Origin of the sequence: Mesorhizobium sp. B2-4-17, assembly GCF_006441275.1 — a bacterium.
Taxonomy (GTDB): Bacteria; Pseudomonadota; Alphaproteobacteria; order Rhizobiales; family Rhizobiaceae; genus Mesorhizobium.
The window spans coordinates 1-49,465 of record NZ_VFUX01000043.1 but is presented as its reverse complement, the minus strand read 5'-3'; the positions used below and the strand labels follow the sequence as shown (position 1 = coordinate 49,465).

The 49,465-nt window shown below is 62.4% G+C and carries 48 protein-coding genes and 2 pseudogenes; 20 read left to right on the top strand and 30 right to left on the bottom strand.

The window, feature by feature from the left end; translation table 11 throughout:
• Positions 1–305: 305 nt before the first annotated feature.
• Positions 306–2,627 (bottom strand): FdhF/YdeP family oxidoreductase, encoded by a 2,322-nt coding sequence (locus tag FJ548_RS26795; RefSeq protein ID WP_140607277.1) that lies wholly within the window; start codon positions 2,625–2,627, stop codon positions 306–308.
• A gap of 433 nt (positions 2,628–3,060) precedes the next feature.
• Between FJ548_RS26795 and coxB the strand changes: the two genes are divergently transcribed.
• From coxB to FJ548_RS30070, 4 genes are read left to right on the top strand one after another with little or no spacing between them, the layout of a single operon-like run.
• A complete protein-coding gene (coxB, locus tag FJ548_RS26790) occupies positions 3,061–4,074 on the top strand; it encodes a cytochrome c oxidase subunit II (protein ID WP_181168919.1) in 1,014 nt (337 codons plus the stop codon).
• The gene (gene ctaD, locus FJ548_RS26785) at positions 4,071–6,002 is read left to right on the top strand and encodes a cytochrome c oxidase subunit I (RefSeq protein WP_140779444.1); all 1,932 of its coding nucleotides are present in this window, start codon (positions 4,071–4,073) and stop codon (positions 6,000–6,002) included. The genes coxB and ctaD overlap by 4 nt, the downstream gene beginning before the upstream one ends.
• Positions 5,999–6,601 (top strand): cytochrome C oxidase subunit III, encoded by a 603-nt coding sequence (locus tag FJ548_RS26780; RefSeq protein WP_140607155.1) that lies wholly within the window; start codon positions 5,999–6,001, stop codon positions 6,599–6,601. The genes ctaD and FJ548_RS26780 overlap by 4 nt, the downstream gene beginning before the upstream one ends.
• A 1-nt stretch (position 6,602) precedes the next feature.
• Positions 6,603–7,166, top strand: coding sequence for a c-type cytochrome (locus FJ548_RS30070; protein WP_181168918.1), 564 nt, complete (start codon positions 6,603–6,605; stop codon positions 7,164–7,166).
• Here the strand turns inward: FJ548_RS30070 and FJ548_RS26770 are convergent.
• On the bottom strand, positions 7,151–8,515 hold the full coding sequence (locus FJ548_RS26770) for a cytochrome c (protein WP_181168917.1): 1,365 nt from the start codon (positions 8,513–8,515) through the stop codon (positions 7,151–7,153). The two genes, FJ548_RS30070 and FJ548_RS26770, sit on opposite strands and share 16 nt — an antisense overlap.
• Before the next feature lie 357 nt (positions 8,516–8,872).
• On the opposite strand from FJ548_RS26770, the gene FJ548_RS26765 reads away from it, so the two are divergent.
• Positions 8,873–9,088: a hypothetical protein gene (locus FJ548_RS26765; RefSeq protein WP_140779443.1), complete on the top strand. Its 216-nt coding sequence runs from the start codon at positions 8,873–8,875 to the stop codon at positions 9,086–9,088.
• 17 nt (positions 9,089–9,105) lie between these two features.
• On the opposite strand, the gene FJ548_RS26760 is transcribed toward FJ548_RS26765, so the two are convergent.
• Positions 9,106–9,459 carry a low affinity iron permease family protein gene (locus tag FJ548_RS26760; protein ID WP_319022920.1) on the bottom strand — a complete coding sequence of 118 codons (354 nt, stop codon included), beginning with the start codon at positions 9,457–9,459 and terminating at the stop codon, positions 9,106–9,108.
• 91 nt (positions 9,460–9,550) lie between these two features.
• On the opposite strand from FJ548_RS26760, the gene FJ548_RS26755 reads away from it, so the two are divergent.
• From FJ548_RS26755 to FJ548_RS26735, 5 genes are all read left to right on the top strand, one after another.
• Positions 9,551–9,883: a DUF768 domain-containing protein gene (locus FJ548_RS26755; RefSeq protein ID WP_140779442.1), complete on the top strand. Its 333-nt coding sequence runs from the start codon at positions 9,551–9,553 to the stop codon at positions 9,881–9,883.
• Between the two features lie 85 nt (positions 9,884–9,968).
• Positions 9,969–10,553, top strand: a complete 585-nt coding sequence (locus tag FJ548_RS26750) for a hypothetical protein (RefSeq protein WP_140779441.1) — start codon at positions 9,969–9,971, stop codon at positions 10,551–10,553.
• The gene (locus tag FJ548_RS26745; protein ID WP_140779440.1) at positions 10,550–11,770 is read left to right on the top strand and encodes an Nramp family divalent metal transporter; all 1,221 of its coding nucleotides are present in this window, start codon (positions 10,550–10,552) and stop codon (positions 11,768–11,770) included. Before FJ548_RS26750 ends, FJ548_RS26745 begins: the two co-directional genes overlap by 4 nt.
• Entirely contained in the window at positions 11,770–12,129 is a 360-nt protein-coding gene (locus FJ548_RS26740) for a hypothetical protein (RefSeq protein WP_140779439.1), read from the top strand. Before FJ548_RS26745 ends, FJ548_RS26740 begins: the two co-directional genes overlap by 1 nt.
• Positions 12,130–12,131: 2 nt before the next feature.
• The gene (locus tag FJ548_RS26735; protein ID WP_140779438.1) at positions 12,132–12,464 is read left to right on the top strand and encodes a hypothetical protein; all 333 of its coding nucleotides are present in this window, start codon (positions 12,132–12,134) and stop codon (positions 12,462–12,464) included.
• 19 nt (positions 12,465–12,483) lie between these two features.
• Here FJ548_RS26735 and FJ548_RS26730 read toward each other — a convergent pair whose 3' ends face one another.
• Together FJ548_RS26730 and FJ548_RS26725 are read right to left on the bottom strand one after the other, a co-directional pair.
• Complete coding sequence (locus tag FJ548_RS26730; protein ID WP_140779437.1) at positions 12,484–13,362, bottom strand: cytochrome c oxidase assembly protein; 879 nt, start codon at positions 13,360–13,362, stop codon at positions 12,484–12,486.
• The gene (locus FJ548_RS26725; protein ID WP_246671419.1) at positions 13,359–13,616 is read right to left on the bottom strand and encodes a hypothetical protein; all 258 of its coding nucleotides are present in this window, start codon (positions 13,614–13,616) and stop codon (positions 13,359–13,361) included. Before FJ548_RS26725 ends, FJ548_RS26730 begins: the two co-directional genes overlap by 4 nt.
• Positions 13,617–14,032: 416 nt before the next feature.
• Between FJ548_RS26725 and FJ548_RS26720 the strand changes: the two genes are divergently transcribed.
• Entirely contained in the window at positions 14,033–14,608 is a 576-nt protein-coding gene (locus FJ548_RS26720; protein WP_140607145.1) for a sigma-70 family RNA polymerase sigma factor, read from the top strand.
• Here the strand turns inward: FJ548_RS26720 and FJ548_RS26715 are convergent, their stop codons facing one another.
• From FJ548_RS26715 to FJ548_RS26670, 10 genes are all read right to left on the bottom strand, one after another.
• Positions 14,609–14,794 (bottom strand): hypothetical protein, encoded by a 186-nt coding sequence (locus FJ548_RS26715; RefSeq protein ID WP_140607144.1) that lies wholly within the window; start codon positions 14,792–14,794, stop codon positions 14,609–14,611.
• 293 nt (positions 14,795–15,087) lie between these two features.
• Positions 15,088–16,011 carry a class I SAM-dependent methyltransferase gene (locus FJ548_RS26710; RefSeq protein ID WP_140779436.1) on the bottom strand — a complete coding sequence of 308 codons (924 nt, stop codon included), beginning with the start codon at positions 16,009–16,011 and terminating at the stop codon, positions 15,088–15,090.
• Positions 16,008–17,003, bottom strand: coding sequence for a GNAT family N-acetyltransferase (locus FJ548_RS26705; RefSeq protein ID WP_140779435.1), 996 nt, complete (start codon positions 17,001–17,003; stop codon positions 16,008–16,010). Before FJ548_RS26705 ends, FJ548_RS26710 begins: the two co-directional genes overlap by 4 nt.
• The gene (locus FJ548_RS26700) at positions 17,000–18,064 is read right to left on the bottom strand and encodes a glycosyltransferase (protein ID WP_140779434.1); all 1,065 of its coding nucleotides are present in this window, start codon (positions 18,062–18,064) and stop codon (positions 17,000–17,002) included. The genes FJ548_RS26705 and FJ548_RS26700 overlap by 4 nt, the downstream gene beginning before the upstream one ends.
• A gap of 12 nt (positions 18,065–18,076) precedes the next feature.
• Positions 18,077–19,009 (bottom strand): beta-xylosidase, encoded by a 933-nt coding sequence (locus FJ548_RS26695; protein ID WP_140779433.1) that lies wholly within the window; start codon positions 19,007–19,009, stop codon positions 18,077–18,079.
• Positions 19,002–19,763, bottom strand: a complete 762-nt coding sequence (locus tag FJ548_RS26690) for a TIGR04290 family methyltransferase (protein ID WP_140779432.1) — start codon at positions 19,761–19,763, stop codon at positions 19,002–19,004. The genes FJ548_RS26695 and FJ548_RS26690 overlap by 8 nt, the downstream gene beginning before the upstream one ends.
• Position 19,764: 1 nt before the next feature.
• Complete coding sequence (locus FJ548_RS26685; protein ID WP_140779431.1) at positions 19,765–20,568, bottom strand: nucleotidyltransferase family protein; 804 nt, start codon at positions 20,566–20,568, stop codon at positions 19,765–19,767.
• On the bottom strand, positions 20,568–21,668 hold the full coding sequence (locus tag FJ548_RS26680; protein ID WP_140779430.1) for a glycosyltransferase: 1,101 nt from the start codon (positions 21,666–21,668) through the stop codon (positions 20,568–20,570). The genes FJ548_RS26685 and FJ548_RS26680 overlap by 1 nt, the downstream gene beginning before the upstream one ends.
• A 13-nt stretch (positions 21,669–21,681) precedes the next feature.
• A complete protein-coding gene (locus tag FJ548_RS26675) occupies positions 21,682–22,278 on the bottom strand; it encodes a histidine phosphatase family protein (protein WP_140759649.1) in 597 nt (198 codons plus the stop codon).
• Complete coding sequence (locus FJ548_RS26670) at positions 22,275–23,378, bottom strand: inositol-3-phosphate synthase (protein ID WP_140607135.1); 1,104 nt, start codon at positions 23,376–23,378, stop codon at positions 22,275–22,277. Before FJ548_RS26670 ends, FJ548_RS26675 begins: the two co-directional genes overlap by 4 nt.
• Before the next feature lie 152 nt (positions 23,379–23,530).
• Between FJ548_RS26670 and FJ548_RS26665 the strand changes: the two genes are divergently transcribed.
• Complete coding sequence (locus tag FJ548_RS26665) at positions 23,531–25,279, top strand: hypothetical protein (RefSeq protein ID WP_140779429.1); 1,749 nt, start codon at positions 23,531–23,533, stop codon at positions 25,277–25,279.
• A 10-nt stretch (positions 25,280–25,289) separates the two neighbouring features.
• On the opposite strand, the gene FJ548_RS26660 is transcribed toward FJ548_RS26665, so the two are convergent.
• From FJ548_RS26660 to FJ548_RS26620, 9 genes are all read right to left on the bottom strand, one after another.
• On the bottom strand, positions 25,290–25,475 hold the full coding sequence (locus FJ548_RS26660; protein WP_140746266.1) for a hypothetical protein: 186 nt from the start codon (positions 25,473–25,475) through the stop codon (positions 25,290–25,292).
• A 212-nt stretch (positions 25,476–25,687) separates the two neighbouring features.
• Positions 25,688–26,734 carry a UDP-glucuronic acid decarboxylase family protein gene (locus FJ548_RS26655; RefSeq protein WP_140779428.1) on the bottom strand — a complete coding sequence of 349 codons (1,047 nt, stop codon included), beginning with the start codon at positions 26,732–26,734 and terminating at the stop codon, positions 25,688–25,690.
• A 23-nt stretch (positions 26,735–26,757) separates the two neighbouring features.
• Positions 26,758–27,867 (bottom strand): glycosyltransferase, encoded by a 1,110-nt coding sequence (locus FJ548_RS26650; protein ID WP_140607132.1) that lies wholly within the window; start codon positions 27,865–27,867, stop codon positions 26,758–26,760.
• Positions 27,864–28,958, bottom strand: coding sequence for a glycosyltransferase (locus FJ548_RS26645; protein WP_140779427.1), 1,095 nt, complete (start codon positions 28,956–28,958; stop codon positions 27,864–27,866). Before FJ548_RS26645 ends, FJ548_RS26650 begins: the two co-directional genes overlap by 4 nt.
• Complete coding sequence (locus FJ548_RS26640; RefSeq protein WP_140779426.1) at positions 28,955–30,085, bottom strand: glycosyltransferase; 1,131 nt, start codon at positions 30,083–30,085, stop codon at positions 28,955–28,957. The genes FJ548_RS26645 and FJ548_RS26640 overlap by 4 nt, the downstream gene beginning before the upstream one ends.
• A 2-nt stretch (positions 30,086–30,087) precedes the next feature.
• A complete protein-coding gene (locus FJ548_RS26635; RefSeq protein ID WP_246678777.1) occupies positions 30,088–31,149 on the bottom strand; it encodes a glycosyltransferase family 4 protein in 1,062 nt (353 codons plus the stop codon).
• 23 nt (positions 31,150–31,172) lie between these two features.
• On the bottom strand, positions 31,173–32,465 hold the full coding sequence (locus tag FJ548_RS26630) for a TIGR04295 family B12-binding domain-containing radical SAM protein (protein WP_140779424.1): 1,293 nt from the start codon (positions 32,463–32,465) through the stop codon (positions 31,173–31,175).
• A complete protein-coding gene (locus tag FJ548_RS26625; RefSeq protein ID WP_140779423.1) occupies positions 32,462–33,526 on the bottom strand; it encodes an NAD-dependent epimerase/dehydratase family protein in 1,065 nt (354 codons plus the stop codon). Before FJ548_RS26625 ends, FJ548_RS26630 begins: the two co-directional genes overlap by 4 nt.
• The gene (locus tag FJ548_RS26620; protein ID WP_140779422.1) at positions 33,523–34,629 is read right to left on the bottom strand and encodes an SDR family NAD(P)-dependent oxidoreductase; all 1,107 of its coding nucleotides are present in this window, start codon (positions 34,627–34,629) and stop codon (positions 33,523–33,525) included. The genes FJ548_RS26625 and FJ548_RS26620 overlap by 4 nt, the downstream gene beginning before the upstream one ends.
• 186 nt (positions 34,630–34,815) lie before the next feature.
• Between FJ548_RS26620 and FJ548_RS26615 the strand changes: the two genes are divergently transcribed.
• The 4 genes from FJ548_RS26615 (at position 34,816) to FJ548_RS26600 (ending at position 37,118) form a co-directional block, all read left to right on the top strand.
• Entirely contained in the window at positions 34,816–35,088 is a 273-nt protein-coding gene (locus FJ548_RS26615; RefSeq protein WP_140779421.1) for a hypothetical protein, read from the top strand.
• Positions 35,089–35,143: 55 nt separating this feature from the next.
• Entirely contained in the window at positions 35,144–36,166 is a 1,023-nt protein-coding gene (locus tag FJ548_RS26610; RefSeq protein ID WP_140779420.1) for an SDR family oxidoreductase, read from the top strand.
• A 365-nt stretch (positions 36,167–36,531) separates the two neighbouring features.
• A complete protein-coding gene (locus FJ548_RS26605; RefSeq protein WP_140607123.1) occupies positions 36,532–36,903 on the top strand; it encodes a hypothetical protein in 372 nt (123 codons plus the stop codon).
• Between the two features lie 29 nt (positions 36,904–36,932).
• Positions 36,933–37,118 carry a hypothetical protein gene (locus FJ548_RS26600; protein ID WP_246671417.1) on the top strand — a complete coding sequence of 62 codons (186 nt, stop codon included), beginning with the start codon at positions 36,933–36,935 and terminating at the stop codon, positions 37,116–37,118.
• A 374-nt stretch (positions 37,119–37,492) separates the two neighbouring features.
• Here FJ548_RS26600 and FJ548_RS26595 read toward each other — a convergent pair.
• Both FJ548_RS26595 and FJ548_RS26590 read right to left on the bottom strand, forming a co-directional pair.
• Positions 37,493–37,744 (bottom strand): annotated as a pseudogene (locus tag FJ548_RS26595) (alcohol dehydrogenase catalytic domain-containing protein); the annotation flags it as partial.
• Between the two features lie 59 nt (positions 37,745–37,803).
• Positions 37,804–38,589, bottom strand: a complete 786-nt coding sequence (locus FJ548_RS26590; protein WP_140779419.1) for an SDR family NAD(P)-dependent oxidoreductase — start codon at positions 38,587–38,589, stop codon at positions 37,804–37,806.
• 428 nt (positions 38,590–39,017) lie between these two features.
• Between FJ548_RS26590 and FJ548_RS26585 the strand changes: the two genes are divergently transcribed.
• Positions 39,018–39,449, top strand: a complete 432-nt coding sequence (locus FJ548_RS26585) for a hypothetical protein (RefSeq protein WP_140607119.1) — start codon at positions 39,018–39,020, stop codon at positions 39,447–39,449.
• 51 nt (positions 39,450–39,500) lie between these two features.
• Here the strand turns inward: FJ548_RS26585 and FJ548_RS26580 are convergent, their stop codons facing one another.
• Complete coding sequence (locus FJ548_RS26580; protein WP_140607118.1) at positions 39,501–40,082, bottom strand: response regulator; 582 nt, start codon at positions 40,080–40,082, stop codon at positions 39,501–39,503.
• Positions 40,083–40,484: 402 nt separating this feature from the next.
• Here FJ548_RS26580 and FJ548_RS26575 point away from each other — a divergent pair, with 402 nt between their 5' ends.
• Positions 40,485–43,595 carry a CheR family methyltransferase gene (locus tag FJ548_RS26575; protein ID WP_140779418.1) on the top strand — a complete coding sequence of 1,037 codons (3,111 nt, stop codon included), beginning with the start codon at positions 40,485–40,487 and terminating at the stop codon, positions 43,593–43,595.
• 5 nt (positions 43,596–43,600) lie between these two features.
• Positions 43,601–43,981 carry a response regulator gene (locus tag FJ548_RS26570; protein WP_140607116.1) on the top strand — a complete coding sequence of 127 codons (381 nt, stop codon included), beginning with the start codon at positions 43,601–43,603 and terminating at the stop codon, positions 43,979–43,981.
• Positions 43,982–44,421: 440 nt separating this feature from the next.
• On the opposite strand, the gene FJ548_RS30065 is transcribed toward FJ548_RS26570, so the two are convergent.
• Complete coding sequence (locus tag FJ548_RS30065) at positions 44,422–44,727, bottom strand: hypothetical protein (protein WP_181168916.1); 306 nt, start codon at positions 44,725–44,727, stop codon at positions 44,422–44,424.
• Between the two features lie 122 nt (positions 44,728–44,849).
• Positions 44,850–45,014 carry a hypothetical protein gene (locus tag FJ548_RS30060; protein WP_181168915.1) on the bottom strand — a complete coding sequence of 55 codons (165 nt, stop codon included), beginning with the start codon at positions 45,012–45,014 and terminating at the stop codon, positions 44,850–44,852.
• A 500-nt stretch (positions 45,015–45,514) separates the two neighbouring features.
• On the opposite strand from FJ548_RS30060, the gene FJ548_RS26555 reads away from it, so the two are divergent.
• The gene (locus FJ548_RS26555; protein ID WP_246678776.1) at positions 45,515–46,699 is read left to right on the top strand and encodes an ATP-binding cassette domain-containing protein; all 1,185 of its coding nucleotides are present in this window, start codon (positions 45,515–45,517) and stop codon (positions 46,697–46,699) included.
• Between the two features lie 54 nt (positions 46,700–46,753).
• Here the strand turns inward: FJ548_RS26555 and FJ548_RS26550 are convergent.
• Positions 46,754–49,395, bottom strand: a pseudogene (locus tag FJ548_RS26550) (NAD(P)-dependent oxidoreductase); the annotation flags it as partial.
• Positions 49,396–49,465: the final 70 nt, after the last annotated feature.

Below are 49,465 nucleotides of genomic sequence, written 5' to 3'. Positions count from 1 at the left end.
TCGCTCTCCACCACATGTCCGTGGGCTCGGCTGGCAAGCGCCCGATTGGCGCGGGCATGATTATATCCAGCCAGCGCCGCGAATGCCGCGGCCACCAGCACTAGCGCGAGTTTCGGTCGATCTCTGCCCAAAAGCATCCCTGTGACTGAACCCGTTTCGCGAGCAACCCTCATGGTAACGTTCGACTGTGCGCCTGGTCTGAGCCTTGGCTCGCTCCGCCAGCCGACGGCAATGCTGCACAGCCGGCTCGAGCGTGGGTGCGTGCCCAGGACCGGTTTGACGAGCGGAAGAGCTCGCGAGGCTCGTTACTTCGATGCCTGACCGGAGACAGGAACCAACCTTACCGGCACCGATTTGGCCGCGGGCACATGCGCCTTCTCCGCCCGATGCCACAAGGGAATCAAAGGATTGAGCTCCGGGTAGTAGCCTGCGCAATTTCCGGGAGGGATCGCGTAAGGCGTGACCCTCAGGCCCCGGACACGTCGCTCGACCCCATCCTCGGCTGCCGATTGCAGATCGATCTCGTCCCCGTCGGAAACCCCAAGCCGTTGCATATCGCGTTTGTTCATCAGCAGAACCATGCGCGTTCCATTGATGCCGCGCAATCTGTCGCGATAACCATAAATCGTGGTGTTGAACTGATCGTTTGAACGGATCGTAATGAGCGTCAGCACATCAGACTGAGAGACGTCGATGTCCGGATCGGTCTCCAACATGGTCGGCGCCTTGAAGTTGGCTTTCTTGTTGGGCGTCTGCCATACCCGCTTCGACGCCTTGATGTCGCGGTGGAACCCTCCCGGCGCCAAAAAACGTTTGTTGAAGTCCTTGAAGTGGTCCGGGTAGCAACGCTCGATCTCGTTCCTGATAAGGCTGTAGTCGCCGACCCATTCGTCCCACGGGACAGCGCTTTTGCCGCCCACCGTAGCCTTGGCGAGTTCGGCGACGATCCTTGGCTCGGAAAGCAGATCGGGACCCGCCGGCGGCCGGTAGCCGAACGAACCGTGAATGCAGGCCGTCGAGTCCTCCATCGAGACATGTTGCTCGCCGCCCGCCTGGCTGTCCCGCTCGATCCGTGACAAGCACGGAAGCAGATAGGTGACCGTGCCGGGGATGAGATGGCTGCGGTTGAGCTTCGTTGCGATCTGTACGTGCAGTCGCAGACGCCGCCACGCCTCCTCGATGAGACCCGTCTCCGGAACCGCGCGCACGAAATTACCGCCGAGGCCGATGAAGGCCTTCACGGATCCGTCGATGACGCCTTCGCACGTCTCCACCGTATCGCGGCCCTTTTCTCGGGGTGGCTCGAATTGGTAGAACGCGGCGAACTTGTCGAGCGGCACCAACTCGGGTTTTTCGGAAATGCCCACCGTGCGCTGGCCCTGCACATTGGAATGACCACGTAGCGGCGAAACGCCGGCGCCCGGTTTGCCGACATTGCCGCGCATCAGCAACAGATTGCACAGCATGTGGACGTTTTCGGTGCCGTGCCGATGCTGTGTCAGGCCCATGCCGTAATTGCCGATCACCGCGGAAGCCTCGCTGTAGATCCTGGCGACACGTTCCAGATCCGCGCGCGCGATGCCCGAACGTGCAACGATCTTGTCCCATGGCGTGCGCCGCAGATAGGCTTCGAATTCTTCGAAGCCGGACGTGTGTTCCGCGATGAAGCCCGTATCGAGAACGCGCCGGCCGCCGTTTTGCACGGCGGCATCATCCAGCGCGAGAAGGGATTTCGCGATTCCGGTCATGGCCGCAATATCGCCACCGCCGCGCACCTGGAAGAACTCGCTCGACATCTTCGTGCCCGGTCCGGGCGACAGCATTTCGACGGGGCTTTGCGGGTTCTTGAATCGCTCGAGACCGCGCTCGGGGAGGGGATTGAAGGTGATCACCGGAATGCCGCGCTGACGCGCCTCTTCGATCGGATGCAGCAGTCGCGGCGCGGTGACCCCGGTGTTGTGCCCGAAGAAGAACATGAGGTCACAATGTGCGAAATCTTCCAGCTGCACGGTGCCGACGGGCGAGCCGATCGACTCCGGCAGTCCCACGGATGTCGACTCGTGACACATATTCGAGGAATCCGGCAGGTTGCTCGAACCGTAAATGCGGGCGAAGAGCTGATACATGAACGACGCTTCGAGCGACGCCCGCCCGGAGGTGTAGAAGACGACGGATCGCGGATCGAGCTTTCTCAATTCCTTGCCGATTTGACGGAAAGCCGCGTCCCATGACACTGGCTCGTATTTGTCGGTAGCCTCGTTGTAGCGCATTGGCTCGACCAGCCGGCCCTGCTTTTCGAGGTCATGATCGGGCCAGTCGAGCAGCTCATTCACCCGGTGAGCGGCGAAGAATTCCGGCCCGCAGCGACGTTTGGTCTGGTCCCAGAGCGTGGCCTTGGCGCCGTTCTCGCAGAACTCGAAAGGCCGTGGCTCCGCTGGCTTGGCCCAGGAGCAGGACACACACATGTAACCGTCGGACTTGTTCTGCCGCATCAGCGTGCTCCAGATGCCCGACACGAGAAGACCTTCGCCGTGTGCCTTGCGTATGAGCGACTTCAGCGATCCCCAACCGCCGGTTGGGTGATTATATCGTTTGATTTTGACGTGGTCGGTGACGGACGGTTTCATGTGGGTGCTCGGCTGTTTGATGACGAACATCAACCTACCTTGGTCAGCTAGGTTCCCGCGTCCGGACCTCCGTTGCCGCGCCAACAGTTCACGGATTGGTGAAGTGCTCAGGAAACCAGGCCGGCATTCCTCCACATTGCGCCCCGTTCGGGAGGATGCCTGCAGCCAATTCCTTGCCACCGCGGCGTGATAAGCACGCTTGTGAGAGACGAGGCGTCCTGCCCAAACCACGCGACCGGAACTTATTTTCGGGCCCGTCGTTGCAGCTGGCATCACCGAGCAGTGTTTCCTCAGGCTGACTGACGATGTCTTCTATCCGCTATCTCCAGATGGCCTCCGAAGTCCTGTCGAAGCGGATGCGTTTCGAGAGACCCCGTCACGCGGGTAGTGATCGAGAGTGACACATCACCATCGCGGAACGGCGGTGTCGGACATGGGCAAACTGCGCTGCGCAGGGGGGATGGGGGCGTTGGCAGTCCTGCTTTCAGGGTGCAGCCAGTGGCAGTCGGCATTGCATCCTCAAGGCGGCGGCGCGCGAGCCATCCTCGGGCTGATCTGGCTTTTTACGGCCGTCTCCGTGGTGGTGTGGGTCCTTGTCGTGATGGCTCTGGCAATGGCTGTCCTTCACCGTCGGCGGGGTCGGCAAACAGGAGAGCCGCTTGCGGTCGATCGCAGACGTGAGCAGAACTTTTTTCGTGTCGTTGCCACAGCCGTTGCAGTAACCATCGCTGTCCTCATCGGACTGACCTTCGCCAGCTTCCTGACCGGAAAATCCAACGCCGCTCTCAACGGAGAGGCGTTTACCATCCATCTCACCGGTCATCAATGGTGGTGGGAGGCGCGCTACCAGCTTGACGGTCAATCCGACATTGTGACCGCCAACGAAATCCATCTGCCCGTGGACCTGCCGATCCGGGTCGAACTCGAGTCCGCCGATGTCATCCACAGCTTCTGGGTCCCGAGCCTCGCGGGGAAACGCGATCTCATCCCGGGCCGGCCGAGCGCGATCACGCTGCTGGTGGAAAAGGCGGGGACTTACCGTGACCAATGCGCGGAATTCTGCGGCTATCAGCATGCGCATATGGCAATGACGGTCGTGGCCGAAAGCCGCTCTGCCTTCGACGCCTGGGTTGCGCGGCAGCGGCTCGATGCCGTGCCGCCGAAGGAAGACGAAGCCCGTCGCGGGCAAGCGGCTTTCCTCGGAACCGGATGTGCGCTCTGTCACAGGATCCGCGGCACACCGGCGGTCGGCGCCGTCGGGCCGGATTTGACGCATCTGGCAAGCCGTGGCTCCCTTGCCGCCGACACCTTGCCGCTGACACGAGGCGCCCTCGCGGCGTGGATCGCCGACCCGCAGTCGATCAAGCCCGGCGCCAAAATGCCGAGCATCGATCTCAGTGCCGATGACCTCAATGCGGTGGTCGCCTATCTGGAGGGGCTGCAATGAGCGCGGCCGAGGTCGAGCTCAACGCGGAGGAGCTCAAGGGCATACGCGACACGGGCCTCGACGACGCCACGCTTCATGCATATCTGTCCAAGACCTGGAAGACACCCGATGGCCTCTACGGTTGGCTGGCGACCGTAGACCACAAGCGCATCGCCCAACGCTACGTCGTCACGGCCTTCCTGTTCCTTATCCTGGCCGGGATTTCCGCGCTCGTGATGCGCTTGCAGCTTGCTTCGCCCGAAGCGGGCCGCGTCGGCCCGGATCTCTACAATCAGCTTTTCACCATGCACGGCACGACGATGATGTTTCTCTTCGCCGTGCCGATGATGGAAGGCTTCGCTATCTACCTAGTGCCGTTGATGATCGGCTCGCGCAACGTCGCGTTTCCGCGCCTCAATGCCTTCAGCTATTGGGTCTATGTGTCCGGCGGATTGATGATCTGGGTGGCGTTTGCCTTCAACACCGGTGCCGATGCTGGGTGGTTTTCCTACGTACCGTTGGCAGGTCCCGAATACGGCACCGGCAAGCGCCCGGATTTCTGGGCACAGATGGTCACCTACACGGAGGTTTCGGCCCTTGCCGTCGCCGTGGAGGTCATTGCCACCGTCTTCAAGCAAAGAGCGCCGGGCATGACGCTGGACCGCATGCCGATCTATGTCTGGTCGGCTTTGGTGATGGCATTCATCATTCTCTTTGCGATGCCGGCGGTGATGGTGTCGAGCACGATGCTCATTCTCGACCGGCTCGTCGGGACGCAGTTCTTCAATCCGGCAAGCGGAGGCGACGTGCTTTTGTGGCAGCACCTCTTCTGGTTCTTCGGCCATCCGGAAGTCTACATCATCTTTATCCCGGCGACGGGCTTCGTTTCGGCTATCCTGCCTGCCTTCGTCCGCAGGCCGGTATTCGGCTACCTGGGGATCGTGCTGTCGCTTATAGGCATCGGGCTGCTGTCTTTCGGCCTGTGGGTGCATCACATGTTCGCCACCGGCCTGCCGCAGCTTGGCGAAAGCTTCTTCACCGCTTCCTCCATGATGATTGCCATCCCGAGCGGGATCCAGATCTTCTGCTGGATCGCCACGATTTGGGGCGGACGGCCGATCCTGGCAACGCCGCTCCTGTTCGTGCTCGGCTTTATTGTGACCTTCGTCATCGGCGGCTTGACCGGCGTCATGGTCGCGTCGGTGCCGCTCGATCTGCAGGTGCATGACACCTATTTCGTCGTCGCCCATCTGCACTACGTGCTGGTGGGCGGGGCGGTGTTTCCGCTGCTCGGCGCGGTCTACTATTGGTTTCCCAAGATCACCGGGCGCATGCTTTGCGAGCGGCTCGGGAAATGGAACTTCTGGCTGGTCTTCATCGGCTTCAATGCCACCTTCTTTCCGATGCACATTCTGGGCCTGCAAGGAATGCCGCGACGGGTCTACACCTATCCGCTCGAAAGCGGCTGGGGAGGCACGAACCTCTTCGTCAGCCTGTGCAGCCTCGTCCTGGCTGCCGGGTTCGGAGTTCTCTTCCACAACGTCGTCCTTAGTCTCAGGCGCGGGCGCCTCGCCGGGGACAACCCCTGGGGCGCGAGCACGCTGGAATGGGCAACCGCCTCGCCGCCGCCGTCGTACAATTTCCCGCGCATTCCGGTGGTCGACCATCGCGAGCCGCTCTGGAAGGATGCCGAGGTACTTCCTGTCGCGGAGGGGCTGCGCATCGACGCACGCGAGGTGATAGCCGGTACCGTCGCCGATGCGGTGCCGCAAATCCGCCAACCCTCGGCCGACAATTCCATCTGGCCGTTTCTCGCCGCCATTGCGGTCGGCGTGGCTTTTCTGGCCTCGATCTATACGCCTTGGGCCGTGGTTTGGGGCTCCTTGCCGGTGGCGGTGACCTTCATCGGCTGGTTCTGGCCCAAGGCTATTCCGGAGGACGAGGAATGAAGCACCGCGCCGTTGCCGATATCAGCCGGCTGCCGACCTATGATTTCGGCGCGAGCACTCCCATGTGGTGGGGAACGCTGGCCTTCATCGCGCTCGAGGCGACCGGTTTTGCCCTCGCGATCGGCGCCTATCTCTATTTGGCGTCGGTCAGTCCGCAGTGGCCGATCGCCGCGCCGCCACCGGACCTGTTCCCGGGCACGGCCATACTGGTCGTTCTCCTCATCAGCGTCGTTCCCAATCACATGGTCGAGCAATGGGCAAAGAGGCAGGATCTGGCGAAGGTGCGCGTCGGCATGATCGTGATGTCAGCCGTTGGTTTCTTGCCTTTGCTGCTGCGCATCTGGGAGTTCGCGGCACTGGAGATCCGCTGGGACCAGAACGCCTACGGCTCGATAATCTGGTTCATCATCGGATTGCATACGACCCACCTGCTTACGGATGTCGGCGATACGGTCGTGCTTGCGGTCCTCATGTTTACGGACAAGGGCAATACGGGCCGACGTTTCAGCGATGTGGCCGACAATGCCTTCTACTGGGATTTCGTGGTCGCTTCTTGGGTCGTGCTCTATTTCATAATCTACTGGTTCCCGAGGATGTGAGATGCAGGCCATCAGGCACCGGCAGCGTTTCTCGCGCCACCACACTGCGTTGCGTGGTCTGGCCGGGCTTCTGCTGTTTGCCGGAGGCCTCGTTTTTCTGCTGCGCGTGCGTCCACGCGAAGCCATTCCATCGAGCGCCTTGGACGTTGCCTCGTTGCCGCGAGACAAAATCGTGACATGGAGCGCCGCCTTCCTCGTGAGTGCCGTTTTCGTGGCCGGTGCCTATCTCGCGCAGGCATGGCGCGCGGAGTTCCTGAGCGAGGCGCAGATCAATCAGCAGACCGGCGGCGAGGCTGCCCGGGCCATCCCGGCGATGATCCGCAACGGTTGCGGCGGATGCCATGAGATTCCCGGTGTACCCGGCGCCAGAGGGACGGTCGGCCCGTCGCTGGCCGGCGTCTCCCGGCGGCTCTATATCGGCGGCACGGCGCGAACTTCCTCCGATGTGATGATACGCTGGATCAGCCGTGCACGGGACGTGGACCCGAAAACGGCCATGCCCAACACCAACCTGTCGCCGCAGGAGGCACGCGACATCGCCGCCTATCTCTATGCACGAACGTGACCTGGAAGGAGCCGTCCCAGGTAGCGTCGGGCAAGCAGCCACACACAAAGCAAAAGGAGCGCGGCGCAGGCGGCGACGAGCGCCTCCACGCAGATCAGCATCAGTGTTTCCGGGGTTTGCGCGCCCGCCCGCATCTGGCGCACATCGGACGCCGCGACGTTGACCTCGGGATTGCCGAAATGGGCGAAAACATAGTTGGCAAGGCTTGCGACCTGGCCATCGTCGAGCCAATCGGCGAACGCGGCCATGGAAGCGCGGCCCGCGACGCCTCCGGCCTGGACGCCATAGAGGATCGTCATCACCACGTTTTGCGATGTCGGCGCCCCCGTCGTCGTGTTGTAGACGAGCGAGGGGAAGCCGCCGTCGGGTGACCCACGCCCATCGGGTCCATGGCAATCGGCGCAGAGCGAGGCATAGAGTCCGGCTCCGTCGGAGGTGATGTTGCCGTGCAGCACGTTTTGGCCGTCCGGCCCGGCACTGGCGGCGATGCCTGGCCGCGAGGACCGCGGCTGCTTCTCCTCGCCGGCTTGGGCCGGTACGCTGCGCAAATAGGCGACGATTGCACGGATGTCGCCGTCGGGCAGATGGCTCAGGCTGTTGGTCACCGTTTCGGCCATTGGCCCACCGGCGTAGGACTTGCCGGGCAGAGCGCCGGTCTTGAGAAAGCGCCCGAGTTCGGCGTCGCTCCAGCCGCCGACGCCGGCTGTCGGGTCGGACGTGATGTTGTAGGCCTGCCAGACGCCCGCCGAGCCGCCGGCGAGGTTCTTTTGCCTGTCCATCCCCAGCGTCATGTTGCGCGGCGTATGGCATGCGCCGCAATGGCCAAGCACTTCGACGAGGTAGGCGCCCCTGTTCCATTCGTTGTCGCGGGACGGGTCCGGAGCGAACCCGCCGCCGCGCCAGTTCGCGATCTTCCAGAACTTCACGATGGCACGCTGGCTGAAAGGAAAGGGCAGGATGTTATCGGGACGGGGTTGATGCATCGGTGGCTGGGCGAAGAGATAGGCCTTGATGGCAAGAACGTCGGCGCGGCTCATCTGCGCGAAGCTGTCGTAAGGCATGGCCGGATAGAGGTCGGCGCCGTCCCGCCGCTTGCCTTCCCGTACCGCGCGGACGAACTCGTCATCCGAATAGAGTCCGATGCCGGTGTCGCGGTCGGGCGTGATATTCGTCGAATAGACCTCCCCGAACGGCGTCGGCACCCGGTAGCCGCCAGCCAGCGGCCGGCTTGGTTCCGAGGTGTGGCAGCCGATGCAATCGGCGGCGCGCGCAAGATATTCGCCCCGATCGATCTCGGAGGCCCAAAGCGGCGGGACGCCTGCCAGCAGCAGCACCAAGAGGAAAGCCATGGACTTCGCAAGGAACAATGCCGTCCGGATGCACCAATCCTGCGGCGCAAAATGGGGTCGACCCAACTTGATATGCAGCATGGTCGAAAACCTGAAGCAGATGGCTCCGGCCTAACCACGGGCGGCGAGCTATGTTCCTGAGCCTCGGCCAGCATGCAATGGCCACGAACGAGACAGCGGTGCCGCGGCATCGGCAGCAACGGCCTTACGATCGCAAGTGAACCGAAATCCGGTCGACCTCGTCACGGTGGCGCCCGCTGCCGTGCAGGCGGTTCGTTCTCGGCTGAGGAACAGAAGCTTCATGCCAATGGAACGGGTTGCGACGCCTCACGTTGCTGTTGCGAAGAGGAGATCACGATGAGACAAGCGGTCATGGCTGTTGTCGCGATGGTTTTGCTCACAGCGTGCAGCAACAGCGATCCGGTGCAATCCAAGAGCGATCCCAACACCCAGCCAGTCGATCAAAACCCCAAAGTCGACAAGGACCCGACGCCTCAGACCTCCACGGGAGGGGATCAGCAGGGAACCCAGCCGGCTCAGGGGACCCTGCCGGCGAAGCCTGCTTCTCCCTGATTCACGAAGAGGTCCGATCAGCTAGCGGACCGCTGATGCTCGTCGTTGCGCCCGTCGACCGAGCGTTTTCGCTCGATTTCCTCCGGCTCTTTCTTGTCGATTTGGGTGAGATCGTTGCGCGCATTACCGGTCGCGCGGATCAACTCGTCCAGCTTGGCCTGCAAGGCTTGGGTATCGCGGTGCTCCGCCCGCTGGATGAGAAGCGTCATGGCCCAGGTCACGAGGGTGGCGACGCCATGCCAGTCGAGTGTTTCATGCTCGAAGACAATCCACGCGACGGTGTAACCAACAAGAATCAGAAAGGCCCAGGGCTTCGCCGTCAGCGTGCCGGTTGTGGTCAGAATTTCTCGGACGGGATGAACGGCCATCATCACGAACGTGGTCGGCGATTTTGAGTTCCAGATTGCGTGCGGAATGGAACACCGGTCCTTTGTGCAAGTTGTCCGGTCGAGGAGACCAGATATGAGCGCAACCGTAGAGTTCTTTCGAAGTTGGTTACAGGAGAATGTCGGTAACCTACCTGCCGACACGCAGGTCAGTATAGCGGTGCTGGCGCAACAGTTCGAACAAGATGCCGATGCCGCCGGATACGGACGCGAAATCCGCGAGGAGGAAATCGGTCATATCGAAGATGCCATCCAGCGCGCGCTCGATCAGGCGAGCGAGAATGATCCTGAAGGGGCAAGGATTCCACCTGAAGAGAGCCCCCTGGCGCCGGTCATCGAAGCCTTGGAGACCTCCGAAGAGATAGGCGGTTCGGGCACGGCCCCAGACGAAGAAGAGCGGGCAACATAGTGTGGACCTGCAGGGAACCGGCGACCTGAGGCCCGCAGATCCGGTCTGCCATCTGCGCGTCGCAGGCGAGTTAGCGAGGCAATCTTTGGCCCGTACGGAACTTTCCGCCTTAGCCCGTTTTTTAGCTTCATCAACTTGTCGAGGGGCGAAAGATGACGCCGAAACCCGACCGGCATTGTGCGCGGCCGAGGGAGGATGGCGTTCGGCAGTGAGGCAGTGGAGTTTGAAGCTTTTCAAGAATTGCGTTGAGCGGCTTTTTTGCCGCGCCTGCCTGGTGATGACCGCAGTGGCCCTGGCTGCTTGTACGTCCTCCGACCCCGTCCAACAGCAATCCAGGACGGTCGCATCAGCCGCGCAGACGGCAGCCCTGGCAACCGACGCCTGGATGGCAGGAGCCGCCCCTGCACGCTATACGGCGGCCACATTGCAATCGCTTGCCGAAACCGTCACCGAGGCCGATCGGCAGTTGCGGTCGGACGCCTCGCCCGAACCCGGAAGGAGCAGTGAAGTTTCGGCGGCGATGACACGGCTGTCAACGGCGGTGAAAGATGCCGAAGCCGCCGTGAAGGCCGGCAGCCGGCCGCAGGCGGACAAGGCGCGGCAGGATCTTAACGGCGCGATGGCGGATCTGACTGTCGCCGCTGCCAGATACGACCAGCCGAAGTCATGAAAAAGCTGCTCGAGATTTCGCTTGGGGTCGTTACCAGTGTTGGGGGCTTTCTGGAGATCGGCTCGATGGCGACGGCCGCTCAGGCCGGCGCATTGTTCGGATTCCAGCTGATCTGGTCGGTCGTTCTTGGCACCGTCTGCATCATCTTCCTGGTCGAGATGGCCGGCCGCTTCGCTGCCGTGAGCCGCCACACGATAGCGGACGGCATCCGCGAGCGGTTCGGCTTCAATGCCTTCCTGTGGCCGCTCCTGACCACGGTGCTGGTCAATTTCATGGTGCTGTCGGCGGAGATCGGTGGCGTTGCCATTGCCGGCGAACTTGCCACGGGCATCAGCTTCCAATGGTGGGCGCTGCCTGTCGCTTTCGTAGCGTGGCTGTTGTTGTGGAAAGGCACGTTCGGCCTGATCGAGAAGGGCGTCTCGACGCTCGGCCTTGTCACGCTCTGTTTCGTCGTCGCGGCGGTGATGCTCAAGCCGGACTGGAAACAGGTTGCTGACGGCGCCGCGCCGAGCCTGCCCAGTCACGATACGGCAAACTACTGGTTCATGGCCGTCAGCATTCTTGGCGCCTCGATATCACCTTATCTCTTCATGTTTTACTCTTCGGGGGCGATCGAGGACCGGTGGGACAAGAACTATCTCGGCACCAATCGCGCCATTGCCGGCCTGGGTATGAGCTTTGGCGGGACAATTTCCGTCGGCGTTCTGATCGTGGCCGCGCTCGTGCTCGGCGCGCATGGTATAAGTCAGGTGGACGACTACAATCAGCTGCCGCTGATGCTCATCCCTATCTTCGGGTTCTGGGGTTTCGTGCTGTTTGTCGCTTCACTCGGCATTGCCTGCTTCGGCGCCGTGCTCGAAATTGCGCTGCAACAGGCTTACCTGATCGCGCAGGGCTTTGGCTGGACATGGGGCGAGGACAGCAAGCCGCGTGACAATCCGGGCTTCGCCAGCGTCTATTCGGTGTCGATTTTCCTTGCCGCGATCCCGATCGCGCTTGGCCTCGATCCGCTCAGGCTGACGGTCTTTTCCATGGCGATTACCGCTGCCAGCCTGCCGCTGACCGTGGTACCTTTTCTCTTCCTGCTGAACGACAAGCATTACGTCGGCGAGCATCGCAACGGGATCATCTCGAATATCGCGGTGATCTTCATCATCACGCTGGGCTTTGTGCTTGCTGTGGTGACCATCCCCCTGCAGATATTCGGAGGCACCTGATGAAGCTGCTGCGCGATATGCTGGACAAACAGGTTGTCGATCGTGAGCAGGTCAAGATCGGCAAGCTGGACGGTTTGGTCGCCGAACTGAGGCCAGGCAAGCCGCCCAGGATCATTGCCATAGAAGTTGGATCGGTTACGCTGGCGCGCCGCCTTGGAAGGCTGCCAGGGCGCTGGATGGCGCGCCTTGCGGCAAAACTCGGTGGCGAACGGCACGCCCGGCCGCATCGGATCCCCTGGAGCAAGGTGCGCGACATCGGCGTCGACATCGAATTCGACATCGACGTGCGCGAGACGGAAATCTTCGACTGGCAGGATTGGTTGCGCGATCATGTCATCGGCCGAATTCCGGGAGCCTGAAGATGGCGATCGTGAACGTCGACCATCTGGCTGGCCGGAGGGTCCTGTCCCAAAATGGCGAAAGCATAGGCTACATAGAGGAGATCGTCGCGGAATCGCAAGGCGACGACTTCGTCGTCACCGAATTCCACATCGGCATTTTCGCCGCTTTTGAACGCCTGTCCGCTTCCTCCGTAGGTACCGCTGTTCTCGACCTTTTTGGACTTCGCCGCCGCGAGGGGCTCTATCGAATTCCGTGGGACAAGTTGGATATTTCGGATCCGATGAAGCCCAAGCTCCTTTGCACGAAGGAAGAACTTGGTGGCATGAAGGCGGAGCCCGAGAGCGGGACATGAAGCTATCACGCGGGCCGACCTAACTTGGCCGAAGCGCATCGGCGCCTGCTCTGGTTTCGCTTGATCGAATCCAAAGGCCGGCCATGAGAAGCGCTGCTCCGCCATAGACAAGGCCAGCCGGAATCCACATCACCAATCCCGCGAGCTGCTGGTCTTCGATAGGGCTCAGGTTCCACAACGCCGCGCCGACAGCGTTTTGCGGATACCAGAGCTTCGGCGACAAAAGCAGCAGAACGCCGAGCAGACCGGTGTGCAGCGAGGTGACGAACAGATGCATCACGGCGTTGCCATAATTCTGCTGGCGGCCTGGACGTGGCAGCAAGGTCCACCAGAAGAGCAGGCCAGTGCCGAAGAAGCTTGCGTGCTGCGCGTAGTGCAGCACGCCCTGCTGAAGTGCTATCTCGAACAGGGCCGGGATGTGCCAGACCCAGATCGCGATGCCGTGGATGACGGTCGTGTTGAGCGGACGGGCGACGAAGGCCCAGGTCATCCGCAGCAGTTTCCCATGCCCGATCGTTCCAAGATTGCGCCGAAACCCGGCGGGCAATGCCCACAGCAAGGCCGCGGCAGGACATGCTGCAACCAGCAAGGGCGCCGCCATGGCCATCAGCAGTTCATGTTCGATCATGTGCGCAGCAAAGACCCGTTGGCCAAGCGCATGGATCGGACTGACCAAAGCCGCCGTCAAGACAATCCAGCCCATGGCGAACCACAGTGCCTGCCGTGCCCGTATAGGCCTGCCGTGGCCACTGCGGCGCCACAGCCGCGTCGCGCCGGTCGCATAGGCAATGGCCACCGCCATCAGCGGCAGGGTAATCGGCAGCGCCAAGGTCCATCCCGCTGCCGGCGCGCCCGCGCCGTAGCAAATCGAACTGGAGAAGAATGCATCGAAGCTCATCGCAGGCAGCCATCGACGATGAGTGCGGCGCTGGCTTGCATGAGGATGACCAGCGCAAACAACAAAGCCGTCCCCATGCCGAGATCGGCAATGAAGCGTTCAGTGTTTTGCTTGCGCCCGGAGGCGCCGTGTAGCCGCCTTGCCCGCCATGATAGCGCACCTCCGACGAGCGAAAGCAGCGTAAGCGTCAAAGCCAAGGGCAGCACGACTGGCACCTGATGGGCGCATTGCCAAGGCACCAGAACGTAGTTCACTTGCGTCGCGATAGCCCAACTCAGCGGTCCTGACAGGAGCCCGCACCAGGAAGAACCCGATAGAACCGTGCGCATCCGAACTCGGTGTCCGCTTCACCAACGTGGGAACCCGCAAAGCGACCATGCTGAAGAATTCCGGCTGTCGCGCGAGCTGCCACTTCCAGCTATGTTGCCACAGCCGCCGCGGATCTAACGACGGTGCGAAAGCAATGTTCCGACAAGGAACAAATGGCCTCGCGGGGTCACGTGGACCATTCGAAACGAACCCGGCTTCGGCGGCCCAGTTGACCGGGAGCACGATGGGTCGAAAGTTGGCGGCAGGGATCCTGGAACGAGTTTACGTCCAGACAGGAACGATCCTCATTCTCCTGCATTCTTCCTAGTCTCCGTTAACATCTTTTGCCGAGGGCCGACCATTGTTACTCCAGGACCGCGCGAACCAGGCGGATAGCATTTCCATCGTCGATCTGATCCCGGCGCTGAGGGCTTTCGCGCGCACTTTTTGCCGCGCCCCCGGGGACGCCGACGATCTGGTGCAGGAGACCCTGACCAAGGGTCTTGCCAATCTGGACAAATTCGAGCCGGGAACGCGAATGAAATCCTGGCTCTTCACCATCATGCGCAACACCCACTATACCCGCGTCAGAGCGGCAGCCAGGGAGGCGCCCGGGCTGCTTGACTGCGCCTCCAGCCGCCCGATTTCCGAAGCGTCCCAGGACTGGTCGATGCAGAGCAAGGAAGTACACGGTGCCATCCAGGCGCTTCCCGCGCATCAGCGCGAAGTGCTGATGCTGATCGGGGTGCTGGGAGTCAGCTACGAGGAAACGGCAGAGATATGCGGGTGCGCGGTGGGAACCGTGAAAAGCCGCCTGAATCGCGCACGCGCGGGCGTGCTGGAAGCGCTTGGCGAGACCTCGTCGCAATCACTGGTCGAAAGGCGCAGTTATTTGTCCGAAGACCATTACGATACCGGCGCCGAACGCCACCGATAATCAGCTCAACTTGATCGTCGTCTCGCGTAGGCGCTTTTCGACCAGCGCATTCTGCAGCTCCATCGCAAGCGCGGTCAGGCGATCAGGAACTTTCTCCTGTTCGATGGCTGACAGCAGTGACGCAATCTCCTGGTCCATGCCTAGACTTGCCTGGGGGCCAAGGTTGCGCTGGCTCATGCGAGACATCGCATTCTCTTAACAAATGATATTCCTGTAAAACAGTGTGCACAGGCGGCCGGCGTTTGCAAGGCAATCCCGGCCTGCAATCCGGCCGGCCTCCGGCTCTGCACAACATTGTTCGGCAATCCGAAATTTTCCCTTCGAGCCGTCACGGTAAGGCGACGATTCAGCTCAGCGTGGTCGTCCACCGACGGTCCCTCGATCGGTTGCCATCGAGCCGGCGTCGCAGGGCATGCCGATTCCACATCCATGGTTGAACTGGACATCGCTGCGATTCCTCTCGAACACGGGTTGAGGCACTATGTTCCTCCGGCTCGAAGAAGAAATGCAGTTCCGTCCCAGCGGCTGAATGGCATCTCCGCGTCGACGATGATCCGCATGCCGGACGCATTTGCGAACCGATGGATGTCGTAGCGGTCAAGGGCGACCGCCCCCCGGTAGGAGTAGTTCAAAACCGCTGCCATGCCGCCGGGCCTGAGCACCCGCGCCATCTCGCTCAAGTGCCGCTCGGCAAGCCCGGCTAGCACCAGATAGGGAAAACTGTCGACAACCAGTATGCCGTCGAAACTCTTGTCGGCGAAGTCGGTGAGGTCCAAGCCCGATGTCTGCCGCAGTTCCACATTGGCAAACGATGCGCATTGCCGGCCTGCGATCGCCAGCATGGTCGAAGAAATGTCGATGCCAACCAAACGGCCGACCATGGCGTGAAGGGCCCTTTCGAACCGACCAATGCCGCACCCGATATCCAGTATGTCCTTGCCGGATCCGGTAAAGCCGTGACCTTCCAGCCAGCCGACAATTTCGGCCGTCGTTGCCGCCAGGATTTCCTCGTCGCCGAGCGAGGACAATTGTACGCTCGCGGCAGGCGAAATGGCGGCCGCGCCGTCAAAGCCGCTCGCCAGCCGCTGCACGGTAGCAGTGGTCGTTTCACCTTCGCCAATGTCATGGCAAACCGCAGCGGCCGCTGCGCGAAGGTCCTCGAAATTATCCAGCTTGCGCAAAAGCAGCGCAGCAACGGACTTAAGCCAATATCGTTCGGCACTGTCGTTTGACCGCATGGTCAAGGCGATATCCGCCAAATCCGCCGCGTCAATTGCTGTGTCCACATGAACCGCCAGCCTGGCGAGGGCGACTTCGGGGGAAACGCCGTCGATCATGCAAATCTCGAGCGTGCGCATTGCCGCTGCCGCCTCATGGACAGATCCGGGACGCGGCGCCGTCATGCCGGCGTGCTCCGCGTCCACATCCTTTGTCTGGTCCAGCGGTCGAGCGCGCCCCAGCCATATTTGTAGCTTTCCTGGCCACGCAGGAAATCGAATTCCCGCGCGCCTTCACGGAGAGCCTCGCCAATGGCGTGACCGATCAGGATCGCTCCCGGGCTCTCGCCGGCATAGGCTGGATCGAAGCCGCCGAGATAGGCATAGGCGCGGCGGCCATGATGGAACCCGTAATAGGCGCCGACAACCGAGCCGCCGATCTCGATCAGCCAGCATCGGGCCAAGCCCTCCGCCGCAAGGCGGGGGAGGGCATTCCGGTGAAATTCCCGCGTGGCGGCGTCAGCCAGCACGCCACCGCCTTGCCCATCCCAACGCGCGCCATGCAACCGGATCAGCTGGCCGAGGAATGTTTCGGGATCGGCCTCGGCGCGCCGGATGTCGACACGGTCTCTGCGGCGTGCGGCTTGGTGGGCGCGGCGCAACTGACGCCTGCGCCGGGCGGGGACGCAACCCGTCAGCGACGCATCGCCAGCAAGCGGGAGCACCGGGCATGCGGCATGGCCCGAATGGCAATTCTCCCGCACGGCCGGCAGTGTCAGGGCCAGGGCGGCTGCCCCAGTCGCGAGATCAGGCAGGACCCATTGCGACCATTCGAGCGAGAGTACAGCCTCGGCGATTGCCGCGTTGACCGCTGATTGTTGTTCCGGTGCGCTCAAAATGTCGAGATAGTCGCTGAGTGAAATGCCGATCGGCAACAAGCGCGGACCGGAAGCGTGCGCTTGCTGATAGAGCGGCGCCAGGCCGGCAAGATCGTGTCCGTTCCATACGGCGATCGCCGTCAATTCACCCGGCGCGAATGTCCGCCACCATGGCAGGAGCCAGGCGGGAGACTGGAAAGGCGTCGCGGCGGGACATCGCGACCAGAGCCGCCGCCAGCTCGGTCCAAGCGCCTCCAATGCTCCTTCGTCGCGGATGATCTCGGCGTGGAGACCGCTCACGGGTGGGTCTCCAGCGCGGGCTGGCGAGCGCCAAGCCGCGCCAGGCCTTCATATACATCCATGTAAGACGAGAGCATATGCTCGAGGGAGAAGCGGCGGCGCGCCTCGGTCCGGCATGTTTCGTTGTCGAGATCGGCCGAGGCCATGATGGCTCGCGCCATCTCGTCGACGTCGTCGACTAGAAAGCCGGTCTTGCCATGCTCGACGACGTTGGGCAGCGCGCCATTCGGAAAGGCAACGACCGGCGTGCCGCAAGCGAGCGCCTCCATGGCGACAAGCGAGCTTGTTTCGGCGGCGAGGCTGGGGATGACCAGGCAGCTGGCGGCATTGAGAAAACGCCGTTTGGCGAAAAAGCCGAGCGGTCCGAGGAAGCGCCTATGCCTGTCGAGACGCGGCGCGACTTCATCGTGGAAATACTGGATATGCGTCTGGTAGGGATAGAGCCTGCCGCCGATGGCCAGCGGCACGCCCGCCTGCTTGGCTGCTTCGAGCGCGAGGTGAATGCCTTTTTCGGGGCATATTCGACTGAGCACCAGCGCGAAATTGCGCCGCGATCGGGTTTCGCTCAAAGCATCGATGTCGACGCCGTTCGGAATCGGCGGCACCAGAATGGAGCCGGCCGGAGCTGTTTCCTGCTGCGCCGCCGATACCGCGTGGAGCCAGAGGTCCTCGCGCACCGGTCGTAGCACCGCCGGCGGGTACCATTCGAGCGGCAGGTGCAGTGTTACCAGCGTCGGGCCAGTGTCCGGCAGGTAGGCATCGAAGTCGATGCCGTGCAGATGAACCACATCGACCGGCCAGCGTGCGCGGGCTTCAGCGATTGCCGCACGATGCGCGTCCTGAGCCCGCCTCTTGGCTGCCTCATCGAGTACGCCCGTTTCGGCAGGGGTCTCGATCAGGGTGCCGGCCGTGTTGGAGCCCTGGCAAGCGACGACAAGGGAACGATGGCCCATCCGCACCAGCGCACGGTCCAGCATGGACAGCACTTGTTCCGCGCCGCCGACGGCGTCAGGCCCGACCGGGGCCAGGGGATAGGCTACATTGAGGACCGTGAGGGTCACAGCACGAAGCCCTCATGCGGCCGAGGCCCGACGCGCTGGAACCGCGCCGGCGCTGATCCCGGGCGCATAGCGCTGGATCATACCGGCGCAAAATTCAGCGAATTCCTCCGGCACCAAAGGCGGGCTGGTGTGGTGGGGTTGCAGGCCACGGTGTTCGGGCGTGAAGCAGAACGTGACCGTAACATTGAAATCCTCAAGCGCCTGCATCTGGCGGTCGAACCAGTCGAGCGCGTTCGGCCTGAAACTGTCGGCCCAGGACAGGCCTGTACGCATATGGGTGACGCCGAGCCGTTTCATCCAGGCAACGGCATCGTCCAGCCGATGGTCTTGGTAGTGGAACCACTGGACCAATCCGATCTGCGGAGCGTAGCGAAGGAATTCCTCGAGTGCCGCCTTCGGCGTGCCGTCTTCGCGCAGCAGGCCCATATAGAAGTGGCGGTAATAGGAAGATCCTTCCGCTTCGCGGTGGCGCGTGGTGGCTTCCCAGGCACGGGGGAGGTCGTAGAGGCTGTACCATTGGATGCGCGGCGCATTGCCGATCAGCAGTTCGGCCGTACGGCGCAAGCCCCATACCTGGACCTCTTCCGCGCCAAAGGTCGAGATACCAACTTCGCTGACCCAGACCGGGAGGTCGATGACCGCGGAAATCTCGCCGAGCTTTTGCGGCCACTCCTGGATTTGCCAAAGGTTCCAGTCCAGCGGGAAACCGTGCACGGCGACAGCGTCGAGGTGATCGAGCACGCCGAATTCCTTCATCCGGGTCATGAACCCCGCATCGATCGGCGAGATACCGCCGAGGACCTTGGTCACTGCCGGATTTTCCCGCTTTATCGCATCCGCGGCCAGGATCGCCATGGTGGCGAAGCGGCTCCAGTCGGGATCAAGCTCGGGATCCCAATGGGACTTGTTGTTGGGCTCGTTCCAGATCATGGCGGCTTCAATCATCTTGTCTCCCTTTCACCGGATAGACGGCACCGCCGCTGGCCGGCTCGCCGGCCACGCGGCAAAAATAAACCTCCGTTTCAGGATGCCGCACGATCTCGAATCCGGCGCTGCGCAGCATGGCCTCGGCGCAGGCGCGGTTCGGAATCCACCAATTTGTCGGATCGTCGGCGTAGCGGTGCTCGATGAAGTGAAGTTTCGGGAATTCCGGCTGGTCAAACAGCTCATGGCTCCAGAAATGGTAGTTCTGTTCGAGCTCGGGCAAATCGGTGCTGCCGCGCTGCATCGACTGGAAGATCAACAGATCGGCCACGACGTGCTCGCGGATCAGATCGAGCGCCAGCAGCGGATGACGCAGATGGTAGAGCACCCCCATGAACAGCACGATGTCGAAGCTTTCGCCCAGACCGCCGACGTCATAGACCGACAATTGCCGGAATTCGATCTCGCAATCCGCGACTTCGGCGGCAAAACGGGCCTGTGCCAGATAGGCCTCGTCGAAGTCGATGCCGAGCACACGGTCGGCGCCACGCCTTTTCATTTCGATCGAATAGAAGCCGGCGTTGCAGCCGATATCGAGCACGGACTTGCCCGTCAGGTCGGCAGGGATCGCGTCCGCGAACTTGCGCCATTTGATCAGCGGATAATTGCCGAGGAAATGGTCGGGCGCGGTCTCGACGCCGGCCAATTCCATATTGTGGAACCACGGCCCGAGCGCATCGATGCGACGACGTATATCGGCATTGGAATGCAGCATTCTAACCTCCTTCGCCTGGAAAGGACGGTACGTGCGAGCGGCCCTGAGCCGTGAACAGATGCGAGCCTGCGTCCGCGGGGACATCGTTGTTTTCGAGCAGGCGCAGCGCCGTGCGGTAGCCGTTGAAGGTCCCGACATCGACGTAGGCGGTGCCTGCCTTGACACCATAAGCCTCACCTCCAGAAGCCAGATAGGCATTGATCAGCGTGCCCAGATATTCGTCGTAACGGTCCCGCTCGCGCCACAGCGCGGCAAGCTGGTGGAAGATACGGCCCGGCATCTTGAACGCGCCCCAGATCCAATTGGTCGCGGCGTCGCGCTGCTTGACCTGAATTTCCCTCACCCGGTCGCCCTCGTCGATAACCACGGCGTCGAAGAGTTCGGGACGATCAACGGGGAACAGCAGGAAGGACAGCCGGTCGTCGGCAAGCCGGCAGAAACCATCCTCGGGAAACCAGATGGTGTCAGGGAGACCGACGAGAACCGTCTCCTGTGGCGAGACCAGCGGCTCCGCGCGGAAGATCGCGTCGCAAAGACCGACCGGGGAGGGCTGGGCCACGAAAATGGCGGTCGCGTTGTCGTAGCCCGCCGCGTAATATTCCAGGATGTCCGATTTGCCCGACCCGATGACGAAGCAGATCCTGTCGACGCCATTGCGCACCATGCGCCGCACGAGATATTCGCTCACCGCGCAAGGACGTTCGGTCTGTCCGTCCAACCTGCTGCCGACCGGCAGCAACTCTTTCGAGAAGCCGAGCGGTTGAATACGGCTGCCGCGTCCGGCGGCCGGCACTATGCCCAGCATCAAACGGCTTCCTTCATCTGTTCGCGCGCCGGCGCATGCAATGCGTCGTTCAGCATCTGGTCCAGATCCGCGGCGCGCCGCGCGGATGTGTGTTCGTCAAGCACACGCTCGCGGGCGCGCATGCGCAGGGTGTCAAGCTCCCGGTCCGACAGGCTCAAGGCGGCGACCACGTCGTCAGTGGTGTCGGCGAGCAGGATCTCGCTGCCGGGTTCAAAGAAACTGTCCAGGCCCGGCCATCTGTCGCTGATGATTGCGGCGCCACAGGCTGCCGCCTCGAACAGCCGGCCCGAGGGGCACCAGCCCTTTTTCGCCATCGCCTCGCGGGTGACATTCAGCGTCAGCCGCGATGAGCAGAAGAAGGCCGGATGATCGGCTGGCGGCAGGTGTCTGACAAAGAAGATGTTGTCGCTCCACGGGAATTCCTGCGGATACTGCGCGCCGCCGATGATGAAGCGGCGATCGGGGAGCCGGGCCGCGGGCTGGACCAGCAGCTTCTCGACGCCGGCCTGACGGTCCGCGGCATAGGTGCCGAGATAGGACAGGTCGCCGGCAAAATCGGCTCTTGCCTGAGCCGGCCGGTGGCGTTTCGGATCGACATGGCCGTAAAGCGGAGCGACGAAACCCGCGCCGAGCACCGTCTTCAGCGCATCGAGCGCCGGCCCGCCCGTATAGCTCAGCACCAGATCGAAATCGCGCAGGCCTTCCGGACCGAAATAGGGCGGCCATTCGCCTTGCTCGATCCTTGTCAACGTGACGGGCGTGTCGAGATCATAGAACACCTTCAGTCCACGGCAGGCTTGCTGCGCAAGCCGCGAGGCTTCGACGGCGTCGGGGCAATAGGAGGTGACGATGACCACATCGGCATGCTGGATCGTGGCCTCGGCGACACGGCGGATATTGTCCCAGTCGGGATACAGGACGAGGTGACCGCCATCGAGATGGTCGAGATCCCGGGTTCCGGCATAGTAGGGCGTATCATGTTCGAAGAAGCTGACAGACCAGCCCAGCCGCGCCAGCGCCCGTATAAGCCCGCGCCATAGCGTGGCATGGCCGTTTCCCCATGAAGAGGTAACGGTGAGGCCGAAAATGACCATCCGCATTTCATAACTCCTGTCAGGCGCTTTCATTGAGGCGAATGAGTTTCGAGCCCCAGTCGCCATGCACGATCGTGGTGATCGACGCCGGCTCGATGTCGAAGCGGAAGCAGTCGCCGAGCTGGAGACCGAGCACCTTGCATACCGCTGCCTTGATGACGTCGGCGTGGCTGACAAGCGCAACGCACTGGCCCTGGGTATTTTGGCGCAGAGCGTCCATCAGGCCGACGATGCGCTGCTGGACATCCAGCATCGTTTCACCGCTCGGCGTGCGCGCCTGTTGGCGTTGATCATTCCACAGACGCCAGCTGGCGTCTGCATTCAGCTCATCGAAAGTCTTGCCCGACCAGACGCCGAAGTCGATTTCGTCCAACTCCTGGCAGATCGCGATGTCGTTGACGCCGCAGGCAAGCGCGATCGGTTTTGCGGTTTCCAGCGTGCGCTCGCGCGGACTGCTGCAGATGGCGGCAAGGGGTTCGCGGGCCATGCGACCGGCGAGATGCTGAGCCTGTGCCTTGCCGGCTTCGCCAAGGCAGATGCCTTCCATTCGGCCCGCCAGATAGCCGCCGACATTGTCGTGCGCCGCATGCCGGATCAGAAAAAACGTCGTTGTCATTCGGCGGCATCGAGCATCGGCTCGTCCTTGCCGGAGATGAAGGCGAGGGTGCGCAGGCGTGCCTCGGCGTCCGTGAACTGCTCCGGCGGCGATTTCATGAAATAGCTGCAAGGCCCGGTCAGGGCGCCTGCGATGCCGCGGTCGAGCGCGAGTTTGGCGCAACGCACCGCATCGATCACCACGCCGGCGGAGTTGGGCGAGTCCCACACTTCGAGCTTGAGTTCAGCATTCAGCGGCACGCCGCCGAAGGTCGTGCCTTCGACACGAATATAGGCCCATTTGCGGTCGGTCAGCCAAGGCACGTGGTCGCTTGGGCCGACATGGATGTTGCCCGCCTCGAGCGGAACGTCGAGTTGGCTGGCAACGGACTGGGTCTTGGAGATCTTCTTCGATTCCAGCCGCTCGCGTTCCAGCATGTTGAGGAAGTCTGTGTTGCCGCCGAAATTGAGCTGGTAGGTGCGGTCGATGCGCACCCCGCGCTCACGGAAAAGATTGGCCAGCAACCGGTGCACGATGGTCGCGCCGACCTGGCTCTTGATATCGTCCCCGACCAGGGGAAGGCCACGCTGCTCGAACCGCCGCCGCCATTCAGGACGCGAAGCAATGAAGACGGGGATGCAGTTGACGAATGCGCAGCCGGCATCCAGCGCGCATTCGGCGTAAAAACGCGTCGCCTCTTCGGAACCGACCGGCAGATACGATACCAGCACCTCGCAACCACTGTCGCGAAGCGCCCCACAGATGTCGGCGACCGGCTCCTTCGACTCCTCGATTTCGTCTCGCAGATATTTGCCGATGCCGTCGAGCGTGGGACCACGCTCGACCCGAACGCCGGTCGGCGCCACATCGGCGAAGCGGAAGGTGTTGTTGGGCGCGCTGTAAATTGCTTCGGCGACGTCGCGCCCCACCTTGGTCGTTGCGACGTCGAACGCGCAGACGACCTCGACGTCATCGACATGATAGCCGCCGAGGTCGGCATGCATCAGTCCGGGTATCGGCTCGTTGCTCTTTGCGTCGCGATAATAGGTCAGCCCTTGCACCAGGGAGGACGCGCAATTGCCGACACCGACGATGCCGATACGAACTTTCTTCGATGCCACGAAACCGACGCCTCTGTTGGTTGGAGGTAAGTTCCTCGCTGCCGAACCGGGAGCGGCCACGAATGTTCCTTCAAATCGTGAAAAATTGCGGCGCCCGGCACGGATCAAACAGGGCTAGTCGGCGTTGGCGGCGGGATAGTCCGGCAGGAACGATGATCGTCTTTGGTGACCACAAGCAGGTGCACAGCGCGTCGCGGCTCAGAGAAGCCGCCTGCGAAGCAGCGGCGGACATCGGCTCGATGCCGGCCGGCATCGAGCGGCATGCTGCCCTGGTGGGCCTGTTCATAAGCGTTTCGGAGCTGGCCCAGGGCCTTGCCGACATCGAGTTCCGGGCCTCTGGGCTCGACAGCAATTCACTGCGTCAACGGCAAGGCGCAAAAATCCTTTTCGGGCTGGCGCAGGAAGTTGCGTGGTCCTGGCAATGCGGCTTTGTCGCTAGCGGAGCGCTGAACGATGATATTCTCGTTATGCTTCGGGACCTGGATTGCCAGGGCGAAGTCGTCACCGGGGCCGCCGAAGGCTATGCCTTTTACGCGCTCTACCCCGAAACCTATCTTGTCGCCGCCCGACGTTCCGGGCTTGCCGCGAACACCTGCGTCATCGGCATTCGCAGCATCGGTCTCGGGCTCGCCGCGATGGTCGCGGCCGCCATCGGCGCCCCACCGCCAGTCAGCGTGCGGCCCATTGGGCATCCTTTCCGCCGCGGCATCGCTGCCGATCCCGAATTGATTGGCGGTTGGCGCCACGATCCGGCCGCCCGATTTGCCATCGTTGATGAGGGGCCTGGCCTTTCCGGCAGTTCGTTCCATGCGGTGATAGCGTGGCTGCTTCACCTTGGCATCGACATCGAGCGCATCCATTTGTTTCCCAGTCATCCTGGCGAGCCGGGTGCCCAGGCGTCGCCCGACATACGTGCGCTCTGGCTCCGCTGCCGCCGCCACGTTGCGGATTTCGAGCACGCTTTCGACCGTTCGACGGCGCCGTCGCTGCAAGACTGGGTCGCCGAGCTTTTGGGCAGGCCAGACATCCGGCTGCGCGAGATCTCCGGCGGAGCCTGGCGCGAGTGTCTCCGAACGCAGCCTGAGTACTGGCCTCCGGTTTTCGGCGGTTTCGAACGCCGCAAGTTCATGGCCTCGGCAGGCGCGAAGCGATGGCTGGTCAAGTTCGCCGGAATTGGCGAAACCGGCCGAAGCAAGCTGCAGTCCGCAAAGTCACTCCAAGAGGCCGGCTTCGGTCCGCCGGTCGTGGGGCTCCGCCACGGTTTTCTGATCGAGCGCTGGGTCGACCCGGAAACTGCTGACGAGGCTCATATATCCAGGGACAGGCTCATCGAGCATCTGGGGCGATACCTCGCCTGGCGCGACGCCAATTTGCAAACCACGCAAGCCGGCGCTTCATTGGCAGAACTCGCAGGCATGGCAGTCTTCAATTGCGCCCGGGCGCTGGGGGAGAGTCATGGGACGCGATTGCGCGATTGGTTCGCCAGCCGGCAGCTGCCACAAACCCAACGCAAGGTCGAGATCGATGGGCGGCTGCATCGCTGGGAATTCCTGACTCGCCCGGACGGAACGCTGCTCAAGACGGATGCTGTCGATCATTGCCGCTCGCATGACCTCGTGGGCTGCCAGGCGATAGAATGGGACGTCGCCGGAGCCTGCGTCGAACATGGCCTGACCAACCTGGAGGTTTCGAAGCTCGTCAGTTGCATGGAAACCGGAACACGGTCTCGAATCGACCTTGACCTGGTTGCTTACATGGAGCCCTGCTACCTGGCTTTTCAGCTCGGCTTGTGGACCATGGCGACCCAATCCTGCGACGAGCGGGACCGCACCCGGCTGGCCGATACCGTCCGGCGTTACCAGGCGGGGCTGCTGCGCTTCGTCGAACTGGCAAGGGCCTGAAGCCGCGAGCTCAATCCAGATTGCGCAGCATGTCGGCTTCTCGTTCCAGAATCGAGGCAACCTCCTCGCGCTGCAGATGCGTCATCATCAAGCTGATGCAACATTCGAGATAGGTGATGGAGGCCCGCCGCAAATAGGCGGCCGTTTCCCTGGCGGCGATCTGATCGATGTCTCTGGCGGATCGTTTCGGTTGCACGGGTCCTTCTCCATCCGGGCTCCCCAGAGCGGTTCAGCGTATGATCGAACCGTGGACCGGCTCTAGCTTATTGTTTCGCGCAATTCCAGACGGAAAACCGCTTCGCACCTTTCCCGGAATTGCTACAGCCCAACCCCGAGAGCCCGTGGATGTTCCCGGCCGCGGCAGAATTGAACACCGCGAACCATGTCATTGCGCCAGCCCGGCAGTCTTCAAACCGGCAGGTTCTGCGCCTTGCCTGCCCTTGAACCGCCAGTGGCGGCAATCGGGGTCAGGGAGGCATCCATCCGATCCGTGTCGAGGTCGGCGAAGTAACCGATCGTCTGCAGCAGGCCCTGTCTGAGAGGCACCTTGGGCGCCCAGCCGAGCAGCGTTTTTGCACGCGTTATATCGGGCCGGCGCCGGCGCGGATCGTCTTGCGGCAAGGGCAGGAACGTCACGGCCGACCGCGTGCCTGTGATCTCGCGTACCAGGCTTGCCAATTGCAGGATGGTGAATTCCCCAGGGTTGCCCAGATTGACCGGCTGGCGCGGATTTGGATCGATGTCCATGAGGCGCAGCAGCCCGTCGACGAGATCTGTGACATAGCAGAACGACCTGGTTTGATGTCCGTCGCCGAATATCGTCAGCGGCCGTTTCTCGATGGCTTGCATGACCAGGTTGGAGACGATGCGGCCGTCGGCCGGATCCATCCTCGGCCCGTAGGTGTTGAAGATGCGCGCAACGCGGATATCGGCTTTGTCGGCACGCAGGTAATCGAAACAAAGGGTCTCGGCCGTCCGTTTGCCTTCATCATAGCAGGCCCGCGGCCCCGTGCAGTTGACATGGCCGACATAGTCCTCCTTTTGCGGGTGCTGTTCGGGATCGCCATAGACTTCGCTGGTTGAAGCCTGCAGGAACCGGGCGCCGTTGTCTGCCGCGAGTTCAAGCAGATTGAATGTGCCGATGACGCATGTGCGTGTCGTGTGAACCGGGTCTGCCTGATAGCGCGGCGGGGACGCCGCGCAAGCCATGTTGAAGATGCGATCGACCGGTTCGCCGAGTTCCAGCGGGGTGCAGATGTCCTGTTCGATCAGCCGGAAGCGCGATCGGCCGACAAGTGGCCTGATATTGTCCATTCGCCCGGTGAGGAAATTGTCGACACAGATCACCCGGTGACCATCCCGGAGCAATGTTTCGCAAAGGTGCGAACCGAGGAAACCCGCGCCGCCGGCGATAAGCACCGTCTGCGTCCGTTGCGCCTTTCTTGATTGCCGCATCTGTATCTTCTCCTGTCTGCCAGTCATGCCGCACTTCCAACGTCCAGGCCGAGGCCTGAACGCATCCGAGCCGGTGGTGCCAGCCGGGATATGAATTCACGGGCCCGGGCGATGCCGGTGTGTCTCGTCAGAACAAGCTTGCGAGCCCGGTCCGCCATGGCGAGCCTTGCACGATCGTTCTGTCCGCTCAGGATCGCGATCACGTCGTCGGGTTTGTCGGCGGTTTGAATGGTCGATTCGGGAAAAAAGCTGTCGAGGCCCGGCCACCGGTCGCTGATAATCGGCGTGCCGCAGGCGGCGGCCTCGAACAGCCGCACGCTCGGCGACCATCCGGCCGCGATCATCGATGCGCGGGTGACATTCAGCGTGCAGCGCTGGCGGCTGTAGAAGGCAGCATGCTCGGCCGGAGGCAAATGTTCTATACGCTCGACATTGCCGGGCCAGGCGATATTAGACGGGTATTGCGAGCCGGCGACCACGAAGCGCCGCCGCGGCAGCCGGCGCGCTGGCTCCAGCAGCAGCGCTTCAAGAGCCGGCTGCCGGTCCGAACTGTAGGTGCCGAGATAGCCGAGATCCCATTGGATGGCATTGTCGGTCCGATGATGCCGCTCCGGATCGACGGAACAGTAGAGCGGCTCGGCTCGTTGCGCGCCGAATTCGGACTGCAACCGGTCGAGCGTCGGCCCGCCGGTAAAGGAGAAATAGACGTCGAAATACGGGATCTGTCGCCTTGCCAGATAATCGCAGTCGTCTTCGGCGATCTGCGCCAGCGTCACCGGCGTGTCGATGTCGTAGAAACACAGTTGCCCGCCGCAGAGCGACGCCACAGTGTCGATCACTGCCTTCCCCTCGGGCACAAAGGATCCGACCACCACAATATGGGCTCGCCGCAGGCGCCGCTCGTGGGCACGACGCAGTTCATCGAGCGTTTCGTAGTAGAGCAAGGTGCAGAAATCGGGCTCCCGCAGATCACGATGGCGCGCGTACCAGGGCACGTCGCGTTCGAGGAACGTGATGCGATGGCCCAGTTCATGAAGGCCTCTCAGCAACCCGCGGAAAGTCGTTGCATGACCGTTCCCCCAGGACGAGGACAGCGAAAGGCCAAGGAAGACGATGTCGAGTTGCTTCGTCATTCCGCCGCCTCCACGGTAGGGCGTCCGACGTGCTCCCTGAAGACGGTATCGACCAGGGCTCCCCTCAGAGTGTAGGTGTGCTCGCCAAGAACACGTCGCAGTGCTGCCTCGCCGATCGCCTTTGCCCGGGCGGGTGTCAGCGTCCGCACGATCTCCGCGACGTCGGTTCCGTCTCTCGCGACCAGTATTTCCTCACCGGGGGTCAGGAACATCTCGACACCGAGCCAGGCATCGGTGACGATGCAGGCACCTGCCCCCGCCGCTTCGAAAATCCGGGTCGCCGGCGAAAAGCCGTTGGCGGCCATGCTGTCGCGGCTGATGTTCAGCACCGCTTTCGGCGTGACGTTGAAGGCATTATGATCCCTGGTCCCGACATGGCCGAGCCAGGAGACGTTGCCAGGCAGAGGTTTGTCTCCCCACCCGGATCCGCCGAGCAGGAAACGCTTGCCGTCCAGCGCTCGGGCCGGTTCGAGGAAAAAGGCGTCGACGCGCGCCTCGCGGTCGGGCAGGCGGTTGCCGAGAAAGGCAAGATCGCAAGCAAAACGCCGGTCGCCGGCGACCGGATGGTGTGTCTCGGGATCGAGCGCGTTGTAGATCGGCACGCATTCGACCGCGCCGAGGGCGCGATATTCCCACACCACGGGGCCACCGCCGCCATAGGTCAGCACGAGGTCGATCCTGCGCAAGGCATCGTGCAGCGGATGGTCGGCGTCGGCGCGCAACTGGCTGATCGTTGCAGGGGCGTCGACGTCCCAGAATACGGTGATCGCGTCGGCGCGGGCATGCTCGAGCACCGCGCTCAGCAATGCGTCATCCTCGAAGCCGACGCCACTTGCCTTGACGACGATGTCGGCCTGCGCCGCGCAAGCCGCAACCTGCATCAGCGCATGCGGCGTCGGCTCGTAGACCACGACGGTGCACCAGTCGGGGGCCTCGATGTCGCGGTTCTTCTGCCGGTCGTAGACGTCGGGTTCGTAGAAGGTGATGTCGTAGCCGCGGCGCGACAGCGCCTTGAGCAGCCCGCGATAGTAAGTCGCCGCCCCATTCCAGTACGACGACAACAGGCTTGATCCGTAAAAGGCGATTTTCATGCGGCGGCCTCCTTTGCGGGCACTCGAGTGGCTACATGACGGTTGCCGCATGCGGCCAGTATGTCGAACAGTTCGTCGGCTCGGTGCCGGCATGTGTGTCGCGCCAGGATGGTTTCGAGCCCGGATGCGGCAAGCGTCAGCGCAAGCTCTCCATCATGCAGCACGTCGCTGAGGTGGCGGCGCATCTCGTCGCCGTCCTGCGCGAAAAGGAAATCCTGTCCGGGACGGAACAGGCCTTCGGCGTCGGACCAGGGCGCCGACACAAGGGGAATGCCGCAGGCCAGCGCCTCGAACATGCGTATCGTGGGGATACCCGGCAGACCCTGCCGATAAGGCCGGCGGGGAATGTGCACGGTGACGCGATGCTGCGCGAATATTTTCGGCACATCGGCATTGGCGACCCAGCCCTCGTAGTGCAGGCCCGCATCGGCGAGCGCGTTGAGCGCGGCAGGCGGGTAGCGCACGCCGTGCACCGTTCCCGACAAGATAAGCTCGCGTGCCGGATCGATCAGGAATTCGCGGATTTCGGCGCTGCGCTCGTCATCCCCCCAATTTCCGACCCAAACCAGATCCGCGATGGGCTTCATGCGCCGGCATGGTTTGAACAAGCGCACATCCGCCGCCTCGTGCCAGGTGAAGGCACGCTTGCCCCAGCCGGCCCGAAGATAGCTCTCTCGCAAGGCTTCGCCAAAGGCGAGCACGCCGTCATAATGCTCCAGCGTGAGGGCCGAGATGGCTTCGGTCGCAGACACAGCCCGGTGGTGCGTATCGTGGAACAGGAGTGTGAAATCGCCTCCATTGGCCCGCGCGCGTCCAACGCGCGCGATGAGGTCCGGCGCCGTCCATTCGTGGACGATCACGACATCGGCGTCGGCGATCCGGGCTTCGTGATCGAACGACGCATCATAGGTCACAGGCATCAGCTCCGGGAAATCGTTCCTGAAGCGCTCCACCGCGAAGGACCCTTTCTCCGCCAGCAGGTTGCAGCGGCTCCAGCCGTCCGCCGGCTCGAGCGCGATCACATAATGTCCCCGAGCGATGAGTTCGCGCATGATGCCGCGCTGGAAATGCGCATTGCCGTGGTTCCAGTCCGAGACGGCGGAATGGGTGTAGAACAGGAAGTGCATGGCTACCGTTCCGTGGCGGCCATCGCCGCCTGCTCGTGGATTTCCCGCATGGCCGTCGCTTGCGAGCGCGGCGAGAATTTGCGCGCCCGCCGGGCCGCGCGCTGGCCGAGTTGTCTCCGCAGGACGTCGTCGTGGACAAGGCGGGCGATGCAGCCGGCAAGGGCATGCTGATCACGCGCGTCGAAGAACAGCGCCGCGCCGTTCCAGATCTCGCGATAGGTGCCGATGTCGGCCAGGACCAGGGGGGTGCCCGCCATCGCCGCCTCCAGGGCCGCAAGCCCGAAAGGTTCATAGCGAGACGTCGACACGAAGATTCCGGCGCGTGCCATCAGCCGCCTGACCTCTTCGTGAGGGATCGGCCCGAGCGACACGCAATGCTGGAGACGCGCGTGCTGTCCTTCAGGCCCGTCGAGCGGACCGGCGGCAAAGAAGGGCCATTCCGCGATCGCGGCCGCGCCATCCAGCACCGCGGGATTCTTTCCCTCGTCCCACCAACGGGCCGCTGCAAAGACGAATGTCTCGCGATGCTCGGCCGCCGGGCCTGGTGCCGCACTGTTGTAGACGACGCTCAGGCGGGGGATCGGGCCATAGCAGATCTCGAGCATATCGGCGTGGCTCCGGCTCGGGGCCACGACCGCATCGGCCCGATCCAGGCCCGCTCTGTTGCGATCCCTTTGCCAGGCCCAATCGTTCGCGACCGCCTCGCCGCGCACCGCGTGCAGCCATGTGACGACACAGGAGTGCGATACGGCGACCACCGGGCAGGGCAGGTCGAGCCCGGCCGCCTGTGCCGGGGCGTTCAGGTGAATGAGATCAATGGCGTAGACTCTCGCAAGCTCCCGCAATTCCTCGGGAAGCTGATCAAGGTCGCATTGATCGTGCGTCATCCAGTCCGGCGGGGTCTTGAGCCATTCCAGGGCGGCGAAGGATCGTGCCTCTTCCGCCTGTTCGGCAGAAGGCGGTGGCCCCAGGCCGGCAAGCACGACGCTGTTGCCCGCGGCAGCGAGCTCGCGTGAAAGATCGAGCGAATATTGCCACACGCCGCCGACGGCATCGGTGGTCATCAGGATACGCCTAGGACGGTCGATCAATGACTGCAGCATGAGGCTTCCAACTCGGCCAGCGGGCGCGGCCGCTTGTCCTGGATGTCGCTGAAGGAGGCGAAAGAGGCGAGGTAATGTTCATGGGCCCGCTCCCAGGCGAGGTCGTCGGGCTCGCCCCACAGCGCGCGATAGCTGGGCGAACTCGGGTAGGGGTAGAGCGGCACCGGTTCGTTGGCCCAGACGCCGTTGTCGATGAGGTGCCCGCGCCAGTGGTCCACCAGCGCGGGATCATCCTCGACCACGCCGATCAGGTTGGCCTGGACGAACGGAACGTGGCGGCGGGCATTGACCAGCAGCGCGGCCAATTCCTCGGTACCCAGCCGGCAGCGCTTTGCCAGCATCTCGCGGCCTTCGACGGTGAGGCTTTCGAGGCCTGCTTCGATCGACACGCAGCCGGCGGCGCCCAGGAGTTCCAGCAGTTCCGGCTTCCACAAGTCGATGCGGGTCTGAACGCCGAACTGGACATCGCGGCCGACCAACGCCTCCAGCAGGGCCTTCTGCGGCAGGAATATCTCGTCGATGAAGTAGATGTAGCGGACGCCTTGTGCGATCAGGCCGTCGATTTCGGCAATGACGGCCTCATGGTTCCTGCGGCGGTAGGCGTCGCGGAAATCGATCTTGGCGCAGAAGCTGCAATTGTAGGGACAGCCTCGCGACGCTTCGACCTCTGCTCCAGCACCGTGCAGTGGGGAGTCGAAACGGTGATGGTGGTGCGTGTGGGCGGCGATCCAATCGGTCGGCCAGCGCAGGGCCGGATGGTCGGTGAAACGGCTGGCATGTACGCCTCCGTTGGTCGCCAACGCGCCGTCCTCAAGCCGGGCAGTGTGGGATACCGTGCCCCAGTCGCCCTCCCGGGCAAGCTCGGCCACCACTTCCTCACACTCGCCCCGAACGACCAGGTCGACGCCGAGCTTGCGCAGGGTCGGCGCCGGCGTGGCCGAGCCGTGCGGTCCGACCGCCACCGTTCGGCCGCCGCGTCCCGCGAGGTGAGCCAGGAACTCCGCTGGCACGCGAAGTTCGGGCGGAGCGCATCGCCAGAACAGGTAGGTGGGCGCCGTCGTCACCACAGACATGTCAGGAGCGAAGGCGGCGACCCGCTCCGCCAGCAGCGCGTTGTCGAGGTTCTGCAACTGCCCGTCGAGCATCAGGACCTCGTGACCATCTGCCTCCAGCAGCGCTTTGGAGTAGCCGAGTTCCAAAGGCAGATGCGGCTGCCGGCAGCCGAAATAGATGCTGTGCGCGTATGTCCAGTGCGGATTGACCAAGGCGACTTTCATGCGACGTACCTCGTGACTTCCGTTTGCGGCGTGAGACGATGCTGACGCAGCCAATCGGCAAGGTCGCGAATGCCATCGCGCCACGACACATGGGCCTTCCAGCCCAGCGCGGCTTCTATCTTGCGGGTGTCGGCGATGAAGAACGGTTGGTCGCCGGTGCGCTCCTGGTCGTAGCGAAGTGTGACCTCGTGGCCGGTCATGCCGGCGATCTCCGCCAGAAGCGTGCGCAGGCTTACGGCGTTTCGTGGCCCGCCGCCCAGGTTGAAGGCCTGGCCCTTGAACTCGCCGATCCTGGCCAGCACGCCGCGATAGGCGGCCACGGCATCGGCAACGTGCAAGATGTCGCGCACCTGCTTGCCATTGCCGTAAATGGTGATCGGCCAGCCGCGGAGCGCACTCAGCAGGAAATGGGCAACCCAGCCCTGGTCCTCGGTGCCGAACTGGCGCGGACCGTAGATGCAGCTCATGCGCAGCACGGCGGTCGGCAGGCCGTAGGACTTGGCGTAGTCGAGCACATACTGGTCCGCGGCACCCTTGGAGCAGCCGTAGGGCGTGCAAAAATCGAGGCCGATCGTCTCGTCGACACCGTTGGCGCCGATCGTCTCGTCGCAAGGCTCGTAGCGGTCGTCCATTTCCCTCACTGCAATCTGCGGCAGGCCGCCATAGACCTTGTTGGTGCTGGCGAAGATGACTGGGGCGCCAGTGCGGCGGGCCGCTTCGAGCACATGGAATGTGCCCCGCAGATTGACGTCGAGGTCCTCTCCAGGCTGCACCAGGCTCGTGGTGACCGCCGTCTGTGCGGCTAGATGGAAGATCGCCTTGGCCGGGGCCAGAGCCGCCTGCATGGCGCCGGCGTCGCGCACGTCCACCGTCTTAACCGTGAGGCGGCTACCATGTTTTCCCGCAAGCCATTCGAGGTTCTGTTCGACGCCCGGCCGGCTTAGATTGTCGACAACCAGCACCGGCTCGCCATCCGACAAAAGGCTGTCGGCAAGGTTCGAACCGATGAAGCCGCTGCCGCCGACTATGGCCACCGGCGTCCTGCGCGGATGCTGCGTCATGACACCAGTCCCCGCTCTTCCAACTCCCGCTTCATGTCGGCGCCGCGATCCACGGCGCCGGTGTTGCGAACCCAGATAACGAATTCGTCGAGCGCGTTTTCCAACCGATGCCCGGGCTCGAAGCCAAGCAGCTCACGTGCCTTGGAAATGTCGGCGAAGCAGTTGCGGATGTCGCCGGAGCGCGCTTTGCCGAGAATCTCGGGCGAGCGCCCTGGTTGTCCCATCGCTTCGGCAAGCAGACGCGCGACCTCGCTGATCGGGTAGGCGTGGCCGCTGCCGATGTTGATCGCGTGCCCGGCCGCCTGGCGCTGTTCCAACGCCAGCCGGAAGGCTCGGGCGACATCGAGCACATGGACAAAGTCGCGCTTCTGGCGGCCGTCCTCGAAAATCATCGGCCGCTTGCCGTTGGCGAGCCGCGAGGCGAAATTGGCGAGCACCCCGGTATAGGGATTGGACAGCGCCTGCCCGGCGCCGAAGACGTTGAACAGGCGCAGCGCCACCGCGTCCATGCCGTAGGCTTGGCCGAAGATAAGCACGGCGCGTTCCTGCGCATATTTGGTCAATGCGTATATCGACGCGAGATCGGCCTGTTTTTCCTCGTCGGTGGGGATCGGTGAAAGCCTTTCGCCTTCGGCCGACAAGGGATCCCACTGGCCGCTCTTGATCTCGTCCGGCCTGCGACGTGCATTGTCGATGCGCCGTCCGTCCGGCGTTTCGTAAAGGCCCTCGCCATAGATGCTCATCGAAGACGCCACGACGATGCGTTCGACCGGCCGCTTGATCAATGCCTCGAGCAGGGTTGCGGTGCCGAGATCATTGGTGCCGACATAGCGCGCGATCTCGTACATGGATTGCCCGACGCCGACCTCCGCCGCCAGGTGGATGACGGCATCTACATCGGAGATAGCGTCGGTCACCGCGTCCGGGTCGCGGACGTCACCCTTTATCAATTCGCTGCCGGCGGGCAGGCTGATCGCCTCGGCGCCATGCACCTGTTCCAGAAGGACATCCAGAACACGCACCGTATAGCCATGTTCGACGAGTTCCTGGGCGACGTGGCGGCCAATGAAGCCGCAGCCTCCCGTAACCAATACACGTTTCACGATAGCTCCCTTGCAGAATAGGCGTTGGCGCCCCGAACTGCCGGGCAAAAGGTTTGTTCCCTGACTTCAACAAAGTTCCTCCCCGTGGAGGGACGAAATGGGCGCCGTGTTCCGTCCCGGAACCTGGAACAATGCCGCTTTTGCGCTGTTAGGCCGCCAATCGACCTGCATAGGAAAGGAACCGGCATGTCCGAGGCCAAGACGACCACCAATCACGATGAGATCCGCAAATGGGTGGAGGAGCGCGACGGCCACCCCGCCGTGGTGCGGACGGGAGGCAAGGGCGGCATCCTGAGGATCGATTTCGGCGAACCCGAGGAGACGCTTGAGCCCGTGGAATGGGAGGAGTTCTTCCGGATCTTCGACGAGAACGATCTCGCCTTCCTGCATCAGGACGAAGCGGGCAGCGGCGGAACCAGCCGTTTCAATAAATTCGTCGAGCGCCGCTCCAAGGGTTGATCCACAGGCAGGCCCGACAGTTCAGAAGCCCGGCAACGCGCGTCAGGAGTGAGACATGACAGAGAAACCCAGGACAGCCGGTGCATCCCGGCGCCGCGTGGTTGGCGGCATGGCTGGCGGCGTGCTCGCGGCGATCACAAATCCGGTCCAGGCACAGCAGGCGAGCGCCGCCGCGGCTTCGGCTCCGGCAGGCCCGGTTTCGAAACAGGATCCGACCAAGCAATATCCCCAGCCACCCTTCAAGGCGCAGCAGCAGGAATGGCCGGGTCTTGCCGGCAAGATGGAGCCGCGTCCGGACCATGGCGAAAAGAGCTACAAGGGATCCGGCCGGCTTGCCGGACGCAAGGCGCTGATCACCGGTGGCGATTCCGGCATGGGGCGAGCGGGGGCGATCGCCTTCGCGCGCGAGGGCGCCGACGTCGCCTTCGGCTATCTGCCTGCGGAGGAGCCGGATGCGAGGGAGGTCGTGCAACTGATCGAAGCCGAAGGCCGCAAAGCGGTGCCGCTGCCCGGCGACATTCGCGACGAAGCCTTTTGCGAAAAGCTGGTGGAAGACGCCGTCAGCCGGCTCGGCGGGCTCGACATCCTGGTCAGCAATGCCGCGCGCCAGCATCCGCAGAAGGAACTCGCCGCGATAACGACAGAAGCGTTTGACTGGACGTTCAAGACCAATGTCTACGCCATGTTCTGGATCACCAAGGCGGCGTTGAAGCACATGGAGCCAGGCTCCTCGATCATCATCACAAGTTCGGTGAATGCCTATGATCCAGACGAGTCCCTGGTCGACTACGCCATGACCAAGGCGTGCGGGATGAACTTCGCCAAGAGCCTTGCCAAGCAGGTCGCCAAAAAGGGCATCCGTGTCAACGCGGTCGCCCCGGGGCCGATCTGGACCCCGCTGCAGCCAAGCGGCGGCCAGTTTCCGGAGAAGCTTCCCCAGTTCGGTTCCGATACGCCGATGGGACGGCCGGGTCAGCCTGGCGAGCTCGCGTCCATCTACGTGCTCCTCGCTTCCCAGGAAGACAGCTATGCGACAGGCCAGGTTTACGGTGCCGTCGGCGGGAGAGGCGGCCCCTGAGGGCGGCTTCCGCCGACCAAGGGCCGAAGCACTCGCAGTTCTGAATTCGCGGTCTTATGTAGCAAACGCACCAAGTTCCAGACTGGCTCTTGCCACAACTTCCAGATCGGCCAGCTCGCCCGGCTCCAAATCTAGATATAAATTTATGTGCTGATCCATGCGGTTCCCCCCTCGCAGTTGAATACTAGAATGAGGGCGGCTTTAATTGCAACTGTCGGTGAAAAACTCGGCTAAATTGTTCCCGGAGGTTATCTAACACCATTTCGGACGATCCTGCCGAATGGCCCGCGCGCCCTTGGCATAAAACCGACGTTGAATCCCGTTGCTAAAGGAGTAAATAGAACCTGAGCTGCGGGGAGGTAGCAATGGTTGAAGGCCATACGGACTTGGCCCAGACGACGATGGACGCCAGCATCGTGTTGCAGCGCCGATCTCGGGGTGAAATTGCCTCACTGCGCGTCGATATAGCTCAAACCCGGCGAGCAATCGCGGCATCACGCGAGCTTCTAAAGCGGTTTCGCCAGCGCAAGTTAGATGAGGCGATAACGGAGGTTGAGCAACACCCCTCGGTATCAGCGTTCGATGCAGACATTCTCCGGTCTGTTTTTCGAGATTTGGTCTTGGAAATGAAGGCACCGGAGTGCCAATGGCGCGCGCTCGCTCAGAGCCTGGTTTACGAGTTTTGCCACTGCGAGCGGGTTGAGCCCGGCTTGGTGGACTGGATCATCAGTAAATAAGTATCCATGAAGGGGCTATGATTCGCGTCATGGCCAAGAAGGCGAAGCACAAAGCAAAGCAGGCGATCATTGCACTGCCGTTGGATGACGAAGTGCAAACGGAAGCGACCTACTATGCCCGCAAGTGCGGGATTACCCTGGAAGAAGCCGCCAAGATCATTCGGGAAACCCGCGCACCGAACCTTTGGATAGTTCCCAAGGACAAGGCGAGCTAGCGCCACCTTTGGTGCCTTTGCTCCATAAGACCGTGAATTCGAGCCCGCTTATTCCAGTGGCTCGTCGGTCGTGGCGTGGTGCCAGCCTGACGCCGGCGCCCGGCATTGCGGTTGGCGACCCGGTTGTCGAGCGGCGACGCGTCCGGCTGCGCGGCGCCCGCGGTCTTGGGAACCGTCGGCGCCGCGCCCGCGTCGGTGTCTTGAGCATCGCGGCCTGGGTGCGGAAGGCCTTCTGTTTCAGGCGTTCTCGGTGCGGGCTTGGACGTGTTCTTGGACGTCGACATTTCGGGGCCTCCATGGCTTTGGTTGGATTGGCGCCAGGTTTCATACAGCGATCTGCAATCAACCGTGCGGGCGCATCACCGTTTTGATGCAGGCGCGACGACGCGGTCGCCCTTCTTGAATTTCGTGTGGCCGCGCCCGACCTCCACCACTTCGTCCATCTTTTCGTGGCCAAGCACATCGCCTGATTGCACGGTGGGCATGTGGCCGTCCATCAGGTGCAGGTCAGAACCGCGGGTGGCGCAGGAGATGACCTTGATGATGTCGCGATCGTCCTCGATGGCCGGATCGGCGACCTGATTGCAACGTATGTCGCCCTTTCCATGCCATGTCAGCGCTTTCATGGGATGCTCCTTCATCCGAACCTGCGCTTTTCAGAAATGTCATTGGCGTGTCGCCGGGCTCAGCTTCTGCTGGCTGAGCCGGGTTCGGCCACGCGGCGATGCCGCTCGGCCAATATCCCTGCCGGCATGAAGCGGGAGCCGGCGACCTGCATCCTGTTGGTCCAGCCGCTAATGACCTGTTCTTCGCCGGCCATCAGGGCGTCGTAGCCGTCCCTGGCCACGTCGGCGGGATTGTCTTTATCATCGGTTCCGATTTTCGTATCCATCATGTCGGCGCGTTCAAAAAAACGGGTCTGTGTGGCGCCTGGCATCAGCAGCGTGACCGTGACGCCGCTGTGCTTCAGCTCGTGACGAAGCGCGATCGCGAACGAATCGATGAGTGCCTTGGTGCCGTTGTAGATGGCCTGGAAGGTGCCGGGCATGAAGCCCGCGATTGACCCGGTGAACAGGATCCGGCCGCGGCCCCGCCTCACCATCCGGGGGGTAAGTCGGTGCGCGAGGTGGACCGTGCCGGTGACGTTGGTGTCGATGACGCGGCGCACCTTGGCCCAATCCTGATCCACGAAGCCTCGGCCCAGCCCGCGTCCCGCGTTGAGGAACAGCAGGTCAATGTCACGGTCGCCGATCCTCGAGATCAGCTGGTCAATGCCGTCCTCGGTGGCAAGGTCCGCTTCCACCGCGTCGACGGCGACACCTCGAGATCGAAGCGCCTCGCCGACCTCCTCGATCGCCGGTTCATCGGCGACAATGACGAGATCATAGCCGTCTTTCGCGCACAGTTTCGCAAGTTCCTTGCCGATGCCGCTCGAGGCGCCTGTGACGACGGCGAGTTTCGCGTTTCGCATTCTGTCCTCTCGATTTGGAGTGTTGGCCAACCTGAAGTGTTTGGCCGAACAAGCAGCTGGCTCGAATGTTCCAAGCAACTGGAAGAGACACGCGGATCGTCTATGTGACGGAACCAATTTGGCCACGGCTGTCCCCGCGTCGGTGGGGAGCGCGGCCGTGGGGCTCTTTTCCGACCTGAACAAGAAACTGAGCGAGGGCCGGTCAGGAGCCCGGCACAAAATCTTCCTGCCGGTGGAACATCGATCGGTGTCGACAGTTTTGTCCCGCCTCAGACACCGCGTCCCGATGTCTGTTGACATCTGTGGGCCACAGCCGACGGCCAGGTGCCACCGATATTCTCGCTGCGGTTTCAGGGCGGCTTGGGGCCGCCTTTCGCCGCGACAACTCTTGATGAGCGTGCGCCGACAAACGACGACAGGAGCCAGTCATGAAACACCAGACACTCGAACAACTGGAATCAATAGCCGACATCACACCGCTTGCCCCGGTCCCGCTGACGACCAGAGCGCAGCGAATGGAGCGTTGGGCGGAAGTGCTCGACCAGCATCCGTCCCGTTGCCTCGCCGCGCTCTCCGGGACCGAACATCTGCACCCGGCGGTGCGGGAAGAGGCGCGGGCGGCTGGATCGCCGCTTACCGTTGCCTTCGAGGACCCGCTGCTGCGTGCATCCGGCTTGAAATCCGACACGTACGGAGAAGCCAAGCGTTTCTTCGAACTGTCGGATTGGGAATTGCACGACATCGTCTGCAGCTGCCATGTAGGTACAATGATGCAGGCAAACTGGGTTGCAGGCCGGGTCCGCAGGATTGTTGGCGGGAACAGGATTGTCGCTTGGCTGAGACGGCTGATGGTGAATTGACGTTTTCATGCGCCGCATGATTGAGGCTGCAACGGAGGTGACAGGCATGGGCTAATTGAGCAGGTCGGCGGCTTTATCGGCGGATATTTGCAGCAGGTAATTCAGCCATCGTTCCGTCGAGATATCAGCAGGACGATCCCCGACTTCGCGGATGGCGAGTTCCAGTGTCGTTTCCACCAGCCGGTCCGCGGCACTGGCATCGCCAAGCATCAGGCGCGCTGCCAATCGAAGTTTGGGCAGCAGCGACAGGACATCGGCAGGTTCGTCGATTTGATCCTGTCGGGTCCCTGCGGGGAAAAGCGCCGCGATGATCTTTCTGCGATCGGCTGACTTCAAAAGATTGGCGGCGTGCTCAAGGCGGGAAGGGATGACGTTGCGGTCGTGGGCACTGAAGAAGACGAAGGGAACGCCACGTTCGACCAGGCGGTCGGCGATGGGAAAGACGGGGGTTCCATTCAAGTCTATGTCCAGTACGGCGGCATCCGCCTGCTCGGCATAAGGCCGGGCCTGCACAACGCTTTGGGCTGGCCCCAGGATGGTGGCCCCGAGCCCGGAGAAGTAACGCGCGAGGTCGTCGGCGACGACGAATTCGTCCTCGACGATGAGAACCTTCGCGCCGATAAGAAACTGCACCTCGGCCCTCCCGTTTAGGTCTCAACAGGCCTCGCCGGGACATCCAGCAGGCGTGTCACCGGATGATGGCACTGAAAGAACGGTAGCTTGCTGCACGAAGCCTGAACGTTGATACCCTCCGTCGATTCAACGCCGCGCACCATGCGAGGTTCCAATCTTCGGCTCAACCCGGTCTCCCTCGAACCCCGTGGGACACACGGGAAAGCTGTGGCCGGACTTCAATCGTATGGATTACCGCAGGACCAGTCGCACGCAACGCTGTCGCCCGACATGGCTAAGGTGAGCTACGGCTTATGAAAATCTTGCGCCTAAATTTCTGGCAGGCCCGAGAAAAAACGCATAGGGTAGCCTGCTGTCGCTGCCGCCTTATCTACCTTGGGCTGCTCAGAGAAAGACGGCCTTATGTCGCAAAAACCGAGACACCCCATTGTCGGCATTGGCGCGTCCGCTGGTGGCGTCCCCGCCATGGAAAGCTTCTTCCGAGGCCTGCCCGAGGCTTCCGGCATGGCTTTCATAATCATCACCCATCTCAGTCCCGAAAGGGAAAGCCTGCTCCACGAGGTGCTGGGGCGATACACCAGCATGCCGGTGGCGGTCGCGAAAGACGGGGTAGGAGCGGAGCCGGATCACGTCTATGTCATGCCGCAGAACGCCGTCCTGTCGATCAAGGACGGCACGTTGAAGCTCCATCAAACTAATGTGAGCAATCGGGAGCGCAAGCCCATCGACGTCTTCTTCAGCGCTCTGGCCGAGGACCAGGGCGAATACGCGGTCGGCGTTATTCTGTCAGGTGGCGACGGCGATGGAACCCTGGGCGCCAAGATGATCAAGGAGCACGGCGGCTTTGTGCTGGCTCAGGCCGGCGACGGCTCTGGCCCCCGCAACCCCGACATGCCGCAAAGCGCCATTTCCAGCGGCGTCGTCGATATTGCCGTTCCGGCGGAAGAGATGGGTGAGAAGCTCGTCGATTTTACACGCGGCTTCGGCGTGCTCGATCTGTTGAGCGAAGGCGACGGCAAGGTCCCGGCGGAGCACACCGACCGCGCCCGCGAGGAAATCTACGGCATACTGCGCGACCGCTCCGGCCACGATTTCTCCGGATACAAGACCAAGACCTTCATTCGTCGGGTCAAGCGGCGCATGCAGATCAACCAGATGAAGTCCATGAATGGCTACATTGACCTGCTGCGAAAGGATCCGCGCGAGGTCACGTCGCTGTTTCGCGACCTGCTCATCAACGTCACCAATTTCTTTCGCGACGCGGAAGCCTTCGATTCGCTGGAGCAGAAGGTCATTCCGACCTTGTTCGAGGGCAAAACCGCTTCCGACACGGTCAGGGTCTGGGTTCCGGGTTGCGCCACCGGCGAGGAGGTCTATTCGCTCGGCATCCTGCTGCGCGAGCATATGGACAAACTCTCGATGGTGCCCAAAATTCAATTGTTCGCGACCGACATCGATGAACCGGCGCTCACCGTCGCGCGCGCGGCACGCTATCCGGCCAACCTGCTCGAGGGCGTCTCGGAACAAAGAAGAGACCGCTTCTTCGTCCATGAAGGAGGCAGCTTCGTGCTGACCAGCGAAGTGCGTGAACTCTGCATCTTTTCGCCGCACAGCGTCGTCAAGGATCCGCCGTTTTCGCGCATGGATCTGGTTTCATGCCGCAATCTTCTGATCTATTTCGGGCCCGACGTTCAGAATCGGGTTCTCCCCATCTTCCATTACGCCTTGAAACCCGGCGGCTATCTTTTTCTTGGTACGTCGGAGAGCGTAGGCCAACACTCCGACCTCTTCTCCACCGTCGACAAGAAGCAGCGCATCTTCAGGGCCCGCAAGGACGTCGTGCCGAAATCGCGCCTTCCGCTGCTGGTAGGCGAGAACGTCAAAGGCGCTCACCTCTTCTCCGACGGAAGGATGGGGAAGGGCAGCGAGATCGGCAATGGCGCGTTCCGCCAGTCCGTTGAAGCGCAGGTCTTGGACCGCTATGCGCCGCCGCATGTGGTCGTCAACGCCGAAGGTGACGTGGCCTACTATTCCGCGCGGACCGGAAAATATCTCGAAGCCGCTCAAGGCATACCCAGCCGCCAATTGCTGAGCATGGCGCGGCGGGGGCTCCGGCTCGATCTGCGGGCGGCCTTGCGCGAGGCCGCCGCAGGCCGTCAAATCGTCATGCGCGAACACATCGCCATGGATGGCGAGGACGAGCGGGTGCAACTGGTCAACATCATCGTCGAGCCGCTGTCCGAACAGGGCTCGGGCGAGACGTTTTTTCTTGTCCTGTTCCAGCCGGTCGGTCCGTCTCGCGACAAGGCCGAAGCCCAGCACGGGAGTCAAAACCCAGACGAAATCGCACATATCGAGCGCGACCTGCGCGACACCCGCGAACGGCTGCAATCGACGATTGAAGAGTACGAAACGGCCTTGGAGGAGGTGAAGTCCTCCAACGAGGAACTGGTCTCGGTCAACGAAGAAGCCCAGTCGACCAACGAGGAGCTGGAGGCATCGAAGGAGGAGATGCAGTCCCTCAACGAGGAGCTGAACACCATAAATGCTGAGCTGACGAACAAGATCGAGGAGCTCGACCACGCAAACAGCGACCTGAAGAACCTGTTCGAGAGCACGGAGATCGCAACCGTGTTTCTCGACCGCGATCTGGTGATCCGTACCTTCACGCCCGCGGCGTCTGCCTATTTCAACCTGCGCGCCTCCGACGTCGGGCGTCCGCTTACCGATCTGTCCAGCCAGTTGGATTATCCGGAAATGCACAACCAGATCCGGCGCGTGTTCCAGACGGGCGAGCCGATCGTTCATCACCTTGCGCGCGACACGCAGGGCCGCTTTCACATGGTCCGGCTTGTTCCCTATCGTGACAAAGGCGGCCGCATCCAGGGCGTCGTGGTGACCCTAGTAGACGTCACGACGCTGGCCGAGGCAGAGGAGCATCAGAAGGTGCTGATCTCCGAACTCAACCACCGCGTGAAGAATATGCTGGCGGTCATTACCAGCATCGCAAACCGCACGGTCGAGAGTTCCACCACCAAGGAAGGTTTCGCCACAGCCCTGCTCGGCCGACTCAACGCGATGGCACGCGCCTATGGCGTGCTCTCGCGGGAGAACTGGACGGAGGTTTCGCTCGGCGAACTGCTCGCTCAGGAAGCCGCGGCCTTCGATCCGGAACGCTTCTCGCTCCATGGCCCGGCGCTTAAATTGAGGCCCCAGCAGGCTTTATCGATCGGCATGGTAATGCATGAACTCGCCACCAATGCGACGAAATACGGCGCGCTGAACAAGGAAGGCGGTCGGGTTGAGGTCGAATGGTCGGTGCATGAGCAGATACTTCAGCTCATCTGGCGCGAGATCGGAGGGCCGCCCGTCACGGAGCCGAAGGACGGGGGCTTCGGCCTCTCCCTGGTTAGGGGCGAGATAGGCTATCGATTGGGCGGCACGGCTGAAACATTTTTCCATCCGCAGGGTTTGGAGGTGAGGATCTCGTTTCCGCTCGGCGAAAAGGCCTGAACGCGATGACGCAGTTGCGCATTCTCATTGTCGAGGACGAGTGGCTGATCGCCGAGGACCATGCGGCGATGCTTAGAGCCGCCGGACACCTAGTCGTGGGACCGGCCGCTTCGGTCAAGGCTGCGATCGATTGCATGGAAGGAGAAGAATTCGATGCCGCGCTTTTGGACGTTCAACTGAGCGGCGAGGTAAGCTATGGGCTGGCAGACACACTGCGTGAGAAAGTCATACCGTTCGCATTTGTGACCGGTTATTCCCCCTCCGAGATGCCGGCCCGATTTGCAGGGGTTCAGGTGCTGCAAAAACCTGTCGTGCCGGCAGTGCTGATCGCAGCGATCATGACACTCTTCGACCAGCAGTCCGCGGGAAAGCAGGAGGCTGGCTAAATGGATGGGAATTCCTGACGGTCAAACGTCCTTGCTCCCGTCCTTCGGTACGACCTTCCCGCTCCGGATTTCACGAGCGCGTCATTTGACTCGTTCTGTCCATGTTTCCTGCCTGGGCCGCTGCCCGATCCGACCCGCGGCGGTCCGTTCGACGGCAACCGACTCCCATTCCAGCGACAGAGAAGACCCGGAGCAGGTCCTTCGATCGCCGAACATTCCAAGGAAGCCAGGGCGACGAAGAGTGGTCGGCAGTCTGAAGCTTATGTGAGGGACCGACGCGAAGTCGATCCGGTCGTTCGGCACGCTTCCGGCTCGCCGCGACACCTCATGCCTCGACACCTCATCAAGAGATGGAGCAGGGTTCAATTGAGGCCCGCCTGATCCCGGCGGGCCTTGCTCGCGCGTATCAGTTCCTGCCCTGGCCGGCATTGGCACACGGGCTACTTATTGCAATTCTGAATGTCCGACGTGGTATTGCCGCTGGCGGTGTTGTTGTCGGTGTCGCTGGCGCCGGTGTCCTTGCAACGGTCGGTCATTCCGTTGGAATTCGTCGTCGAATTGGTGGCATTTGTATCCGTAGTGCCGTTGCCGGTTCCGGCGCCAGTCGCGGTGCCGGTTCCGCTGCCCGCGGTGGTGCCGCCGGAACCAGTGCTTGTTCCGGTGCCACTCCCGGTGCCGTTGGATTGCGCCATGGCCGAAGTCGCAAGGATGATGGCAAATACAGATGCTGAGAGAAGTTTGATCATTGGGGTAGCTCCTACGTTGATCGCTCGATTGCGACATCGACCCAACCTTGATCCATCGGGGATGTTCCAGACAAAATTGGGATCGACATCGGGCCGTTACTCTGCCGGATGCCTCAGAACCATCAACGCCTGCTGTCTTCGTCGTACAGGCGTTCCGTGGCCTGCTTGCTCGCCTGACGCTCGGCGGGTCCCCGCCGCCGCCGCATGAGCAACACAAAGGCCAGCAGGATTGCCAGCAAAACGGGGCCACCAGCTACGACGACCAGCCAAAGGTTACTCTCCAACATCGGGGGATCTCCTTACATTCCGGCCATGGCGGTTTGCATACCGGCCATGGCGGCGAGACGTGACACGCTCATCGAGCGCTATTCGTCGGCCCGCTGCCGGGGCTTATTGGCGGCTGTCGATCCGCGCTCGATGCGGCCTCATCCCTGAAGCGCGCCTTTCCCAACAGGCTGGGGCGTCGAATGTTCCAATTCCGACAACGGGCGCGCCCTCCGCAGCTGTTTTACGGCATTGTTCAGCCTGATCTCAGCCGAAGCAACATGGCAGAGATCGAAGCGCCCAACGCCGTGCTGACCGGTGAGCCTGACGCGCCGTGCCATGAGCGCGAAGGCGCGTACCCAAGTTCTGTAAATTGAGCGGACATCCACAGAGCCAGTCGGGACGCGTGAGCTTGGACAGGAAGTCTACACATCGCTCGCCCGGGGAGAGACGGGGCCGGGAATTGTTGCGGGCCTCTGCGTCGCATGCATCGCTCTCGTCGCCGATGCACTGCTGAAATCCGGTGCGGCTCGCGCCGCCAGACACGAGGGAGGGATGCATGTCTGAAGTCCGTCGCCTTTCGGCTAACGGCACTGCCCGCCAAGCGCCTGTTGCGCTGGAAGCAAAGGGGGTTTGGAAGGTGTTCGGCTCCGGCGCCAGGACCTTTGGTCGGCTCCCTGCGGCCGAACGCACCCCAGACGCGCTGGCGGCGGCCGACGTGATCGGCGCGGTGCAGGATGCATCTTTCCGCATTGTCCGCGGCGAGGTTTTCGTCATCATGGGGCTGTCGGGATCGGGAAAATCCACCCTTCTTCGTTGTCTCACCCGGCTGATCGAGTCCACCGAGGGCGAAATCCGCTATGATGGCGAGAATATCCTGGGGCTTGACGAGAAGTCGCTGGTGGAGCTTCGCTGTCGCCGCATGGGAATGGTGTTCCAGCATTTCGCGCTGCTGCCCAACCGGACCGTGCTCGGCAATGTCGCGTTTCCGCTGGAGGTCCAGGGAATGCCGCGGGTCAATGCCGAAGCCCGCGCGGCCGAACTGATCGAAACCGTCGGGCTCAAGGGCCGGGGGGATCGTTTTCCCTCGGAACTTTCAGGCGGCCAGCAGCAGCGCGTCGGCATTGCCCGATCGCTGACCACCAATCCGGAATTCTGGTTCCTGGACGAGCCGTTTTCAGCGCTCGATCCGCTGATCCGAGCGGACCTCCAGGGCGAGGTGCAGCGGCTTCAGCAGACCCAAACACGCACGGTGGTCTTCGTCACCCACGATCTCGACGAAGCGATTCTCCTGGCGGACCGGATCGCGATCATGGAGGGCGGGAGGATCGTCCAGATCGGCACCCCGGAAGAACTGGTGATCCGGCCAGCGACCGACTATGTCCGCCGTTTCGTCGCCAAGGTGTCGCCTGCGCGGGTGGTTCGTGTGTCCTCTCTGATGGCACCCGCCGATGGAGGCAATGCCACCGCAGGTGTCAGGGCCGATGCGACGATCTTCGAGATAGCGCGTGAACTCGTCGCAGCAGAGGGGCCATTGCCTGTCCTGAATGTCGGCGGCAGGCAGGTCGGATATCTGGACCGACAGCGGGCGCTCGCAACACTTGCCGCAGCTCCGGCCGTAGGGTGCGTCGCCGACCAGAGCGTGCTTCGGAAGGGGTATATAAAGTTGGCGCGCATGCCCGCGGAAGGGCAGGGCCAAGACCATTAATCATAAGCTGTGCGACAACCGGATTTCCGGTTATCGCGCAGGTCAGCAAACCACTTATTCTGCCGAGGCCTTTGCAGCCGGGGCGAAGAGCCCGGCTTCGTCAAGGATTCGACGGTGCTTAAGGAGATCGAGCGCGAAGTCGCTGCGATATCTGATGATCAAGGCGCGCGCCGCTCCGGATCCGATGTCGCATCGATCCCGCCAACTACAGCCGCAATCCTCTCAGAGAGCTGACGGAGCGCTTTCAACTCGTCGGCTTGATCCGCGAGGGCGCGAAGGTTGGCTGAGGTCGATTGGCCGATGCCTACCGGGACGGTTGGGCCAAGGTCGACGTACCCTTCGGGCAATGTGCCCTTCAAGTTTCGCACGGCCTTGAACTGGATGGCGTCGTAGATCTGGTCAACCGCCTGCTTGGCTCCGGCGACACGCGTTGGATGATCGGTGTCGGCCGCGACGTGCGGAAGAAGCTCGAGCTTGCCAGGAAACCGCTCGCTCAGCGGCAGATAGGGTACGAGAGGCCCCCGCAATGTGCCGTTGTCCGCATTGCTGAAAATGTCCGCATCTATCGAAGCATAGCTCACCTTGCCCGCCACAAAGGCTGCATCGAGGGCATCGATATCCACGAGTTCGCCGCGATCGTAGTTGATGAGCACCGCCCCGTCGGCGAGCCCGGAGAGCACTTCATGGTTGACCAGACCGGCATTGCTGAACTTGCCAGTTGACGCATCGAGGCGGCCAAGGCCGACATGCACCGAGAGGACGTTGGCATCGATCGCTGCCTTCACCGGGCTGTCGGCGTATTCGAAACCCTCCGCTTCGATCCAGTCTCTGTGAGCTTCACGGGCGTATACGCAAACGCGCATGCCAAACGCCTTCGCCAGCTTGGCCACCTCCCTGCCGATGTTGCCGTATCCCAGGACGGCAAGTTTCTGCCCTTCGAGTTTTGCTGTCGGGAAGTCCTTCAGGTCGCGCCCCGTGTCGAAATTCCCGGCCACCGTCCTGCCATGCAGTTCATCGACCGGAAGATTGGGAACGACCTTGATAAGGGCCTTCATGACCATCTGGGCCGTGGCGCGGCTGTTGATGCCCGGGGTGTTCATCAGCGGCGCGACACCGCCGACACCGTCAGGGCCGCCCCACGAGGCGGAGCCCATGTTTCCCGTTCCGGCGCCAATCCTCACGCCGCCAAGCGGAAACACCGACTGCTTGGGAATGAAAGTGGCCGCCGTGATCAGGGCATCGTACTCTCCCTGGGCCGTGCACCCCAGAAGCTCGGCTTCCGTGCTTAGCCCCGGCTGATAGAAGAAGTGGATCCTCCCTCCTTCCAGTGCGCTTCGATCCTGGAGCGGACCAAAGTGGAATTCGCCTTCCTTCTTACGGATGTAGGCGGCGATCTCACTGCAGTCGGGCGAGCCGTCCTTCCCCATTCGCAGGCCGAGCAAATCGGCGATCAGGACCGTGTAGGCGCGCTTCGGATCATCTTTCCTGGCCAAGCCGTCGGCGGAGGCGGCGCGGTCGAACCGCTCGCCTTGCGCCGCGAGTTCCTCTTCGAGGACGGCGATCTTCGCCCTGCGGTAGGCATAGGCGAGGTTGTCGAGGAGAAGGCGGATATCCTCGGCATCGCGGATGCCCCCGATCCATGCCCGGTAGTCGCCAGGCATGCCAGGGAATGCGTTCACATACCGGGCAGCATCCAGACCTTTCTCGTGTTCGCCATTCACGTGCGTAATGCCCTCGTAGCCAAGAAGCTGCTTCGAGCGTGCAATGATCCGGGCGTGGATCTGCTTGTCGGCGATATCGGGGTCGTTGACTTTCAGAAGAACGACGGCCGCCCCGCGCTTTTCGGGCTCTTTGACGGTGAAGCTCAGGAGGGAGCTGTTGTCGATCCAATCCGAGATTACTCGGCGGTTTTCTACCGAGCGGCGGTTCATGTCGCTTGCCGATCCGACACGCTTGGCAGTTTGAAGAAGGCCGAACGTGGTTTCAGCGAATGCGAGCGCACTGTATGTGTTGATCACTCCGCCGAGCATGCGGTGCTGGCCCGCGTCGTAGAAGGGGCCGATCGCCCACGACCTCTTTCCGCTGATCGGGAGCTTCGCGTCGACGGGCGGTGCCAGCTTCAGCTGGCGGGGGATAGCCCAAGCAGGGTCGTTCAGGTTGTCCTCGATGAGCTTCAATGCCTGGGGGGTGAATGAAATGACGAAGTACCCTGAGATGCCGCCGATCGCTTTCTGGAACGGCATGAACACGCAGCACTTCGCGAGGACTTCCCGCACGAGATCTTCGCCCCAAGGCATCGCCCCGAGCATGGACGTTGCGTCGAACACGGCGTGGCGGTTTTCAGGATCGCCATCGAGCCACTTCAGAAGTTCCTCAACCTCGGATCGGCTATAGGAGTTCGCGCCCGTGGTCTCGTGCCCGACGCCGACGAAGAGAGTCGTCCCGAGAGCCTCGAGCTCGGCCGCAGCAGGGATCGACCCTTCGACGGTCGCGAACTGAATTCTGTCGGCGCTGCCGTTCTTCGCAAACGTCTGGAGTTCGAGAACCTGCGTCGCCCAGGACTGCCTGAAGAATCCAGCGCCGTCGGACTCGGCGGCTTCCGGCTTCGTAGTGTCGACATAGACGCGCTGCTTGGCGTCGTTCGGGTTCATGAGATGCAAGACCGCGACCGTAAAGCCGCTGTGCCCTCCACCTAGAGCATCGGGCGATTAACATGCAACGTAGCCTGCCTGTTTGAGATAGTTCCAGCATTCGGTTGGATCGAAC

Bases quoted from the DNA above. Each gene is read 5' to 3' on its own strand.
- FJ548_RS26795 (WP_140607277.1), bottom strand. From the start codon at position 2,627: ATGAAACCGTCCGTCACCGACCACGTCAAAATCAAACGATATAATCAC.
- coxB (WP_181168919.1), top strand. From the start codon at position 3,061: ATGGGCAAACTGCGCTGCGCAGGGGGGATGGGGGCGTTGGCAGTCCTG.
- ctaD (WP_140779444.1), top strand. From the start codon at position 4,071: ATGAGCGCGGCCGAGGTCGAGCTCAACGCGGAGGAGCTCAAGGGCATA.
- FJ548_RS26780 (WP_140607155.1), top strand. From the start codon at position 5,999: ATGAAGCACCGCGCCGTTGCCGATATCAGCCGGCTGCCGACCTATGAT.
- FJ548_RS30070 (WP_181168918.1), top strand. From the start codon at position 6,603: ATGCAGGCCATCAGGCACCGGCAGCGTTTCTCGCGCCACCACACTGCG.
- FJ548_RS26770 (WP_181168917.1), bottom strand. From the start codon at position 8,515: ATGGCTTTCCTCTTGGTGCTGCTGCTGGCAGGCGTCCCGCCGCTTTGG.
- FJ548_RS26765 (WP_140779443.1), top strand. From the start codon at position 8,873: ATGAGACAAGCGGTCATGGCTGTTGTCGCGATGGTTTTGCTCACAGCG.
- FJ548_RS26760 (WP_319022920.1), bottom strand. From the start codon at position 9,459: ATGATGGCCGTTCATCCCGTCCGAGAAATTCTGACCACAACCGGCACG.
- FJ548_RS26755 (WP_140779442.1), top strand. From the start codon at position 9,551: ATGAGCGCAACCGTAGAGTTCTTTCGAAGTTGGTTACAGGAGAATGTC.
- FJ548_RS26745 (WP_140779440.1), top strand. From the start codon at position 10,550: ATGAAAAAGCTGCTCGAGATTTCGCTTGGGGTCGTTACCAGTGTTGGG.
- FJ548_RS26740 (WP_140779439.1), top strand. From the start codon at position 11,770: ATGAAGCTGCTGCGCGATATGCTGGACAAACAGGTTGTCGATCGTGAG.
- FJ548_RS26735 (WP_140779438.1), top strand. From the start codon at position 12,132: ATGGCGATCGTGAACGTCGACCATCTGGCTGGCCGGAGGGTCCTGTCC.
- FJ548_RS26730 (WP_140779437.1), bottom strand. From the start codon at position 13,362: ATGAGCTTCGATGCATTCTTCTCCAGTTCGATTTGCTACGGCGCGGGC.
- FJ548_RS26715 (WP_140607144.1), bottom strand. From the start codon at position 14,794: ATGTCTCGCATGAGCCAGCGCAACCTTGGCCCCCAGGCAAGTCTAGGC.
- FJ548_RS26710 (WP_140779436.1), bottom strand. From the start codon at position 16,011: ATGACGGCGCCGCGTCCCGGATCTGTCCATGAGGCGGCAGCGGCAATG.
- FJ548_RS26695 (WP_140779433.1), bottom strand. From the start codon at position 19,009: ATGATTGAAGCCGCCATGATCTGGAACGAGCCCAACAACAAGTCCCAT.
- FJ548_RS26690 (WP_140779432.1), bottom strand. From the start codon at position 19,763: ATGCTGCATTCCAATGCCGATATACGTCGTCGCATCGATGCGCTCGGG.
- FJ548_RS26685 (WP_140779431.1), bottom strand. From the start codon at position 20,568: ATGCTGGGCATAGTGCCGGCCGCCGGACGCGGCAGCCGTATTCAACCG.
- FJ548_RS26680 (WP_140779430.1), bottom strand. From the start codon at position 21,668: ATGCGGATGGTCATTTTCGGCCTCACCGTTACCTCTTCATGGGGAAAC.
- FJ548_RS26675 (WP_140759649.1), bottom strand. From the start codon at position 22,278: ATGACAACGACGTTTTTTCTGATCCGGCATGCGGCGCACGACAATGTC.
- FJ548_RS26665 (WP_140779429.1), top strand. From the start codon at position 23,531: ATGATCGTCTTTGGTGACCACAAGCAGGTGCACAGCGCGTCGCGGCTC.
- FJ548_RS26655 (WP_140779428.1), bottom strand. From the start codon at position 26,734: ATGCGGCAATCAAGAAAGGCGCAACGGACGCAGACGGTGCTTATCGCC.
- FJ548_RS26650 (WP_140607132.1), bottom strand. From the start codon at position 27,867: ATGACGAAGCAACTCGACATCGTCTTCCTTGGCCTTTCGCTGTCCTCG.
- FJ548_RS26645 (WP_140779427.1), bottom strand. From the start codon at position 28,958: ATGAAAATCGCCTTTTACGGATCAAGCCTGTTGTCGTCGTACTGGAAT.
- FJ548_RS26640 (WP_140779426.1), bottom strand. From the start codon at position 30,085: ATGCACTTCCTGTTCTACACCCATTCCGCCGTCTCGGACTGGAACCAC.
- FJ548_RS26635 (WP_246678777.1), bottom strand. From the start codon at position 31,149: ATGACCACCGATGCCGTCGGCGGCGTGTGGCAATATTCGCTCGATCTT.
- FJ548_RS26630 (WP_140779424.1), bottom strand. From the start codon at position 32,465: ATGAAAGTCGCCTTGGTCAATCCGCACTGGACATACGCGCACAGCATC.
- FJ548_RS26625 (WP_140779423.1), bottom strand. From the start codon at position 33,526: ATGACGCAGCATCCGCGCAGGACGCCGGTGGCCATAGTCGGCGGCAGC.
- FJ548_RS26615 (WP_140779421.1), top strand. From the start codon at position 34,816: ATGTCCGAGGCCAAGACGACCACCAATCACGATGAGATCCGCAAATGG.
- FJ548_RS26610 (WP_140779420.1), top strand. From the start codon at position 35,144: ATGACAGAGAAACCCAGGACAGCCGGTGCATCCCGGCGCCGCGTGGTT.
- FJ548_RS26605 (WP_140607123.1), top strand. From the start codon at position 36,532: ATGGTTGAAGGCCATACGGACTTGGCCCAGACGACGATGGACGCCAGC.
- FJ548_RS26600 (WP_246671417.1), top strand. From the start codon at position 36,933: ATGGCCAAGAAGGCGAAGCACAAAGCAAAGCAGGCGATCATTGCACTG.
- FJ548_RS26590 (WP_140779419.1), bottom strand. From the start codon at position 38,589: ATGCGAAACGCGAAACTCGCCGTCGTCACAGGCGCCTCGAGCGGCATC.
- FJ548_RS26585 (WP_140607119.1), top strand. From the start codon at position 39,018: ATGAAACACCAGACACTCGAACAACTGGAATCAATAGCCGACATCACA.
- FJ548_RS26575 (WP_140779418.1), top strand. From the start codon at position 40,485: ATGTCGCAAAAACCGAGACACCCCATTGTCGGCATTGGCGCGTCCGCT.
- FJ548_RS26570 (WP_140607116.1), top strand. From the start codon at position 43,601: ATGACGCAGTTGCGCATTCTCATTGTCGAGGACGAGTGGCTGATCGCC.
- FJ548_RS30065 (WP_181168916.1), bottom strand. From the start codon at position 44,727: ATGATCAAACTTCTCTCAGCATCTGTATTTGCCATCATCCTTGCGACT.
- FJ548_RS30060 (WP_181168915.1), bottom strand. From the start codon at position 45,014: ATGTTGGAGAGTAACCTTTGGCTGGTCGTCGTAGCTGGTGGCCCCGTT.